Annotated in this window: 43 protein-coding genes and 1 riboswitch; of the genes, 27 read left to right on the forward strand and 16 right to left on the reverse strand. The window is 43.1% G+C overall.

Annotation, left to right across the window (positions count from 1 at the left end):
- Window positions 1–76 precede the first annotated feature (76 nt).
- Complete coding sequence (locus tag ACM0OZ_RS33865; RefSeq protein WP_414587258.1) at window positions 77–1,795, reverse strand: pentapeptide repeat-containing protein; 1,719 nt, start codon at window positions 1,793–1,795, stop codon at window positions 77–79.
- Between the two features lie 528 nt (window positions 1,796–2,323).
- Between ACM0OZ_RS33865 and ACM0OZ_RS33870 the strand changes: the two genes are divergently transcribed.
- Window positions 2,324–5,374 carry a zinc-dependent metalloprotease gene (locus ACM0OZ_RS33870; protein WP_414587223.1) on the forward strand — a complete coding sequence of 1,017 codons (3,051 nt, stop codon included), beginning with the start codon at window positions 2,324–2,326 and terminating at the stop codon, window positions 5,372–5,374.
- 250 nt (window positions 5,375–5,624) lie between these two features.
- On the opposite strand, the gene ACM0OZ_RS33875 is transcribed toward ACM0OZ_RS33870, so the two are convergent.
- The 3 genes from ACM0OZ_RS33875 to ACM0OZ_RS33885 all read right to left on the reverse strand — a co-directional run bounded on the left by ACM0OZ_RS33875 (window position 5,625) and on the right by ACM0OZ_RS33885 (window position 8,431).
- The gene (locus ACM0OZ_RS33875) at window positions 5,625–6,488 is read right to left on the reverse strand and encodes a hypothetical protein (protein ID WP_414587224.1); all 864 of its coding nucleotides are present in this window, start codon (window positions 6,486–6,488) and stop codon (window positions 5,625–5,627) included.
- Window positions 6,489–7,252: 764 nt separating this feature from the next.
- A complete protein-coding gene (locus ACM0OZ_RS33880; protein ID WP_414587225.1) occupies window positions 7,253–7,984 on the reverse strand; it encodes a DUF1995 family protein in 732 nt (243 codons plus the stop codon).
- Window positions 7,985–8,218: 234 nt separating this feature from the next.
- Window positions 8,219–8,431 (reverse strand): hypothetical protein, encoded by a 213-nt coding sequence (locus ACM0OZ_RS33885; protein ID WP_414587226.1) that lies wholly within the window; start codon window positions 8,429–8,431, stop codon window positions 8,219–8,221.
- Between the two features lie 44 nt (window positions 8,432–8,475).
- Here ACM0OZ_RS33885 and ACM0OZ_RS33890 point away from each other — a divergent pair, with 44 nt between their 5' ends.
- A complete protein-coding gene (locus ACM0OZ_RS33890) occupies window positions 8,476–8,568 on the forward strand; it encodes a ribbon-helix-helix protein, CopG family (protein WP_073632825.1) in 93 nt (30 codons plus the stop codon).
- A 132-nt stretch (window positions 8,569–8,700) separates the two neighbouring features.
- Here ACM0OZ_RS33890 and ACM0OZ_RS33895 read toward each other — a convergent pair whose 3' ends face one another.
- The gene (locus ACM0OZ_RS33895) at window positions 8,701–9,870 is read right to left on the reverse strand and encodes a cysteine desulfurase family protein (RefSeq protein ID WP_414587227.1); all 1,170 of its coding nucleotides are present in this window, start codon (window positions 9,868–9,870) and stop codon (window positions 8,701–8,703) included.
- A 494-nt stretch (window positions 9,871–10,364) separates the two neighbouring features.
- On the opposite strand from ACM0OZ_RS33895, the gene ACM0OZ_RS33900 reads away from it, so the two are divergent.
- The 6 genes from ACM0OZ_RS33900 (at window position 10,365) to ACM0OZ_RS33925 (ending at window position 16,022) form a co-directional block, all read left to right on the forward strand.
- On the forward strand, window positions 10,365–11,738 hold the full coding sequence (locus ACM0OZ_RS33900) for a phospholipase D-like domain-containing protein (protein WP_414587228.1): 1,374 nt from the start codon (window positions 10,365–10,367) through the stop codon (window positions 11,736–11,738).
- A 489-nt stretch (window positions 11,739–12,227) separates the two neighbouring features.
- A complete protein-coding gene (locus tag ACM0OZ_RS33905) occupies window positions 12,228–12,917 on the forward strand; it encodes a DUF1345 domain-containing protein (protein ID WP_414587229.1) in 690 nt (229 codons plus the stop codon).
- A gap of 120 nt (window positions 12,918–13,037) precedes the next feature.
- Window positions 13,038–13,307: a ChaB family protein gene (locus ACM0OZ_RS33910; RefSeq protein WP_414587230.1), complete on the forward strand. Its 270-nt coding sequence runs from the start codon at window positions 13,038–13,040 to the stop codon at window positions 13,305–13,307.
- Window positions 13,308–13,413: 106 nt separating this feature from the next.
- Complete coding sequence (locus ACM0OZ_RS33915) at window positions 13,414–13,719, forward strand: GNAT family N-acetyltransferase (RefSeq protein WP_414587259.1); 306 nt, start codon at window positions 13,414–13,416, stop codon at window positions 13,717–13,719.
- Window positions 13,720–13,753: 34 nt separating this feature from the next.
- Complete coding sequence (locus ACM0OZ_RS33920; protein WP_414587231.1) at window positions 13,754–14,947, forward strand: NAD(P)/FAD-dependent oxidoreductase; 1,194 nt, start codon at window positions 13,754–13,756, stop codon at window positions 14,945–14,947.
- A gap of 424 nt (window positions 14,948–15,371) precedes the next feature.
- Window positions 15,372–16,022, forward strand: coding sequence for an HAD-IA family hydrolase (locus ACM0OZ_RS33925; protein WP_414587232.1), 651 nt, complete (start codon window positions 15,372–15,374; stop codon window positions 16,020–16,022).
- A 42-nt stretch (window positions 16,023–16,064) separates the two neighbouring features.
- Here the strand turns inward: ACM0OZ_RS33925 and ACM0OZ_RS33930 are convergent, their stop codons facing one another.
- On the reverse strand, window positions 16,065–16,463 hold the full coding sequence (locus ACM0OZ_RS33930; RefSeq protein WP_414587233.1) for a DUF4278 domain-containing protein: 399 nt from the start codon (window positions 16,461–16,463) through the stop codon (window positions 16,065–16,067).
- Window positions 16,464–16,513: 50 nt separating this feature from the next.
- A riboswitch (Glutamine riboswitch) is annotated at window positions 16,514–16,607 on the reverse strand.
- 227 nt (window positions 16,608–16,834) lie between these two features.
- On the opposite strand from ACM0OZ_RS33930, the gene ACM0OZ_RS33935 reads away from it, so the two are divergent.
- Complete coding sequence (locus ACM0OZ_RS33935) at window positions 16,835–17,728, forward strand: phosphotransferase family protein (RefSeq protein ID WP_414587234.1); 894 nt, start codon at window positions 16,835–16,837, stop codon at window positions 17,726–17,728.
- A gap of 53 nt (window positions 17,729–17,781) precedes the next feature.
- On the opposite strand, the gene glp is transcribed toward ACM0OZ_RS33935, so the two are convergent.
- Window positions 17,782–19,023: a gephyrin-like molybdotransferase Glp gene (gene glp, locus ACM0OZ_RS33940; protein ID WP_414587235.1), complete on the reverse strand. Its 1,242-nt coding sequence runs from the start codon at window positions 19,021–19,023 to the stop codon at window positions 17,782–17,784.
- 524 nt (window positions 19,024–19,547) lie between these two features.
- On the opposite strand from glp, the gene ACM0OZ_RS33945 reads away from it, so the two are divergent.
- The 5 genes from ACM0OZ_RS33945 to ACM0OZ_RS33965 all read left to right on the forward strand — a co-directional run bounded on the left by ACM0OZ_RS33945 (window position 19,548) and on the right by ACM0OZ_RS33965 (window position 24,573).
- Window positions 19,548–21,080 (forward strand): ATP-binding protein, encoded by a 1,533-nt coding sequence (locus tag ACM0OZ_RS33945; protein WP_414587236.1) that lies wholly within the window; start codon window positions 19,548–19,550, stop codon window positions 21,078–21,080.
- 321 nt (window positions 21,081–21,401) lie between these two features.
- Entirely contained in the window at window positions 21,402–21,944 is a 543-nt protein-coding gene (locus ACM0OZ_RS33950; protein WP_414587237.1) for an RDD family protein, read from the forward strand.
- Between the two features lie 46 nt (window positions 21,945–21,990).
- Window positions 21,991–22,185, forward strand: coding sequence for a 50S ribosomal protein L33 (gene rpmG / locus ACM0OZ_RS33955; RefSeq protein ID WP_071838423.1), 195 nt, complete (start codon window positions 21,991–21,993; stop codon window positions 22,183–22,185).
- A gap of 2 nt (window positions 22,186–22,187) precedes the next feature.
- Entirely contained in the window at window positions 22,188–22,403 is a 216-nt protein-coding gene (gene rpsR / locus ACM0OZ_RS33960; RefSeq protein WP_041038502.1) for a 30S ribosomal protein S18, read from the forward strand.
- A 109-nt stretch (window positions 22,404–22,512) separates the two neighbouring features.
- On the forward strand, window positions 22,513–24,573 hold the full coding sequence (locus ACM0OZ_RS33965) for a ribonuclease catalytic domain-containing protein (protein ID WP_414587238.1): 2,061 nt from the start codon (window positions 22,513–22,515) through the stop codon (window positions 24,571–24,573).
- Window positions 24,574–25,020: 447 nt separating this feature from the next.
- Here the strand turns inward: ACM0OZ_RS33965 and ACM0OZ_RS33970 are convergent, their stop codons facing one another.
- The 3 genes from ACM0OZ_RS33970 to ACM0OZ_RS33980 all read right to left on the reverse strand — a co-directional run bounded on the left by ACM0OZ_RS33970 (window position 25,021) and on the right by ACM0OZ_RS33980 (window position 27,867).
- Complete coding sequence (locus ACM0OZ_RS33970; RefSeq protein ID WP_414587239.1) at window positions 25,021–25,593, reverse strand: nucleotidyltransferase family protein; 573 nt, start codon at window positions 25,591–25,593, stop codon at window positions 25,021–25,023.
- Window positions 25,594–25,661: 68 nt separating this feature from the next.
- Entirely contained in the window at window positions 25,662–25,976 is a 315-nt protein-coding gene (locus ACM0OZ_RS33975) for a GMC oxidoreductase (protein ID WP_414587240.1), read from the reverse strand.
- Between the two features lie 304 nt (window positions 25,977–26,280).
- Entirely contained in the window at window positions 26,281–27,867 is a 1,587-nt protein-coding gene (locus tag ACM0OZ_RS33980) for an alkaline phosphatase D family protein (protein WP_414587241.1), read from the reverse strand.
- 549 nt (window positions 27,868–28,416) lie between these two features.
- On the opposite strand from ACM0OZ_RS33980, the gene ACM0OZ_RS33985 reads away from it, so the two are divergent.
- Entirely contained in the window at window positions 28,417–29,097 is a 681-nt protein-coding gene (locus ACM0OZ_RS33985; protein ID WP_414587242.1) for a Uma2 family endonuclease, read from the forward strand.
- Window positions 29,098–29,253: 156 nt separating this feature from the next.
- Here the strand turns inward: ACM0OZ_RS33985 and ACM0OZ_RS33990 are convergent, their stop codons facing one another.
- Together ACM0OZ_RS33990 and ACM0OZ_RS33995 are read right to left on the reverse strand one after the other, a co-directional pair.
- The gene (locus ACM0OZ_RS33990) at window positions 29,254–29,589 is read right to left on the reverse strand and encodes a DUF4870 domain-containing protein (protein ID WP_414587243.1); all 336 of its coding nucleotides are present in this window, start codon (window positions 29,587–29,589) and stop codon (window positions 29,254–29,256) included.
- A gap of 521 nt (window positions 29,590–30,110) precedes the next feature.
- Window positions 30,111–30,350, reverse strand: a complete 240-nt coding sequence (locus tag ACM0OZ_RS33995) for a hypothetical protein (RefSeq protein ID WP_414587244.1) — start codon at window positions 30,348–30,350, stop codon at window positions 30,111–30,113.
- Between the two features lie 80 nt (window positions 30,351–30,430).
- Here ACM0OZ_RS33995 and ACM0OZ_RS34000 point away from each other — a divergent pair, with 80 nt between their 5' ends.
- The 5 genes from ACM0OZ_RS34000 to ACM0OZ_RS34020 all read left to right on the forward strand — a co-directional run bounded on the left by ACM0OZ_RS34000 (window position 30,431) and on the right by ACM0OZ_RS34020 (window position 36,207).
- The gene (locus ACM0OZ_RS34000; protein WP_414587245.1) at window positions 30,431–30,802 is read left to right on the forward strand and encodes a hypothetical protein; all 372 of its coding nucleotides are present in this window, start codon (window positions 30,431–30,433) and stop codon (window positions 30,800–30,802) included.
- Window positions 30,803–30,878: 76 nt separating this feature from the next.
- On the forward strand, window positions 30,879–31,931 hold the full coding sequence (locus tag ACM0OZ_RS34005; protein WP_414587246.1) for an IS200/IS605 family accessory protein TnpB-related protein: 1,053 nt from the start codon (window positions 30,879–30,881) through the stop codon (window positions 31,929–31,931).
- 631 nt (window positions 31,932–32,562) lie between these two features.
- Complete coding sequence (locus ACM0OZ_RS34010) at window positions 32,563–33,120, forward strand: hypothetical protein (RefSeq protein WP_414587247.1); 558 nt, start codon at window positions 32,563–32,565, stop codon at window positions 33,118–33,120.
- Window positions 33,121–33,134: 14 nt separating this feature from the next.
- Window positions 33,135–33,512 carry a hypothetical protein gene (locus ACM0OZ_RS34015; RefSeq protein ID WP_071838426.1) on the forward strand — a complete coding sequence of 126 codons (378 nt, stop codon included), beginning with the start codon at window positions 33,135–33,137 and terminating at the stop codon, window positions 33,510–33,512.
- Window positions 33,460–36,207 carry a hypothetical protein gene (locus ACM0OZ_RS34020; protein WP_414587248.1) on the forward strand — a complete coding sequence of 916 codons (2,748 nt, stop codon included), beginning with the start codon at window positions 33,460–33,462 and terminating at the stop codon, window positions 36,205–36,207. The genes ACM0OZ_RS34015 and ACM0OZ_RS34020 overlap by 53 nt, the downstream gene beginning before the upstream one ends.
- A 237-nt stretch (window positions 36,208–36,444) precedes the next feature.
- On the opposite strand, the gene ACM0OZ_RS34025 is transcribed toward ACM0OZ_RS34020, so the two are convergent.
- Window positions 36,445–36,699: a hypothetical protein gene (locus ACM0OZ_RS34025; protein ID WP_414587249.1), complete on the reverse strand. Its 255-nt coding sequence runs from the start codon at window positions 36,697–36,699 to the stop codon at window positions 36,445–36,447.
- A 120-nt stretch (window positions 36,700–36,819) separates the two neighbouring features.
- Here ACM0OZ_RS34025 and ACM0OZ_RS34030 point away from each other — a divergent pair, with 120 nt between their 5' ends.
- From ACM0OZ_RS34030 to ACM0OZ_RS34050, 5 genes are all read left to right on the forward strand, one after another.
- A complete protein-coding gene (locus tag ACM0OZ_RS34030; protein ID WP_414587250.1) occupies window positions 36,820–37,734 on the forward strand; it encodes a hypothetical protein in 915 nt (304 codons plus the stop codon).
- A gap of 24 nt (window positions 37,735–37,758) precedes the next feature.
- On the forward strand, window positions 37,759–38,814 hold the full coding sequence (locus ACM0OZ_RS34035; RefSeq protein WP_414587251.1) for a hypothetical protein: 1,056 nt from the start codon (window positions 37,759–37,761) through the stop codon (window positions 38,812–38,814).
- A 1,047-nt stretch (window positions 38,815–39,861) separates the two neighbouring features.
- Window positions 39,862–40,686: a hypothetical protein gene (locus tag ACM0OZ_RS34040; protein ID WP_414587252.1), complete on the forward strand. Its 825-nt coding sequence runs from the start codon at window positions 39,862–39,864 to the stop codon at window positions 40,684–40,686.
- Window positions 40,687–40,696: 10 nt separating this feature from the next.
- On the forward strand, window positions 40,697–41,398 hold the full coding sequence (locus ACM0OZ_RS34045) for a hypothetical protein (protein WP_414587260.1): 702 nt from the start codon (window positions 40,697–40,699) through the stop codon (window positions 41,396–41,398).
- Entirely contained in the window at window positions 41,395–43,161 is a 1,767-nt protein-coding gene (locus ACM0OZ_RS34050; RefSeq protein ID WP_414587253.1) for a hypothetical protein, read from the forward strand. The genes ACM0OZ_RS34045 and ACM0OZ_RS34050 overlap by 4 nt, the downstream gene beginning before the upstream one ends.
- Before the next feature lie 608 nt (window positions 43,162–43,769).
- On the opposite strand, the gene ACM0OZ_RS34055 is transcribed toward ACM0OZ_RS34050, so the two are convergent.
- Window positions 43,770–44,210 (reverse strand): RrF2 family transcriptional regulator, encoded by a 441-nt coding sequence (locus tag ACM0OZ_RS34055; RefSeq protein ID WP_414587254.1) that lies wholly within the window; start codon window positions 44,208–44,210, stop codon window positions 43,770–43,772.
- Between the two features lie 821 nt (window positions 44,211–45,031).
- On the opposite strand from ACM0OZ_RS34055, the gene ACM0OZ_RS34060 reads away from it, so the two are divergent.
- Window positions 45,032–45,838 (forward strand): prohibitin family protein, encoded by an 807-nt coding sequence (locus ACM0OZ_RS34060; protein ID WP_414587255.1) that lies wholly within the window; start codon window positions 45,032–45,034, stop codon window positions 45,836–45,838.
- Window positions 45,839–46,397: 559 nt separating this feature from the next.
- Complete coding sequence (locus ACM0OZ_RS34065; RefSeq protein WP_414587256.1) at window positions 46,398–48,179, forward strand: ShlB/FhaC/HecB family hemolysin secretion/activation protein; 1,782 nt, start codon at window positions 46,398–46,400, stop codon at window positions 48,177–48,179.
- Between the two features lie 583 nt (window positions 48,180–48,762).
- Here the strand turns inward: ACM0OZ_RS34065 and ACM0OZ_RS34070 are convergent.
- Together ACM0OZ_RS34070 and ACM0OZ_RS34075 are read right to left on the reverse strand one after the other, a co-directional pair.
- On the reverse strand, window positions 48,763–49,284 hold the full coding sequence (locus ACM0OZ_RS34070) for an RNA-guided endonuclease InsQ/TnpB family protein (RefSeq protein ID WP_414587261.1): 522 nt from the start codon (window positions 49,282–49,284) through the stop codon (window positions 48,763–48,765).
- A gap of 2 nt (window positions 49,285–49,286) precedes the next feature.
- A complete protein-coding gene (locus ACM0OZ_RS34075; protein ID WP_414587257.1) occupies window positions 49,287–49,436 on the reverse strand; it encodes a hypothetical protein in 150 nt (49 codons plus the stop codon).
- Window positions 49,437–49,548 lie beyond the last annotated feature (112 nt).

Genomic DNA, 49,548 nt, shown 5'->3' on the forward strand with positions numbered 1-49,548 from the left:
CAGGTTACGATAATACCTTTAGTTTACGTCCTAACCGCCTTGGCGGTTGCTATAAATCTGGAAGGGAAGACGCTGATTACAAAAGACCCAGCTGTTGCTTTAATGCTTTTGGCACATTGACTGCGGTGTCGAGTCCACGTACACTCTGCCACTCCAGATTTTCATTCCAGGTCATTTCTTCGAGATTGGCATCACTGAGGTCTGCACCAGCGAGAATAGCATAGCTGAGATCAGTGTAGCTGAGGTCGGCACCACTGAGGATAGCACCACTAAGATTACTACCACTCAGGTTAGCGCTGCTCAAGTTGGCATAACTTAGGTCACTACCAAAAAGGATGGCATCGCTGAGGTCAGCACCACTGACATCGGCTTCGCTAAGAAGAACTCCACTCAGGTCGGCTTCGTTGAGAATGACTCCACTTAAGTCTACGCCACTGAGATCCGCACCTAAGAGAATAGCGCCTTTGAGGTTAGCGCCGTTGAGTTTTGCGCCGTTGAGTTTGGCATAACTTAGGTCAGCAGCGACGAGAATAGCGTCTGTGAGGTTAGTACTGAACAGAATTGTATCGCTCAGGTTAGTACCTTTGAGGATAGCACCACTGAGGTTGGCACCGCTGAGGTCTGCGCGGCAAAAGTCTGCATGACTGAGGTCTACGCCGTTGAGGTGTGCATCACTGAGGTTAGCAGCAAAGAAGATGGCGTTAGTGAGATTGGCACGAGAAAGTTGAGCATCTCTGAGGTTAGCGCTTGTTAGGTTGGCACCTCTGAGGTCAACATTGCTGAGGTCAGCACTACTGAGGTCGGCACTACTGAGGTTAGCATGGCTGAGGTTGGCACCACTCAGGTTCGTACCACACAAATTGGTACTGCTGAGGTCGGTACGCTTGAGGTTAGCACCGCTGAGGTTAGCACCGCTGAGGTTAGCATCACCGAGGTTAGCAGTGCTGAGGTTGGCACCACTAAAGTTGGTACCTGTGAGGTTGGCATCACCAAGGTATGCGCTATTGAGGTTGGCACGGCTAAAGTTGACACCAGCTAGGTTAGCATCACCGAGATATGCACCGCTAAAGTTGCCTCTTGTGAGAAATTCCCCAACAACATTACTAAAATTTCCAATTTCAATTGCATCGCTGTAGTTAATGATCCGAAGAAGTTGAGAAGTGAAAAAATGGTCTTTATCCCTTTGACCAGAGGGATAAAAAATTATTTGATGCTTGAGATCATCTCGCTCTTGAGCATAGCGATGTAACTCCAAAAGCAAAATCATCACATTCAGTCCCGTATTGATATCTACCTGCCTCAGTCCGATCGCAATGTTTTGTGCTTGCATCTTCAGCATCTTTTTCAAAGGCAAGTTATGAGCAGCTGAAGCATCAATAAATTCCCCTTGACACCAACGGCGGTAAAAATCTTCTAAACGTTGGAAAAGTCGCACTGGGTAAAATTCATTATTAGCCATGAGCTTTCTCATGACTTGTGCTAAAATTTCAGGTTTTAGGGTACCACCACCCAATATCTCGTAAATCTCTTCATGGAGTTGGCGATCGCCTTTATTTGCGGTTACACTGCTCTTCGATTTTGTCCATTTTTGCAAACTTTTTTGTACTCTTTGCTGAAATATAAATTCTCGCGAATTGCCTGGGGAACACTCAACTCTTTTGCCCTGCTTATTATGAATTTTTCTTAAAGGCGAAACTGCAAGGGAGCTAAGAAATGTTTTCTTTAACATCTCTTTGAACCAATGTGCCTTCACACAAGTTCTCAAAAGCTGACAAATTTGAGAGAAATGTGACATAATTGTCATATTTAATACTATGCACCTGCTGATGAACTAAAGCCGAGATGAAAAAAAATGTTTGCCTATTAGAGTTTCAGGCACTGGAGAAAATCGTAGGACTTAGTACCATATTTGATGAAAATGACGTAATAATGCAGACTATTGGTAAGCAGATTAAGGGCGGAAAGCTCCTTTCTATTAGGCTATGCCTTCGGGCAAAAAATGTCTGCTTAAAAAGTTTTTCGTTTGTCAGTAACCTCCTGTTTTTATTTAAGTTGTTATACTAACTTCTCTACTTGTTTCTGAGACAGATGTAAAGATAATACGGATTCTGTGCGATGGAAGCAATTGTTGGGAAAACTCCTACTGTAAGGCACTACAACAAAGCTGAAAATCGTATATACAACTGACTGAGAAAGGTGACTGCTTGTCATTAAGCGGTAAAGAGTGTTTTCAGATATTACCACTTAGTTAAAGAGAGTATGAGGCAGCTTTGTTACACAGATATTGGAAATAAAATAGAAATTAAGACCGGGGACGGATGAGATGAGAAGATTTACTAGTTGTGTTTTTGTGTTGCATTGTTTATTTTTAGGTATACCAGCTTCTAGCGGCACACAGGCTGTGAATACGGTTGACACGGGTATAACAAGACTTGGAGACAAAAAGACTTGGGGACAAGCAGACAAGGAGAAAATGTCTCCCGGGCTCACCCCCTTATCTCCCTTATCTCCCTCATCCCCCTCATCCTCCTCATCTCCTGAACGCCCCATCTCGTTTGCGTCATCGAAATCGTCTCAGTCTGGAACACTGAACGCTACAAATTTCCAGAAACTCCGGCTACCACCACAGCAAGTCTGGGTGATTGATGGGAAGCAACAAGCACAGCGTCAATCTTTTATGTGGGTAGTTAAAGATACTAAAAAAGCTGAACAGCAACCATTTTTGCAAGTACAGAACACTCTAGATAAGCCGGCTAAGCCGGATGAAAAAACTGATATTACCCCGAAACCAGCAAAAAAGGACGAATTAGAGCCCTTCGAGAAAGTCGTAAAAGATACTGAAATACTACAGGGACTGTTTACTCTGTACCGAGATAAGGAAAAAAATAAAATTTATTTAGAAATTAAGCCGGAACAGCTTAATAAAAATTATTTAGCTACAGCAACGTTAGAATCTGGCATTGGCGAAGCTGGGATCTATAGTGGGATGCCGTTGCAGGATTTTTTGTTTTATTTACAACGGACGAATAACAAATTACAATTTGTGGTTCGCAATGTCAATTTTCGCACTCGTGAAGGAGATCCACAACAGCGATCGCTCGCCCGGTCTTTCAGTGACTCAGTTCTCTACTCAGTGACCATCAAAAGCATTCATCCAGAACGCAAAACAATTCTCATCGACTTGGCTGACGTGCTGCTGACAGACTTAGCTGGATTATCTTTTAGTTTAGGAGTTTCTCCAGCCGCAGATAAATCCTATTTTGGAACTGCTAAAGCCTTTCCCCAAAATATGGAAATCGAGTCGGTGTTGAATTTCACCAACACCCGTGTCAATGCTGAAAAGCAGCGTTTTGGTGCGCTTGCAGACCCTCGAGGCTTCACTTTACGCGTTCATTATAGTCTGTCCGAACTTCCACAGAACAATTACCGATCGCGTTTAGCCGATGAGCGTATAGGCTATTTTATCACCGCCTACCAAGACTTATCCAACGACGAGCGTAAAGAGCCATTTGTCCGCTACATTAACCGCTGGCATTTAGAAAAACAAAACCCCAGCGCTGCCGTTTCTCCACCCAAAAAACCCATTGTCTTCTGGATTGATAACGCAGTACCCTTAGAGTATCGCGATGCTATAAAAGAAGGCGTCTTGATGTGGAATAAAGCCTTTGAAAAGGCAGGATTCAAAGATGCAATTCAAGTGCGTCAAATGCCGGATAACGCCACCTGGGATCCAGCTGATATACGCTACAACACAATTCGCTGGATTAACACGGTAGATGGATATTTTGCTCTGGGACCATCCCGCGTTAACCCTTTGACTGGTGAAATTTTAGATGCAGATATTCTCGTAGATGGCAGTTTTATACGCGCACTCAAGAATGAGTATCCTAAAATTGTACAACTCAACCAAACACAAAATCAGACGCCGCTGTCTGCGTTGATGGAAAACAGCCTGCTTTGCGCCAATAAATTAGAGGCAAAAAATAGCGATCCCACGCAGAATTTGGAAATGGAGGGGTTAACCAACAATTTATCAAAACTGGCAGGTCAGTACGACCTTTGCTATGGTATGGAAGCTGCTAACCAATTTGCTTATGGTTCACTGGCAATGAAGCTTTTGCGAGACGGCCCCCCAAGTAATGAGCAAATGAAAGACTATATTCATCAATATTTACGGTTAATTATTGCTCATGAAGTGGGACACACTTTGGGGTTAAGGCATAACTTCCGTGGAAGCACTCTGCTGAGTCCAGAACAGATGAACAATAGAGATATCACTCGCAGCAAAGGTCTGATTACGTCAGTGATGGACTATATTCCACCAAATCTTGCACCCCGAGGCACTAAGCAGGGAGATTATTTTCCCAAGATGATCGGACCTTATGATGAGTGGGCGATTCAGTACGGCTACACACCAATTCCAGCAGCAACTCCCACAACAGAAAAACCATTTTTGGATAAGCTTGCCAACCAATCAGACAAGCCAGAGTTAAGTTATTCCACAGATGAAGATGTGTTTGACCTTGACCCCACTGCCAATGCTTGGGATAACAGCAGTAATGTGCTGCTTTATTCTCATTGGCAATTGGATAATGCGCGGGTTATATGGCAGCGTCTCAACCAAGATGACCTGTTGTCTGGGAACAGTTTTAGCGATGTGAAAGAACAATTTGGCACGGTATTCAGTAACTATTTCCAAAATATTTACTACATTACAAAATATGTTGGCGGTCAGTCTTTCTACAGGGTTCAACCTGGTGATTCCCGAGGGCAATTACCATTTCAGCCAGTCCCTGTGGAAAAACAACGGCAGGCGTTAGAGATTATAGAAAAGTATGTCTTTGCTGAGGATGCTCTCAGCTTCCCACCAGAATTACTGAATAAATTAGCACCTTCGCGTTGGCGACATTGGGGCAGTTCTCCCCGGACTGGTCGTTTGGACTTTCCAATTCATGATTGGGTGTTGTTCATGCAGGGTTCGGTGTTATCGGATTTGCTGTCAAGCGATCGCCTTTCCCGCCTTAAAGATATCGAACTCAAAACTAAACCCGATCAATCTCTGTCTTTACCAGAATTATATGATACATTGCAAAACAGTATTTGGACTGAAGTTCTGAAACCCAACGACAAGCCGCTCGTAATTTCGAGTTTGCGTCGAGGCTTACAGCGACAATATGTAGACTTATTGACTCGCATGGTTTTGCGAAAAGAACGCGTTCCGGAAGATGCTCGCACACTAGCTTGGTATAAACTTAGACAACTTAACGAAAAACTGGATGGAATGAGTTCAAACGACGAGTACACCAAGGCACATTTGTTAGAAACACGCGATCGCATTAACAAAGTCTTGAACGCCCAAGTGCAGGCGAATTAGAACTGAATCAAATACATATCACGATATATCGTGATATGTATTTGTATAGTCAAATAAAAAATATATCGTGATATATCGTTTATTCCTCATTTTGAGGCTAACAACTAGGAGCTAAATATGTTCAGACAAATGTACATTAAGGGCTTATCGCCATGTTTACACCAGTTTTTGATTCGCAAAATTGACCACTAATGCCAACAAAAACACAACGAGCAATTCGTTGGGTAAAAAGTGGTAAAGCGACTCCATTTTATAAGTCATACCGATGTCTTAACTGCTGAGCCAATCGCACTGCTACACCGAGGAATAAGAGAATGCCAAGAAAAACTACCATAAAAAATATCCCTGGAATCAAGAAAAACAACAGTTCCATGTCTTCCAAACCTGCAATGTCGTAAAAGAAGCGATTTACCGATAAGAGTTGAGGGCGGCTTGTACCATTCAGAAGGAATAAGAACTCGTAATACGGGTAATGGTCATTGCTGACCTGCTTACCGTTGACTGCTATAAATAGATAACGCTGTTTTTCTCGATCTTCTGCTTCAACGATGATACCTTCAAGCAGTTTGGCATCACTGTATAACATCTTCCTACCATAGCCTGGGTCATATACTGATTGTCCATTATATCCTTGCTCTCCCTGGTAAAGAAGTTCTGTAGCTTCTAGGTTACTGTACAAGGAAGCCAAACGTTCTAGGGAAATGTAAGCAGTCGTGGTTGGCAGTTTGTTTCTCTTGGACAAAGCCCAAAAAATACGAGTACTACTGTGGTATTGAGTGCGGGAGTGTATGGTGCGACAGTCCTTAGATTCTTTGATGCCTGACTGAATCTGCCATAAGCAGAACTTTGAGTCATCAATCGTGAATGAATACCTACCATCATCTTTTTTCTGAGAAGAAACTGGAGTAATAGAAAGAATTTTCTCGAAATCAAAGACCTTTGTCGGTAAAGCAGGAGGAAACAACAAATATCCCCAATAAGATTTAAATACACAGATGCCTACTAGAAATCCTAGGACGGCACTAATACCAAAAGCTTGTTGAAGATGGTGGCGGCGAATCATCAGTTCAGGGAGATACAGTTTGTTTTCTCTTAAAGACTTATTACGTAACACAAGAGACTGGACGAAACAAGGAAAAGATTCCTTCAAATTAAACTTATTAAACTGGCACTTAAAGACTGTTTATAAAAAAACCTTAAATTTATAGAATTTATAGGATGTGTTCACGATACTCATTACGCACTTTACTGGAAAATGGTGCGTTACCAAGGGAAAGGCAGAGGGCAGAGGGCAGCTATGTGGGAGAAGTAACGAAAGTTTTTGGTAAAAATTCGGAGCATTCCAAATGTGTAATATTATGCCCGCTTAATTACTTATAATTCCTGCTTTACCTCACCCCAACCCTCTCCTTAAGAAGGAGAGGGTGCCGTAGGCGGGTGAGGTTATTGGTTTTTTATAAGTGTTTATCCGGACATGATATAAATTGCCCTCAAACTATAAGTCTGGGAGCAACACGGGCACACAAACAAAGCCGTGACTAGCAGGCTTTAATTAGTCCGCGCAGGCGGTGAGACAATGCTATGCAGGAGGGTCTGCCGCTCTCACGGCGACTGCGTGCCTCCTACGGAGGACGCACGGTACAGCCGTAGACGTGCCGTATCTCCTCCAACAGACGCACTCGCGTTCGGCGATAGCCGTGGCCGTACCCACGCTCGCATACCCGAAGGGACTTCGCTTGTGTGCCCGTAAACTCCGCGAATTCTATTCGCCCGGTATTTGCATGCATTGGGATGCTCCCTAAAAATTCACCGAAGCAGTCCTTAAGCCTCTGGCGTTAAGTTTGACGCGAGATTACTTGACTTTTGGTAGTAAAAGTGTTAATTTCTCAACGCCCGTAAGAAACGTTGCAAACCCTTAAACAGATTGGGTTTTTTTGCTGGTGTATCCAGTGTGCCAGAAGTAGACTGTGCCTTCGCTATGATGAAATCCAGATCGTCACCAGATGGCTTTTGCGGTAATTCGGCAATCTTTTCATACTTGCCGCTCTTTTCTAACCAAACTTCCCACATTCTGGGGTAAAAGCGAAATACAGCAGTCTCGTCATCTACAGGGCGGAGATAGTAGCAAGATTCAATTGTATTGACGAAACGTTCACGTAATTGACGCGCTGCATAACCAATACCGACTGCCCCCAAATCTTCCAAACGAGGGTTTAAGATGACTATCGGGCGATCGCCCACTAATTGAGCCATCTTTTCCACCTCTGCAACTTCCACCGCTGTGGGGGCAACCAGAAAGAAAATTTCATCCTCTGGTTCAATTTTGCGCTCAAGAGGTAATTTTCCTGTACCAATATCAAGAATCTTAAACGGCACATCTGTCCAGTCGCGCACAGCAAGCGCAGCACCACCAGCATCTGGGAAGAAAACCTTGAGCCGGGAACCGTATTCTTCAAAAACTGGCAGAAATTGCTCCGCCACAAGCATGGGTTTGAGTTCTGGAATCAAAATTTCAACCTGTAATCGTTTATACCCTTCTGCGAGTGCCGCTTTGGTAGCTTCACGGGCTTGGGCAATTGCATCTTCTAGAGTGTTTGGAAGTTCAGTCATGCTAAATAATTTTGAAATTGAGATTTTAACCGCACCCTCGACGCAGATAAACGCAGATAGCGGTTGCAATTTTATATTTTAAAAGTCAGGGGTAGGGTACAAAAGCATTGCATGGGTTACCCTTGAACTCTCCTGGCTTTGAAAAACCAGGATTCTAGACTGTTGTTGCTACGTGGGATAGGTGCCACACTCCGCAACGTTGTCTCATGTTTTTTGTAAAACACGTTGGCTGGTTCAAACAGCCCTACCCGCCTCGCCCCCGAAGGGATGTGCGGCTACTTTGGTATCTTCCAACCATGAAGATTTTACGTGTTGATGGCTCTGAAAAGACTTTTCAACACAACCCCATATCTTCAATTGTGAGGGTAGGTATGGCATCACGTTTGTTTTTTGGAGTTTTTCATCCTGTGCTACCATGACATCAATATAACTTATTAATGATGTCATGAGTAGATTTAGTGCAAGATTTTCGCTCATAAGAGTATGAAGAATTGGTAAGACTAAGCAAACAAAAAGAGAGGTCGATGAATGACTTAATTAGAGAAGCGGTAAGGCAATATCTTGAAAGAGAAACAAAGGGATAAATCCCGCCATCGTCGGGTTTCATCCCCTGGTTTAAAACACAGATGTAGTTTTCCTCCGTGCGTCAAACTACATCTTCCCTTCGGGACGCTACGCGAACAGGGGTTCTCACCCTCCCACTATGTCTTGATAGCCTAACGACTAACAACCAATTCTACAGGTGATAGTCGCTCCAAAATCTGCCTCAACACCATTGCTACCCAATCTACATCAGCTTCTGTTGTCTCGCGCCCCAGTGTCATGCGGATAGCGCCCAAAGCTGCGTTTTCTGGGTAACCCATTGCTAATAATACGGGACTAGGGCTGAGTTTACCACTATGACAGGCAGCACCAGCACTGATGCCAATGCCCGCTAAATTCATCTGTCGCACTAAAGTTTTGCCGCTGAGTTTTTCTCCATCAGCATATTCTAGGCAAAAACTTACGTGGTGAGGTAGGCGGTGGGTGCAGTCGCCAGTGGGAATCAAACCAGGAATATCTCTTAACTGGGCAAACAGGCGATCGCGTAACTTCATCAGCCTGGGTGTTTCTGTTGGCATTTCTTGAGTTGCCAATTCTGCTGCTACGCCAAACCCAGCGAGTATGGGTACTGCTTGTGTACCAGAACGCAGTCGCTTTTCTTGTCCCCCACCATTCAGCAAGGGAACCAACTCGACACCAGGACGCACATACAACGCCCCAGCACCTTGCGGCCCATAAATTTTGTGACTGGACATACTCAATAAATCTACGGGAAGGTTTTTCACATTTATAGGCAAGCGTCCTGCCACTTGGACAGCATCTGTATGGAATAAAACACCTGCACTGCGGGCTATATTTCCCAGTTCCTCAATTGGTTGTAATGTTCCAACTTCACTTTGACCGTAAATGACCGACACCAACACAGTATTATCTTGCAACGCCGCCTTTAAAGAAAGAGGATTGACTCTTCCTTTACCATCTACTCCTAAGCGAGTGACTTGCCAGCCCCACAACTCTAACAACCTTGCTGGTTCAGCAACAGCAGAATGTTCAACGTTAGAAATAATGATGTGTTGGGGTTTGGCATACAAATGGGCAACTCCCATAATTGCCAGATTGTTTGCTTCAGTGCCACCAGAAGTAAAAATAATAGATTCAGGATCAGGTGCGTTAATTAAAGGGGCAACCTGCATTCTTGCTTGTTCGACAACCGTTGCTGCGCGTTGTCCCCACTCATGCAAGCTGGAGGGGTTACCCCACTGTTGTGTGAAAACTGCTTGCATTGCGGTTATTGCTTCTGGGCGAGTGGGAGTAGTTGCGCTGTAATCTAGATAAATTTGCATAACCTATTAGGTGAGAACACGCTGGGCAACAGCTTATTTGTATTTTGAGACTATATAGTTAATCTGCCAAATTCTTAGAACTTTGCGGATACCTATATTTATATATCTGTATATATTTATATTTTTATATATATTTGGATATTTTGCCCTGCTTGTACAGCTATACAAAAACACTTAGTTAGTTTTAGCGCTTTGTATCTTTACGTGAGGTTATTAACCGTCCAAATCACGGTGTGAATACATTACCTGGTGAAAGCAACAATTTGGATGTCGTGCGATTACTTAAAGTAATTGCAAGCCAAGAAAATGAACTTCCGTAATACCCGTCTTGTTATAACATCTCTTTCAAAGAATACTGATAAAAGATATAACTCAGTTTTCTAACTGAGTAAAATTTATGCGCTACACTTCCTAATTTTTTAATGAGACTCCTTTTCAATTTTATTACTTCTAAACAACAAAATTTTAAATTTTTTAGAAGAACAATCTTCATATTGCTGCTTTTAAGCAGTGGTGTTGTTCTCGTTAACATTCTTAAACCTTCACCAAAAGTCAAGCTTGTCCAACCTTTACCTCAAGACCCAGCGATTCAAGTCTATTTTAACCAAAATCCGGCGTCTTCCTATGAAGACCCATACCGACACATTAAGCGCAAAGGGGACAACTTAGAACAGCAAATTATTGATGCTATTAACCAAGCAAACTCAACTGTGGATATAGCAGTCATGGAGTTTAGGCTTCCCAAAGTTGCTGAAGCACTCAGCTTTGCTCATAACCGGGGGATAAAAGTGAGGGTAATAATAGATAACAAGTACAACAAAACTTTAGCAGAATATAAACAAGAAGAAATTGCACGGATGAATCGGTATGATAAACGAGCATATGAAGAATTAAAGCGATATCCTGCTGATGCTTTAGCTATGTTGCGTTCAAATGGAATTGAGATAAAAGATGACACATCTGGCGGTGCAACTAAAGGTAGTGGACTCATGCACCATAAATTTGTCGTTGTAGATGGAAAGAAAACTATCATATCTAGCGGCAACTTGACAACATCTGATATGCATGGAGATTTTGGAAATTTTGAAAGTCGTGGCAATCCTAACAACATGATTGTTGTTCCCAATAACCCCGAAATTGCCAAAATCCTAACTCAGGAATTTAACTCGATGTGGCAGGGTTTATTTAAATCTCGTAAGCCAAAAAGATATCCCGTAACGATTCCAATTGGCACAGGAACTATCACTGTTAACTTCTCGCCAGCCAGCACAAAAGACGATATCACAACAACCAGTAACGGCATCATTGCCTCCTATGTACAGCAAGCTAAAAAGAGCGTGCATATTGCGGTATTTGTTTATTCAGACCAAAAGATTAGCGACACTCTTGGTAGTGTACATGATCAAGGAGTTGAAGATATCAAAGTGCTGATAGACCCGGATTTTTTCAGACAACCTTACTCAAAAGCATACGATGCTATGGGTGTTTGTCCTCGTCCAGGCAAGAAAAATAGCTTAATTAAAGTTAAACCTTGGAAGCGCCCAATAACTACTGTTGGTTTTCCCACAAGTTCAATAGGCGATCGCGGCGTTCATAGTAAAATGGCTATCTTGGATGGGATGTTAATTATCACTGGTAGTCACAACTGGTCTAATTCAGGAAATTACTTGAACGATGAAACTTTGATGTTTATACAAAATCCTACCGTTGCCGCACATTATGAGCAAGAATTTAGTCGGCTTTATGCAACAGCAAAGTTGGGGTTGAAAACTCTCCCATCGGCTCAAAAGTGCGAATTACTCGACTTAAAAAAGCCAGAACAGAACTCTCAATCAGTAAAGTTCGATACATCTCATTCAGATGAATAAAAAACTTTTTTGAAAGATTTCAAGGTCATTTATAAAGTAAAAATAAAATTCTTGTAGGGTGTGTTAGGCGCACCATGCTCGATATGATTTGTAACGGAAAACATGAGCAAAGCGCCTAACGCACCGCCATTAGCATGGTGCGTTAGGCTAAAGCCGTAACGCACCCTACTTAAGATTTACTTAAAAAACGCAGAACATAACTCTCAATCAGTAAAGTTCAATACATCTCATTCAGAGGAATAAACTTCTTGTAAAAGTGAATTGGAATGAAAATTAAACCACAGATGAATTATCTGTGTTCCATGAGTGTTAATCTGTGGTTCTAAATTCTAAATACGGACTTTTGCAAGAATTCTATTGAAAATGGTGCAAGGTGTTAGTTTTAACAAACTTAAGCTATTGCAAGACTGAGATGGAAGATGGAATGGAGTTGAGGCGGTTAATTCAATGTAGTCAAACTTGAATGATAAAGTGATTTTGTAGTCTTTAATGACGATTGATAATTTCTGGGTTGCACCTAAATTGTTCAAAAACTCTGATTCTCGACACCGACTGATTATTTCTGTCGGCTTTGCTGCATTAGTCTCAGTACTATTGCCGTCTTGGCTACATTTGCCCTCGCGCATTCTCTGTGCTTGGAACTTAGGCGCTGTCTGTTTTTTAAGCTTGACTTGGTGGATAATGGTCAGGGCGACTCCAGAAAAAATGCGCCGTTTTGCGCGACTTGAATATCAAGGTCGTGTAGCTATCTTTACCTCAATTGTTGCTGCGGCTTGTGCCAGCGTATTAGCTATTGGGTTCCTGCTCGGTGATAATAAAAAAAATCTGTCAACGATTTTGCTCACCTTACACGTCATGCTTGCTGTCATGACCATTGTCAGTTCTTGGTTACTAGTACATACTATATTCGCCCTGCTATACGCACACAATTATTATCAAGTTAGCAATAGCAATACAGAGCAAATAGCTGGTGGTTTAGATTTTCCTAATGACGAAGAACCAGATTATTGGGATTTTTTATATTACTCTTTTGTCATTGGTATGACGAGCCAAGTTTCAGACGTGCAGACCATATCACGTTTTATGAGGCGCTTGACTCTGCTACATGGAGTATTATCCTTTTTTTTTAATACCACAATTTTAGCTATGAGCATCAATATCATTGCATCGCTGATTTGAAAGAAGATTTTTGCTAACCCGTGCCATTATTTAACTCACCTGTTTGAGTCTCTGCCAAAGGTATGGTAATTTTTTATATCTGCTTACAGAAAGAGGAAAATCTGCCTTGAACTTCTTAATATGAATCCAAGTCCAATTAATCGGAGCGGGTTTATGAAGATAGATGAATTAGCTCAAGATGTAAAAGAACAACTACCTCAAGAAGCCCAGCAAATTTTCGTTGCGGCATTCAATGCTGCCCACAGCGATGGATTGAGTGAAGAGGGTGCTCGTCAAGTTGCTTGGAGCAGCGTCAAGAACCAGTACAAGCAAGGTGATGATGGCAAATGGCACATTAAGGCAGACGAAACTGCCAACCCTAATAAACCTATAACCATGGGCGGTTATTAATTCGTTTTTAACTAAATGTTAAATAAAAGGCGATTTGTAGTTTGTACAAACCGCCTTTTACTCATTTGCAATTTGTCACGCATATTTATTAAAAAACATAGTGATTGTGGTCAAAAACAACTTGATTTCATCAAAATATGCAATGGATTTATTTATAGGCGAAAGCCAATATTGGAACCAGGGAATTGGCACAAAACTGATTTCAGTAGTTGTCAACTATCTTTTTGAAGAATTGGAAGCTGTTAAAGTTGTCATAGATCCACAAGTGTGGAACACTCGCGCTATCCGCTGCTACGAAAAATGCGGTTTTGTTAAATTCAAGCTGTTACGCGAACATGAACTGCAAGAGGAAAAGTACTGGGATTGCTGGTTGATGGCAATTGAACCAAAGAAATCAGTAGACTTATATTAAGTTACCCTGCTGGGATTGACGTTCCCATAGACCGATGACTGAACAACCTGCTAGAATTTGTATCCTTGGTGGAGGCTTTGGTGGTCTCTACACTGCTCTACGCTTGAGCCAGCTTCCTTGGGAACCTTTGCAAAAACCCGAAATGGTTCTGGTGGATCAGAGCGATCGCTTTCTCTTCTCCCCCTTCCTCTACGAACTCCTGACTGGGGAATTGCAAACCTGGGAAATTGCCCCACCCTATGAAGAACTTTTGCAAAACACACGTGTGCGTTTTTGTCAAGGTGCTGTATCGGGAATTGACATAGATCAGCGACGGGTACACTTACACGATGGACCAGAAATTTCCTATGACCGATTGGTGTTGGGGCTGGGTGGTGAAACACCACTGGATATAGTACCAGGGGCAACATCTTATGCTTATCCGTTCCGGGCGATCGCAGATGCATATCGTTTGGAAGAACGCCTGCGACTTTTAGAAGAATCGGATGCAGATAAAATCAGGGTAGCAATTGTTGGTGCTGGTTACAGTGGCGTAGAGTTAGCTTGCAAACTAGCAGACAGACTAGGCGAAAGAGGACGGTTCCGGCTGATTGAAGTGTCCGACCAAATTTTGCGAACCTCCCCAGAGTTCAACAGAGAAGCAGCCACCAAAGCTTTAGAAGCACGGGGTGTCTTTATCGATTTAGAAACCAAGGTCGAATCAATCGCTCAAGACAGCATCTCATTAGAGTACAAGAATCAAGTAGATACGATTCCTGTGGATTTGGTAATTTGGACAGTCGGAACGCGGGTATCGCCTGTGGTGAGAAACCTTCCTGTAAAGCAAAACCAGCGCGGTCAAATCAGCACCACATCAACTTTGCAAGTCCATGACCATCCTGAAATTTTTGCTTTGGGAGATTTAGCAGATTGTCTTGATGCTGAAGGTCAGCAAGTCCCTGCAACAGCACAAGCAGCTTTCCAACAAGCAGATTATGCTGCTTGGAACATCTGGGCAAGTTTGACCAATCGTCCTCTGCTTCCCTTCCACTATCAGTTCTTAGGTGAGATGATGGCACTGGGAATAGACAGCGCCACCCTCACTGGTTTAGGCGTTAAATTAGAGGGTCCTTTGGCATACGTAGCGCGTCGTCTTGCTTATCTCTATCGGCTGCCAACCTTAGACCACAAACTTAAAGTTGGTTTTAACTGGCTCGCCCGCCCTATTATAGAGGCACTGTCCCAATAGCAGCCAGGGTTCATCAGTACTGAAGTGGTGAGTAAATCCCTTACAAATAAGGCTTTGTCATTACCCACATTTTTCATTCATAGTGACTAGTTGTCACTAGGAAAAATGTGGGTAACGATCAGCAAATAACGAGGAATTGAACAAGGGGAAAAAGTTTTTCTCCATGAATAAATGTGGAGATATAAAACCTTTTCTTGAGTGCCAAATATTGCGGAAAATAGAAAATATAAAAATTACATACTCAGGATTCAGGGCTGTTTTGGTAGCGTTGATACCTGATAGCTAAGTAAGTAGGCGAGAAAAAATCAAACTATGTTAATAAAAGTAAAGTTTGGAAACTAACTCGTAGTAGGCGCTTTAGCGCTAAAGCGCTTACTACATACCTTAAATTATTTACACTGACCTACTTAGGAACTGATAATTTATGAAGGAAAAACCAAAAGTTATCTTTTTAGATGCTGTTAACACACTCTTTGGAGTCAAAGGCAGTGTGGGAGAAATTTATAGTCACATAGCCCAGGAATTTGGCGTCGAAGTTTCAGCCGATACTTTGAATCAAACATTTATCCAAAGTTTTAAAGCTGCGCCACCACCGATATTTCCAGATGCAGAAGAACAAGATATTCCCCAACGCGAGTTTGATTGGTGGTTTAACATTGCTCAAAACACCTTTGAAGGTGCAGGCGTTCTCGATAAATTTTCCGATTTTTCTACTTTTTTCAGTGAACTCTACATCCACTTCGGCACTGCTGAGGCGTGGTTTATCTATCCCGATGTCCTACCAGCTTTGGTCAACTGGCGGCGGTTGGGAATTGAACTGGGGATACTGTCCAATTTCGATTCCCGTATTTACTCAGTGTTGCAAAGTTTGGAACTCAGAGAGTTTTTCAAATCTATCACCATTTCCACCCAAGCAGGTGCCGCTAAACCTGATGGCAAAATTTTTGCCACAGCTTTGGAGAAACATAATTGTTCACCAGAAGCTGCATGGCACATTGGTGACAGTATCACAGAAGATTATCACGGAGCTAGGGCAGCCGGACTCAGAGGGATTTGGATCAATCGTCAGAATTAGTTGTTAGTTGTTGGCAAACGAGGAACAACTAACAACTAACCATCATGCAATTTGCCTTGCTTCATCCTCTAGTAAGCGAATGAGTTGTTGGTCCCCTTTTTCTCTTGCTGCTAGCAGGCGACGTTCTAAATTACGGCGGATATTGGTGAGATGAGTTTCAGTTAACTCACCGCCCATTTTTTCTGGTTTACCAACCTGTGCAGCACTTGTTGCATCGCTGTGCTGCTTGGACAAAATCATGAACTCCACCTGTAGTGGATCGCCGATGTAATGAGACACACCACGATACTTCAACTCAGCAGTTGGTTGAGTCTGAGGAATATGTCTGGGGTAGTTGCGTTTCCATGTCCCACCCCGGTAGTTTCCGCTGATTTCGCTAGCGGTGGGTTCAAGGGTCAGGGGATTGGGTTCATAATCAACACCACGATATGTCAGTTTCATTTGCTTCGCCTCTTTGGGAAATTGATTGTCTATAGTTTTGAATGAAATGAGGCGCGTTCCTTGGGGATATATCCTTACTTCCGTCTTTACAAGCCTTCTCACTGAAAAAATCAATTTTTCAGTTGCTTATTTAAGATGAACGATTTTATTTCTGTATTTATTGTAACAATTTCCTCAAGAAATCGGAAAAATGTAATAAAATTTAATGTGAGAAATATAATGTTATACTCGTTTCTGACGATGTTCTGGGGAATTTAAGCACAGTGGTACGTTAGTACAACAAACACGCAAATCAGTTAAGCCGCTGCAATCGGACTAAGTGTTCGAGTCGTTCTGATTATCTGTTTGTTGTCATCGTTATCGGAGTCGCTGTGAATATTCCTTCCTCTTATCTGGAAAAGATTCGTTCTGTTTATCCAAATATTTCTTTTGACCATCTGGATTTTAATCAAGATGGAATGGTCAATGATGTGGTAGTGGTTAATCATGACCTAGTCTGTCGCTTTGCCAAAACAGATTGGGGAAAAGAGATTCTTGCTCATGAAGCCAAAGTGCTGGAAATAGTGCAACGTTATGTTGATTTACGAGTTCCACACTTTGAACACTTAGAACAAGGCTTTGTCAGCTATCGGTTTATCAAAGGTGAACCGCTTTCCCGCAACACCCTGCTGAAGCTGAGTGCAAACAAACAAGCCCATGTTATTTCCCAACTAGGGAGATTTCACCAACAGTTGCACAGCATTCCAAATGAAGTGTTAGTGAATGCTGGGGTGTCTTCCTCTGGTGCAGTGCGATCGCCCCAACATTGGTTACAGTTATACGAGCAGGTTCAGGAAACTCTCTTTCCTCACCTGTGGCGTCATCAGCAAACTTGGATACACGAACTTTTTGCGCCTGTGGTATCTGGTGAACTTGACGTAAGTTACACGCCCGTACTTATCGATGGCGATAAGGCTGTGTATCACATCCTGTTTGACCCTATGTCACAGAGCATTAGCGGTCTTATCGATTTTGGAACTGCTGGCTTGGGCGACCCAGCTTGTGACATTGCCGTACAACTCGGTAATTATGGAGAAGGTATTGTTTGGCGTATGAAAAGCGACTATCCTATGCTACCGGATGTCATTGACCGGGCACGTTTCTGGGTAGGGACACTTGAGCTTCAGTGGGCGTTAGCCGGGATGAAGTATAAAGATATCTCACTATCCGTGGCGCATATTGGTTTGGCGAGAGACGTTCAACCTATAAGTACACGGCTAAGTTAACCTGCGATCGCCTTTACATTTTTGAATGAGCGAATGCGTGAATTTTGAATTCCTTAAGACCCTAGCTGTAATACTTGCACCTCAACTCCCGCAGAAATAAGTGTCTGACCCACTGGTACAATAGCTAAGCCGTTGGTTTGAGCCAAATTAATCAAGTTCCCAGAATTTTGCAGCCCACCTGCTGGCTGAAATTTGTAAACTCCATCTAAGACGCGCAACTGACCCCATACGTAAGTTTCGCGCTTACCATCAGATCGCAACTCCTGACGCGCCACTGCTTTGACAAACGCTGGTTCCCAACCTTCTGCAAGCCCTGAAAGTTTTTTGATGGCGCTTTGTACAAACCGCCAAAATGTCACCAAAGCAGCAACAGGGTTTCCTGGCAAACCAAAGTACAAAACTGGACGTGTATCGTTGCCAAATGTGGCAACTGTTAAGGGTTTCCCAGGTTTGGTCGCAACAGCACGAATGTGAATTTTGCCTCCTAGCGACTCTAGAATTTGCTCAACATAGTCATAATCTCCCACAGAGACACCACCGGAAGACAGAACCACATCAGCTTGAGTTATGGCGTCGGCGATCGCTTGCTTGAGTGCTTCTGGTTCATCCTTAACAATTCCTAACATTAAGGGTTGGGCAGCACTCTGCTTGACCAAAGTGAAGAGGGCATATCGGTTTGAATCCACAATTTGCCCTGGTTGCAACGGTTTGTCAGGTGTGACTAGTTCATTACCTGTAGACAAAAGAGCGACACGAGGGCGGCGAAAAACTTTCAATTGCGTACACTGAGTTGCAGCTAAGACAGCAATCTCTGGAGCCTGCAATCGAATCCCTGCTGGTAGTAATTGTGTCCCAGCTTTATAGTAAGTTCCCTGATGCCTAACAAATTCTTGCGGTTTTGGGGCAGCAAGGATGATTACACGGTTTTCTTCTGTGCGTGTTCTTTCTTGCATCACAACTGTATCCGCACCCGCAGGCATTACCGCACCTGTGAAAATCCGCGCCGCTTGCCCTGATAGAATTGTAGAGTTTGGTTGCACCCCAGCAGGGATTTCTGCAACAATTTCTAAAACTGCTGGCTTTTCCTCGCTACAGTCCTGCACATCTTCGTACCGTACTGCGTAGCCATCCATTGCTGAGTTGTCCCACTGAGGAAAATCCAGTTGACTCGTGACGGGAGATGCCAGAATGCGATCGCTAGCTGTCAACAAATCAACAAATTCTGTATCCTGTTCTGTATTCAGGGGTTGCACCAAATTTAAAATAATCGCTTCTGCATCGCTTGCTGACAGCATAGTATCGCCTCTGACTTTGTAACGTTTTATTTTTATGGTGCTAAAAATATTGCAAATCTACGCCAAGGTCAACCTGTGTAGAGGTTGAGCAATCGCTCTCGTAACCGCCTTGAGTCATTATCAGTTACGAGTAGGTGCATGAATACGACAACAAAGTTATGCCTCCATTATCCATGATCTCTTACCAACAGTGATCGTTGACACAACTTCCAGTGGTCATTGTCACAACTCGTGTGGATAAGCGAGATATATTAAGGTTTTATCAGCTAAATGTTAACTGCTACGTTAACAAACGGATTGATATTTATTAATTTATTCGTATAGCAGTTTTCTCGAATTTGTGAAATAGACCTTTAGTAAATAAACTGTATGCCTTCGGACAGAAAAGTTATATCTGAGGAGACCTCCGATGAGAACTGAGAGTGGAACACACAGGAGGAAGAGATTTTCATAGCTGATTTAGGCAGTTGATTCATGATTTTTGGCTAGCAGCAGTTAAGTTCCCACCAAAATAAATTTCTTGTATGGACACGGCATCAATTAATATTCTTTTAGTAGAAGATAGTGCCAGTGATGCCAAATTGCTACAGCAAACACTTTGGCACTTGGGCGGGGAAAGATGGCAGGTGGTACATTTTGAACGGCTAAGGGACGCAATCGATAGTTGTAGCAAAAGTACGTTTGACATAGTTTTATTAGACCTTTCTCTGCCTGATTCTAAAGGATTGAACACCCTAGCAGAATTTTACGCAGCAGCACCGAATATCCCGATTGTGGTATTGACATTTGACGATGAAGACATTGCTTTAGAAGCAGTGGCAAAAAAGGCACAGGATTATCTGGTCAAGGGACAAATCACGCCCAACTTACTACGGCGTACTATTCACTATGCTATTGAGCGGGGACAAATTCTTAAGCAACTCAGAGAAAGTGAGCATCGTTTGCGGGCAATTTTTGAACAGACGTTCCAATCGATGGCGCTGTTAACTCTTGAGGGAATTATTCTAGAAATTAACCAACCTGCCCTTAACTTATGGGCTAGTCAACAACAAGATTGTGTTGGCAAACCGTTGTGGGAACTTGAAAGCTGGAATTTCTCTTGTGCAAATCAGGAGTGGTTGAAAAGTATTATTGCCAAAGCTGCTGATGGTGAATTAGTCCGCCATGAATTGCTCTTACCCAGCGCAAACAATGTGATGGTGTGGATTGACTTTTCCCTCAAAGCATTAAAAGACGAAACAGGGAAAGCGGTACTGCTGATTGTCGAAGGTCGGGATATTAGCGATCGCAAACGCGCTGAAGCAGAACTTGTCAACGCCTGGGTACAGGAACGAGAACTCAACGAAATGAAATCTAACTTTGTTTCCATGGTTTCTCATGAGTTCCGCAATCCGATGACTGTGATTCGGACAGCAGTAGAACTCTTGGAATTATACAACCACCAGCTGAGTGACCAGCAAAAAAGCCAATACTTTGGCAAAATTCAAACTGCCATTCGTCAGATGCTGCAATTATTAGATGAAATTTTATTTTTAGGTAGAAGTGATGCAGGCAAACTACAATATGAACCGACACCGCTAGATTTAGAAGATTTCTGCAGCGAACTCACACAAACTTTGCAACTGGCTGCTAGTGGTAAACATCAAATTATCTTTAGCTTTCAAGGGAAACAGACCTCAGTTGAAGTGGATGAAAACCTGCTGCGTTACATTTTGACTAACTTACTTTCCAATGCCATCAAGTATTCTCCTCAAGGCGGCGATATTGCATTTAACGTCGTCTGTCAAGATGATACCGCCACTTTCCAAATCCAAGATTCTGGGATTGGTATTCCATTGACAGACCAACAACGTTTGTTTGAAACTTTCCATCGCGCGAGCAATGTGGGTAGTATTCCAGGAACGGGACTAGGGCTGTCGATAGTCAAAAAGTGTGTAGATTTGCATCAAGGTCAGATCTACTTACAAAGCCAAGTGGGAGTAGGGACAACATTTACAGTGAAACTCCCCTTGAATCATCACCATGCACAGTCTTTGGAACTTGTTGAAAGTTACTAAAATTTACATAAATCAACTGCTTTGTTTTTAATGACTCCCCTTGATAGCCGTGGGGAGTGTCAATATGTGACGTTTCTCCCCACCCTACAACTTTTACGGGTGGGGACTTCCGCGATACCGTTAAATTAAGGTAGAGGGAAAAACAAAACTATAGCAATCCGGTTTGATTTTTGAAAAAATTAAGTATCTTTCGGGTGGGCAATGCCCACTATCTCTAGGTTATATCCGGGTTTTGATGAGCATTGCCCACCCTACGTCTATTTCAAAAATCTGCGGAGGAATCCTATAGCTTCCAAATTCAATATAAATACGTATTTTATTATGTCGATTGAACGAGTTACCCCGAAACACTATCCTAAAGTTGATTTTGGGCGCAGAGGTATCGCATTAGGGATTGATTTCCTTTGTGTGTGGATAGTAAGTTCCCTATTGGGAAGTTCCCAAGTCGGTGTCCAAGTTGTTCAGATATTGGTCTTCGCAATTTTTTGGGTGATTTTGCGGGTGATTGTGCCTTATAACAATCAAGGGCAGAGTTTAGGGCGTTATGCTGTTGATATCAAGGTGCTGGAAGTCGAGGCGGGCAAACTTCCTGATTTACAATCTCTTTTGAAGCGAGAAGGGATAGTTGGGCTTGGTGCGCTTCTCGTTTCTATCGCCCTAAGTAACATCATACGTAATCCCACTGCTATACTGCTATTGATTCCCTTAGCAATTGACTGTGGTGCAGCTTTCTCTGATACCCAACTGCGGCAAGCTTTGCATGACCGCTACGTCAAGACTATGGTCGTTTCGTCGCGTCGTGGCTATTCGCTAGACATTAAAATTAAAAAATTAGTTGAAAAAGCACGCCAGAATATGAGATAATAGGTATTTGTGTTAATTCTCTTCATCCGAAACTTTTTGTAAGATTATGGCTAAGAGTAAAGGTGTCCGCATAATAGTGACACTGGAGTGTACTGAGTGTCGGACTAACGTAGACAAGCGCTCTCCTGGTGTTTCGCGTTATACAAGTACGAAAAATCGTCGGAACACAACCAACAGACTAGAACTGAAAAAGTTCTGCCCTCACTGCAACAGACATACCGTTCACAAGGAAATTAAGTAAAAATGAGCTATTACCGTCGTCGTCTATCCCCAATTAAGCCGGGAGAACCAATTGATTACAAAGATGTAGATTTGTTGCGTAAGTTTGTCACCGAGCGGGGTAAGATACTACCTCGGCGCATTACTGGGCTGACATCTCAGCAACAGCGAGATTTGACATTAGCAATTAAACGCGCTCGCCTTGTGGCTTTGTTGCCGTTTATCAATGCCGAAGGCTAATAATAGTTAAGAGTGATGAGTTAAGAGTGATGAGTTATTTACTCCTAACTCGTAACTCAACAGCGAAATAAAAAATCAAAATTCACGCATATCAAAGATTGCAAGGCTTGTGGAGAAGGGGACGCTAGTTGAATTTCGAGTTGGTAGCGATCGCCGTTTGGGTGTAGTAGACCGTCCAGACGGCAAAGCTCGTATGTTTGTGGTAGATGAACGGGGTCAATCCCAGAGTCTCGCACCTCGGCAAATCACTTATACCGTGACTGGGGAACCCTACAAGCCTTCGCAGATCCCGGAGTTTCTGGAGCAGGTAAAGCCTTATTTAGACCCCTCCAGTTTAGAGGTAGCTTGGGAATTACTGGTAGAAGGTGGGGAAACAGTGACGCCAGCCGAGATGGCAAATCTGCTGTTTTCAGAATCAGAACCACCTCATCGCTACGCTGCGTATTATTTGTTATCAGATGATAAAATTTACTTTAAGCAGAAGGGAGACGCTTACGAGCCACGGAGCGCATCTCAAGTAGCCGAACGCAAACACCAGCTTGAGATAGAGGCGCTAAAAGCTAAGGGACAGCAAGAATTTCTCGCTAGAGTAGAACAAGCGCTCAGGGGTGAACCAGTAGAGTGGCAACGCCACGACCGCCACCGCTTGGAAGCCCTGGAAAAATATGCGGCGCTACTTGCCGATATTATACGTGTGGGGTTAAACTATGACTCTCTCGCTCGCGCCTATCCTCCCCCAGCGTTAGTCTTGGAAACGATGAATATGCTGGGACGCCCCGCAACCCCGCAAGGAGCCTTTCAATTGTTAGTAGACTTGGGTTGCTGGAGTCCGCACGAGAACTTATTTCTGCGTCGTTCGTCAATTCCCGTACAATTTGCTAGCAAGGTATTAGAAGTGGCGCAACAGCGATTGGAATCACATCCGCCGGATCAAGATGTCAACCGCCTGGATCTGACCCATCTGAAGGTGTATACAATCGATGATGAAAGTACTACCGAGATAGATGATGGTCTAAGTTGGGAATTACTTCCCGATGGCACAGAGCGGTTGTGGGTGCATATTGCTGATCCTACGCGTTGGTTGATACCAGAAGATGAGTTAGATTTAGACGCGAGAAAGCGAGGCAGTACAGTTTATTTGCCCACAGGCATGGTTCCTATGTTCCCTGAGGTTCTAGCAACAGGACCAATGAGTCTGGTGCAGGGAAAGGTATGTTGTGCCCTGAGTTTTGGGATTGTTTTAGATGACACTGGGGCAGTAAAAGATTATAGCATTCATCCAAGTTTTATTAAACCGACTTATCGCCTAACCTACGAAGATGTCGATGAAATGTTGGATTTGGGCGTGCAGGCGGAATCAGAAATTGCGGCGATCGCCAATTGGGCACAAAGACGGAAAACTTGGCGGTATGCCCAAGGAGCAATCAGTATCAATATGCCGGAGGCAATGATCAAAGTCAAAGGCGATGATATTAGTATTGAAGTCTTAGAAGACTCCACAGCACGGCAATTGGTAGCTGAGATGATGATTGTTGCTGGTGAAGTTGCGGCTCGTTACGGTCAAAAGCATAACATTCCGTTACCCTTTCGCGGTCAGCCACAGCCGGAATTACCTCCTGAGCAGGAATTATTACAGCTGCCAGCAGGGTTCGTCCGCGCCTGTGCTATGCGGCGTTGTATGCCCAAGAGCGAAATGAGCATTACCCCCGTGCGTCATGCTGGTTTAGGTTTAGAGACTTACACCCAAGCCACTTCCCCCATCCGTCGCTATAGTGATTTGCTCACTCACTTTCAACTTAAAGCTCATCTACGCGGTGAAATTCTGCCCTTTTCCGCAGAACAATTGAAAGAAGTCATGATGACCGTCTCTTCAATCACCCAAGAAGTGACAATGGTAGAACGGCAAACGAATAGATATTGGGCTTTAGAGTATCTACGCCGTCATCCTGAGGAAATTTGGGAAGCAACAGTGCTGATGTGGTTGAGAGAAGACAGTGGCTTAGCTCTGATTTTGCTAGAAGATTTGGGCTTGCAGTTGCCAATGTTATTTAAACGTTCTGTGAAGTTGGGCGAACAGCTGTTAGTTAAAGTCTTTCACGCTGATCCACATAAAGATGTGATTCAGTTTCAGGAAATCATTTATCAAGAAGCGCAACCTGCAGCGAATTAAGCTGCTTTCTGTAAGTATAAGGTAATACAGTTGAGTTAAGGATTTTTACTCTGATTTGGTGTAGAGACGCGCCATGACGCCTCTTTACATTGCTGCATCGTATTGGAGTATAAAATGCGTTAGCGTTCTTCTTGGGTGACGCCGCTTGCGGGATAGATAGTTTTTTCCTAAGTTGCTAACGCTTGCATCAACAAAAACCACTTATGCCACAATACGGTTGGTGTTAGTGGTCTTAATCCTTAAAGATCCCCCAACCCCCTTAAAAAGGGGGCTACATTCCCCCCGTTTATAAGTAAGGGGGGTTAGGGGGGATCTTGCCTTATCACCAAGCGTATTGACTTATGCCAGCCTTACACCGGTTTTCTGTAAGGTGGGCATTGCTCACCAATATCTCAAATGTACACCCGGTTTTTACGGGCAATGCCCACCCTACGATTTGTGGTCTAATCATAAGAATAAGCGCTGTAAGCAAGGACATTTTTGCAAAAACTCAGCCGCCTTGCGTTCTGCATCTGGGTTATTGGTATGTGCTGGTGTGGGTCGAATAATGCCAGCAAATAAATCATCCAAGCCATAGGGGGTGAAAAATTGCCATTGCCCTTGTGCATCTAGCCTCACACCCACAGCAGTAGCGGTGTGCAACCAGTTTGTGATGCCATCCTCTGTGCTAGTGTATGTTCTGCGACCAGAACGCCAACGAGCAAAACTCGCTTGATTTTTGACATCAAATAGGTAATCAGGAAACTGTTCTGTGAGGGTGGACTTGGCTGCTAATTCTTGGGAACGGTCTCCCTCGGCATCAAAAAATGCAATGTCAAAATCTTTGATGATTAATTGACAGCGATCGCCCTTTAGGGCGCTGCGCTCCGCGCAATCGCCAAAGATCTGTCTCCAAACAGTATTTCGTAAAGCACCACCTGCTAACCACCAGTTAGGAAGGTTAATTTGAGCGATCGCAGGTAATACATTGCCAATAGGGGAATCGGCTAAGAGTATTTGTAGGCGAGTGGCAGTATTCATAAACTACAAAATAACTCAAAACTCGAAACTTCGCCGCTACGAGCTTTTGAAACTTATATTTTTTGATGTTAAGCACTCCGGTTGAGAAAGCGCTCCATGCTCCGTTCCGCTAAAGCAGCAATAGTGAACGAGGGGTTAGTGCAGGCTGTCGAGCCTGGGATGAACGAACCATCAACAACAAACAAGTTACGATAGCCGTAAACCTGCCCGTAAGTGTTGCATACTTCCCCAATTGTTGCACCGCCAAGCGGGTGAGCTGTGGCACTAAAATCAAGCGGTTGAGTCTTCTGACCAGCGATTTCCTGACGCACGATGTCCCAATCAACCGCAATGTCAAGCTTGCGGGCTTTTAGACCAGCCAGTTGCAATAAGTAGGTTGCCAATTTGCCAAAATTATGCCAAAAAAAGCCGGTATCATATCCCTTCGAGATGTGATAGCGGCTTTCTTACAACGAAACGCAGCAATTCTTCTAGGCTTTCTGTATTCCTGGACGACCGTTTTCAACCACAAATGAACCCCACCCCCTAACCCCCTCCCCCTTCGGGTATGCCTTCGGCACGCTACGCGAACGCCAGTTGCCTGCTGTCGGGAAACCCTCCTGCAGCACTGGTCTCACCGCATGCGAGGAGGGGGAGGGATGAAAGCATATCTTCCCCCTACAGAAGGATAGAGCGATTCTCAATCGATTAGACTTTCTGTATTCCTGGACGACCGTTTTCAACCACAAATGAAGCACGGTTACTAATCGTGCCAGATTGGGTTGTCACGTCTGACAAGACTAAATAGTCTGTTTGCCAACTTGCGGGAGTAAGCACACAACGGACATATCCGCGTTGACCGTTATAAAACTTAATGTGCGGGTTGTCCGGCAAGTAGGCTTCAACTGTGGGACTCGTATCTGCCCCATCTCCACCGGAGGTAATCGAGGTACAAACGAATTCACTGCCAACTGTAGCGGATTCTGGTTTATTAAAGTCAGCCTTCAAATCCATTGCCCAGTTGGAATGCACATCGCCTGTCAAGACAACTGGATTAGACGGTTTGCGCTGTTCTAAGAAACCCAGCAGGCGATCGCGCGAAGCCAAATATGCATCCCACTTATCCATGCTGAAAGTTGCACCTTCTCCAGGAGTAAAGTCTCTTTGAGCAACAGGAACCTGCTGAGCGAGTATATTCCAGCGACCTTTTGAACGATCTAGACCTTGGTATAGCCATTCTTCTTGACGCTTGCCAAGAATCGTTGCTTCTGGATCAAAGTTCTCTGGGCAGCGTTCTTTAGTGCCATCTCCACAAGGCTGATCCGTGCGATACTGGCGCGTATCTAGCACATGAAAGGTTGCCAAGTTCCCAAAGGAAAGCCGACGGAAAAGTTGCATATCCGGTCCTTCGGGCTTCGAGAAGGGTCGTAGCGGCATATGCTCGTAGTAAGCCTGATAAGCAACTGCCCGCCGCTGTAGAAAGACTTGGGGGTCTTGATCCGGTTCATTATCAACTTCTGAGATAGCACCGGCGTAGTTGTTTTCCACCTCGTGGTCGTCCCAAGTGACAATCCAAGGGAACGCCGCATGAGTTGCTTGCAGATTGGGATCAGTCTTGTAGAGGGCGTGACGGTTACGATAATCCTCTAGAGTCACAATTTCAGGACCATTGTGCTGTCTGACACGACCTGCTGTGATTCCTCCCTCATAGATATAGTCACCTGTATGCACCACCAGGCTGATATCTTCCTGCGCCAAGTATTTGTATGCCGTGTAGTACCCTTGCTCATAATGCTGGCAGGAGACAAATGCAAAGGCAAATTTACTCAAGTCGCTATTTGGTTGAGGAGCCGTACGAGTCCGACCAATCGGGCTTTCTTCCGTGCCTGATGTGAAACGATACCAGTACCATGTGTCAGGCTTCAGCCCATTCACAACAACTCGAACCGAGTGAGCTAATTCTGGAATGGCAATCTCGGTGCCTTTTGCTACTATATTGTTCAGGTTGGGATCAGTTGCCACTTCCCAGCGAATTGGCACATTGACATTTGGCATTCCGCCCCCATTCAAGGGTTCAGGAGCCAGACGAGTCCAAAGCACCACGCTGGTTGGATAAGGTTCACCCGATGCCACACCGAGTGTAAAAGGATAACTAGAAAATGGGACTTGGGCGATCGCTCGTTGCTGGAATTGGCTGGCAATAGCCAAACCAGTCAATGCTCCTGCCCCAATAATTAAATTGCGTCGCTTGATTCGACTGTACAAAAACCGCTCAAAATTCCGGTAGTCTAACATCCTTACTCCCTGACTAACTAACAAATCAAGGCAGAGGAACAGGCGACACAAAAAAGGCAGGGTGATATTTGGCAAACTCCACAATTAATACCCCCATAGCCCAACTTTGACATAAATCATATAGTGTTATTTATGTCAATAACCCAAACCTGGATTCAATGCTAGAGCCAAGCTATTTTGTTAGAGTTGTAGAGGTAATATTTATCCTGTTATCCGCAGTACGGAAACTGTGAGATTTGTTTGCCACTCCAAAGCGTCAACTGTTACTTTGCCGAGTTTAACTTACCATTCAAACATTAATTTTTAGCAAAGGTATAGTTAATATAGGCTTAATCAAATTTTCCATAAAACTTAAAAACTCAGCTGCAACAGGCGCATTCATCACACCATCTGATCGCATTTATGTGCTAAAAAAGCCATGAAAAAAACTAAATCAAACCCTTGAGCAATCTTTAAAATTCTTCTACTTGTTCTGATTTCTGATTTCTGGGTTCTGAGTTCTGAGTTCTTCTTAATAAAATAGGAAAATAACACTGAGGAAGTGCAACGATGACCGCTGTTGTCCCTACCCCCTCCAAATCTGGAATTGTTTACCCAAACAGTGATGGAAAGCCTGTAACAGAAACATACGACCATCTCTACGCCATATTAACTACCCTAGAAGTCCTCAGACAATACCTACTTGCTAGTCGAGCTACAGTTTTAGCAAACCAATTTTTGTATTATGCCGAAGGTTTTCCAAAATTGCGCGTTGCTCCTGATGTAATGATTATTTATGACGTAGAACCAGGGGGACGAGACAATTACAAAATTTGGGAAGAGAAACAAGTCCCAAAGGTCATTTTTGAAATGACATCAAAAAGTACTCAGGACGAGGACAAAAACACTAAGAAAAACCTGTACGAAGCATTAGAAGTACAGGAAGATTGGTTATTTGACCCCAAGGGAGAGTGGATTGAACAGAAGTTACAGGGGTATCGATTGCGGGGAGATAGTTATGTAGCCATCACCGATAATCAAAGCGAACCCTTGCAACTACGTTTAGCAGTGGAAGAAAAATTGATTGGCTTTTACCGCTTAGATAATGGACAGAAATTGTTAGTTCCTGATGAGTTAGTTGAGGCGCTAAGAGAAGCAGAGAAACAAGCAGAACAAGAACGCCAACGTGCTACCCAACTCGAATCGATGCTAGCTCGTTATCGAGAGCAATTTGGGGAATTACCACATTAACAATTCAAAATTCAAAATTCAAAATTCAAAATTGAAAACAGTTTCACTCCTTGGATTTCAACCCCGACTGAAACTGAGACTAGGTATAGACGAAGGAGTTTTAAACCCTTTAATTTACGATAATCAAAAGAAAAATTACGTTTTTTTGCTTCTCCACTACACGACGCGGAAAATAAACGGGTAGCGGTAGGGCGAGTCAGGATCATCAAGAACGTGAAGAATGGCAAGAACTGGCATTAAAAAACTCACAATTGCCAATATAGCCAGCAGTGGAATACCAATCGCCACAAGAATCAGCAATGCAAATACAATTGCATAGATGTAAAGATTTATGTGGAAATTAAGCGATTCTTTGGCATTTTGTTTGACAACTGAGTCGTTGGTAGTCAACATAATTGCAATGGGTATGCCAATAGACACAATTGTCGAGCTAAAAAAGATTGCTCCGTGACATAACGCTGATAAAAGCCTGCGTTGGGTAACCTGTTCCATACCATAGCCCCCTGTTATGTAGACGTGATGAATCACATCTAGTGTTGACGACTACTTAATTCTAATTTTCTTGTGCGACAGATGTCCTCTGCTGTCTTATAGATTAGGGTGCAAAAACCGAGTGATGCTCAAGGGCTTTCAGACTTACGGGAAAATTTTGTAAATCGTTTCACTTTCTCTTGCTTTTCACGCCCATTTATGCAAAATTGTAATTCAGTAGCAAAAATACGGTTAGTTTATCGACCATGAGTAGATAATGAGGCATAAATAAATTAAATTAATGCCTATCCAGGTTGTGCATAGATGCCTTAGGGAATGAAACAGCCCTGCCAATTCATGGGGGGTTAGGGAGAACCAGCGCGATAAACAAGCGAACCGAACCGTATTGGAAGTTATCTTATAGGATTCCTATTTGATTTTTGAACAAAAATGCTTTCGCGCAGTTCCCACCTAAAAATACAAAAAAGATGTCTACATTTTAGGTGGGGTTAGCGAAAGCCAGTATAAAAGGCGAAGCAACGTTATTTATTTTCAGGTGCGACATCAGTAGACTGCCTTGTTCGTGCCCACTCTTCTATATGCAACCTAATCCAATTACCATAAGTCTGCTCAGGGGCTTTCACCTGAGCTATTTCTTTAGTTATCCAGTCTTCTAGATAAAAACTGACTTTAGTTCTAGACTGTGCATATTTAGCAACGTACTGTGCGGCTTTTCCACGATTTCTTTTCTGCCAGTCCTTACCCGATTCCGTAATAGGCATAAAAATTTTATCCATTTCGTTGACTACCTTAGCTCTAAGGTATAAGATAAAGAGCAATGAGTCAAGGGAAGGTCGAACCCGTGAGCAATAAATCAAAGAAGCGTAAATCAAATAAAAAGAAGTCTTCAAAGTCGGAAATGATTCGGACTGATGTGTGGGACTTGATTGCGCGACCAGAGGAGAAATGTCAATTAGTTATAACCGTTGAGGAATACCGTAAGTTTCTCAAACCTCTTGTCTTAATTGTTAATGCTCAATGGGTGAACCTTGCTGACTTGAGTGCAAAGGACAAGGTTAACGCTGTGGAGAAAATGATCCACAAAACAGCGGACAACCTAACTCCTAAGCATGATTATTATCAAAAAGTAATTGACAAGCATCCATCGTTCCGCAAATTTCCAAGCTATTTGAGACGAGCTGCAATAGAGTCGCGCTATTGGAATAGTATCTAGCTTCCAAACCCGTTACAGGGAATGGCAATTGGGTATCAGATCAAAGCGACAAGCTAGACCTCCTAAGCTGACCGCTATGTGCAACACTTACCCTGCTTTGTATGTAGGTAATCAAGTTCGTTATGGCTTAAACTATAGTTCGGTAGATATCAAAGTTTGGAATGGCACGGACTGGGTGTGGATTAATAAAATCCCGGTCAAAGGACATGGAAATAACAGACACCTTGTTGTTGGAAACGAGATACAGTCTCCAGCATTAGTGGTCAACAAAAATACTTGTCAGCTATCTATGCCTGTCAAAGTTTTAAAAGTGCAAAAGGAGGAGTCAAACTACGTTTGCGGCGTTGATTTAGGTATTAACAATGCTGCCACCTGCGCCATCGTTGGTCGTGACGGTACTGTAAAGGCTCGTGCATTTATCAATCCCGCTGGAGACATAGACCGAAGGAACCAACGACGCATGATGATAGCTCACAAGGCTCATACAACCCAAGCAAGGATAGGAAAGGACTCGAAACTTACCAAAGGTTTTTGTAAGGGGATGTATCGCAAATCTTCAAACATTAATTTGGAGATTGCAAGAAAAGTTAGTAAAGGTATTTTCGACTTTGCCAAAGAACACGACGTCAAGGTTATTGTATTAGAAAACCTTCAGGGTTGGAAAGCTAAGGCAGGTCGTAAAAAATCCTTGACTAAACAGAAATTCCATCTCTGGTGTCACCGTAAAATAGTACAGACACTAACTCAGAGATGGGCAGAATTGGGAGGGATTGTTAAAACTGTCAACCCCAAATACACCAGTAAGTATGCCTATGACGGGAGTGGAAAGGTACGGCGTAGTAAGACGAATTACTCTGTTGCTCGGTTCGCTTCAGGTAAACAATACAACGCCGATCTTAGTGCCTCCTACAATATCGCTTCAAGGTATTGGTACTGCGTGATTATGGGCGACACAACCTTCTCGCTTAGTGTTCGTAGACGGAAGCTCAACGAACAAATCGAGAACGCCGATAACGCTGGGGACGTTATGGGGCTTAGCTTCGTAGCGAAAGAATCCCCACCCATAATCTCTGATTTGGGTGGGGTGCGTTCAAATACACTACAAATACTTAAATTTTTTCCAAAATAAAACCGGATTCCTATATCAGACAAAGAAAGTACAAAAAAGCCCTAAACTTTTTCCACGAAACTCTAGGCAATGATTAAATTTTTCCCACCTATAAAATTAAAAAATAATTGCTGTAAATACGAGTTCTGCCTCAAAAACTCTTAAAGCAAAATTCGTATAATACAGAGAAAGATGAAAATGTAAGTAGCCATCTGTTCTGGTGTACGCAGTTGATGATGGCAACTTATAACGTTTAAGTTAAGACAAGGTAATATAAGAATTAATAACAGTCTTTTTGTATTTATTTTAACAAAAAGAGTAATTTTTGATAAAATAAAAAGTGAATTAATGAAAATCGTTCCCTAGTTTATGCGACATATCTATATTTTGTTTATTATTTCATGTCAGATTGAAAAACAATAATCGTATTTATCAACACACAATTATTCTTAGGTGTGTTATATTATCCATTGGTTCGTTCTATATTTTATGCATGTATAAAATTATACAGTATAAAGGGTGCGATAGTCAATCGTGGTAAGGCAAAAGTATTTCTGGAATTAAATGATACATTATCTAAAGAGTTATAGCAGTGATAGAAAGTCAAGTTGTTTCTCTTAAAAGAACTTAGGAAAGTTAGGAAAGTTAGTCCATGCCTGTGAAATCTACATCTAGGGAAGCACTGTATCGAGTAAAAGACCTGTTCACTGATTTGTTGGCATCTGTGTCATTTTTGCTGACTTGTGCTGTTTTCTTAACAGTGATTTGTTGGAAAAGTCCCGCTCTGCTATTTTGCTTGGTTGTGGGAAGCATAAGTGTAGCAATCATTGGGCGAATAGGACAACAGATAGGTTTACCTAAACAGTGGCTGATATTATTGCAAACTCTGGCATTATCAGCAATTCTCAGTTTATTTTGGCTAGACTACTTTAGCGATCCAGCAGCAGCTCAATTTTTCGCCAAAGCAGAAAACTTTTTCAAAAACACATTGACTCAGGGTTCGCAACAAGGGGCTGCCTCTACTGCCGCAATAAGTTTGGTGTTTAACGTTTTACGAGCGCTTTACTTACTCTATATCGCTGTTGCCCTGATCGGCGTTATTAACGCGGTTCGTAAAGATGAAGATTGGCAAGTTGTTGCCAGAACACCCCTGTTAGTAGTTATTGCTGTTACCATTGCTGATGTGTTGACATCTTTTATCATTGGCTAAGTCAGAGAATTCATATGGCTGAAGACCGAGACAAAGAATTTCGACCCGTCAACCAAATACTAGGAGCCAAACCTTCCCTAGGACCAATTCCTGCTGACCAAATCTTTCCTTGGGCGATTATTGCTCTACTGTCCTACTTCATTGTGAATGGTTTTTTTGGGAGTTTCTTTCCCGATGAATGGCAGAAATGGTTGTGGACTATTTTAATTGCTGGCTGGGGAATGGCAACTTGGTGGATATTAAGTGGGGGCAGAAGTTGGCGATTTTTGAGCAAGTTTATGGGTGTTCCGACCTGGACAAGAGGCACTGCTCGTTATAAAAGCTTTCTAGAGTTTCGGTATGAAAGACAAAATAGGAAAACAAAGCGTAGGCATCGCAGGTCAAGTAAATAGGTTAACACCTTTTGAAGATGCTCTCAATCTTGCCACAATGCTGCGTGTTGCAGTTGATGGTAGGGATGTTGGTGCATACATTTTGGCAAAAGGGAGTCAAAGAGATAGGTTTTGCTTTGTTTTTGGATTTGACTGCAAAGGCATTCATACGACTTTAAGAAGCGAGCAAATAGATACAATTTGTAACAATATAGAAGCTGGTTTAAAAGACCTTCCAGGCGAGGAGAGAGTGACTTTTCATTTGGGGTCTTTTTCTTCAGATACAAAACGCCAACAAGAACTTGCATCGCTTGTACAAAAAACCTCATCGCCCAGCATACAATATTTGCTCACGTCTGAGAGAGCCAGAACCCAACAGTTGACTCGCGCTGGTGTCCGTAAACCGAAATTTCTGCGCGTGTACGTGACTTATACAGTAGAACCGGATGCGAAAGGGGCTGATGATTGGATTGAAAAATTGTTGGCAAAAGCAGAATCTTGGTGGCATGAATTTAAGGGAGAAACAGCAGAAAGGGAAAATCACCGACTAGAAACTATTATTTCTAATGCTTATACTGAGGGATTTCGGCGCTGGGAACAAATTTTATCTAACAAATGGGGTTTAGATATTAGAGCATTAACAGCTACAGAATTGTGGCAAGAAGTTTGGGGACGATTTAACCAGACTGAAGCAATAGAGATACCCCAGTTACTTGTTTTAGATGAAAATGGACTGCAAGAAAAAATTTATTCAGACTTATCGAGTTGTAAGTTACTGCTAGAAAATATCCACAGCACCACATTGTTGATGGAGTCAAACGTACCTGTTGCTGACCGTCAATGGGTGAATTTGAAAAATCGCTATGTTGGCGTGATGACATTTCTAGAAAAACCGGGAGGGTGGCAGAATAAAACTTCACAATTGCGTTATCTGTGGGAACTTATTGCCAGAGATGCGATTGTGGATACGGAAATATTTTGTCAGTTGACGGCGGCGAATCCTGCCATAGTGAAAACGACCTTACAGCGGGTACTCAAGCAGTCGAATGTGACAACAAAGGTAGCACAAGAAAAAGGGAATACGATTGATGTTGCCGCGCAATTAAAATTGAGGAAATCTGTAGCAGCGCAAGAACAAATTTATGAAGGTGCGTTGCCGATCAATACAGGAACGGCTATTTTGGTGCATCGTCAAAGTTTGGAAAAATTAGACGAAGCATGCAGGTATATAGAAAACTGTTTTCAACGTCCGGCACAAGTTATTAGAGAAACGGAATATGCTTGGAAAATTTGGTTGCAAACTCTGCCAATTGTTTGGGACGTTTTGTTAGCGAAACCCTTTAACCGTCGTCAATTGTATCTCACAAATGAAGTGTGGGGATTGATACCTTTGGTGACAACTAGAGCAGGCGACAAAAGAGGTTTTGAACTCATTGCTGACGAAGGGGGAACACCAATACATTTAGATTTATTTAACCAGCACAAGAATCTCGCGTTGTTTGCCACAACTCGAGCTGGTAAATCAGTGTTGGTATCAGGGATTTTGACCCAGGCTTTGGCACATAATATGCCAGTAGTCGCGCTGGATTTCCCCAAACCGGATGGTACTTCTACTTTCACCGACTATACAGCATTTGTTGGGGAGAAAGGAGCTTATTTTGATATCTCCAAACAATCAAATAATTTATTTGAACAGCCAGACTTGCGTTCTTTAAGTGTAGAAGAACAGCGCGAACGCTTGCAAGATTACGTCGCATTTCTTGAGTCTGCCTTGATGACAATGGTACTCGGTTCCTCAAGCGGCAATCAACTGCTGACGCAAACCGTGCGTTCCGTTGTCAACTTGGCTTTGAATGCCTTCTTTGCTGACGAGGGGATTCAAAAGCGATACAAAGCAGCTATAGAAGGAGGGTTTGGTACCCAAGCGTGGCAAAAAACCCCGACTTTAAGAGATTTTCTTCACTTCTGTTCGCGCGAGCAGCTTAACTTGTATAGCGCAGGTGACAGAATTGATGATGCACTCGAAATTATAAATCTGCGTTTGCGCTTCTGGCTGGAAAGCCGTGTAGGACAAGCTGTTTCTGCACCTTCCAGCTTTCCGACTGACGCTCAACTTTTGGTTTTTGCACTGAGAAACTTATCAGATAGCGAAGATGCGGCGCTGCTCTCCTTGAGTGCTTATTCAGCAGCACTGCGACGTGCCTTGAGTAGTCCCGCTTCGATATTCTTTATCGATGAAGCACCAATTCTGTTTGAATTCGACCAAATTTCTGATTTGGTGGGTAGACTTTGCGCGAACGGAGCGAAAGCAGGTGTAAGAGTTATCTTATCAGCACAAGACCCGGATACCATTGCCAAATCCAGAGCCTCATCCAAGATTCTGCAAAACCTATCAACAAGATTAATTGGGCGCATTCAACCGGTTGCGGTTGATAGTTTCGTGCAAATCTTGAAATATCCCCGCGAAATTATCGCTCGCAACGCATCAGAAAGCTTTTTCCCCCGTAAAGAAGACATTTACAGCCAGTGGCTGCTTGATGACAACGGCGTTTTTACTTATTGCCGTTACTATCCTGGTTATGAACAGTTAGCCGTCGTTGCGAACAACCCTGATGAACAAGCTTCACGTAATCAAGCAATGCAGCAATATGGCGATAAATTTGAGGCTGTTTCTCATTTTGCGCGTCAATTGATAGGCTCAATTCGCGGACATTAAACTAAGGAGGTAAAATTCCAAAAAAATTATCACAATCATTTTAGAGAAATTGATAATAATATACCAAGACCCCACGTCTAACCTCTCCCTCCCAGCCTCCCTCTCCTATAAGGAGAGGGAGGAGCCATGTAAAAATAGGATTTTCAAGCCTCGTAAATTAATAATCTCGTTTCCAGGTTCTACCTGGAAATGCGGTGGGGGCGGCTCTGCCGCTGTTAAGGGAGGCAGAGCCTTCCACTAGGCATTCCCAGCCTGAGGCTGGGAACGAGGCAAGCCTCGTAAATTAATAATCTCGTTTCCAGGTAGAACCTGGAAATGCGGTGGGGGCGGCTCTGCCGCTGTTAAGGCAGGCAGAGCCTCCAGTAGGTATTCCCAGCCTGAGGCTGGGAACGAGGCAAAAGCCAAAACCCTTCTAAAATCTCGTTTCCAGGTTCTACCTGGAAATGCCCTTGAAGCGGCTCTGCCGCTGTTAAGGCAGGCAGAGCCTTCCACTAGGCATTCCCAGCCTGAGGCTGGGAACGAGGCAACGTCCCCTCCCTGCAAGCGGGGAGGGGTGCCGTAGGCGGGGTGGGGTTCCGAGGAAATAACAAGTCATCAAACGAAGGTGATATTATGCGTAAATTTGGCAAATCTCAAATCATCATGACTTCTCTTTTTGCTGTGGCATTTTTAGGAACCTTGCCAGCCATAGCACAACAATTGGAAGAAGTGTTGGGAACAGGAGATCTGGGACAAATTAAGAATGATTTTGACTCTTATGCGGCTAATTTAAGAGATTATCTTACAAATTATAACAATAGTGTTAAAACTTTTCAGCCTCTTGAGGTGCAGATACAATTAGGTATCACAGATTATTCAGGGAGCCTTGATCTTCCCAACCCTGTTGCTGCACCTGAATCTATCCGCAATCAGATAGTTGACAATTCGATTTCAGATAAATTTGAAACGAATCCGGCAATATATGGCTCGATTGTTAGTAATGAAATTAACCGTTATATAATCCGTGGATCTGCCGAGACTCTTTTAGGGGCGGATGGACAAGTTCGTTTAAAAGATAAGTTAGAAGCGACTCAGAATATTGTCAGGAATGCCGAGAAATCTTACCAAGAAGCGCAAGCGAAAATTCAACAAATACCACCACCTGTACCTAGTAGTAACGATCTTACGGGTGCCCAAGCTAGAGGAATGCTAGCATTAGCACAATTACAACTTGAAAGCATACAAATTCAAAAAGACCAATCCAAGTTAATGGCAGAAATGCTAGGGAGAAGCATCCAATCACAAAATGATTTGCAGTATACTAACTTGAATTTGGCAAATATTTCACAGCAGAATGAAGATACCAACCGTGCCAGAAGAGTAGAGACAGCGGCAGAAGTCGCGCGACTTTTACGAGTCACTTCTCAAACAGATTTGTTTAGAAGAAGCAGTGCCGCTCCTTCTTTGGAAAGTCCCCCTCCTGACTCGGAAAATAATCCTCCTGACTCAGAAAATAGTCCTCCTCCTGTGCTTGAGCCAGGACAGTAATCAAGATAAATTAATGGTAGAAAAATGTGGTTTTCTGGTTTCAATATTTTTGCTCAAATTGGCACCAATGGCACCAATGATGTTTTAACGAATGGTGTCCAAACTGCACAAAGCATTGCTGATGGTTGGGATCAACAGTGGATTGATTTATTGCAAACTAACACTAACACTAATTTATACGGTGCGCTTACAAACCTGGGTATTTTCTTTGCCGTAGGAACTTTGCTTTTTTTCATGGCGCAGTGGCTAAAAGATGTGCTTGATAATGAATATTCTCGTCCCATATCTGCTTTGATTTGGCCCTTCGTAGTGGTGTTGTTGTTAGCCAATCCTGGCAACGGCACTGTACTCTCTAATTTAACTTTGGGATTACGAGATTTTGTCAACACAATCAATCAGCAAGTTGTAGAAGCAGCCGATGTCAATCAAACTTATCAGCAAGCACTGAATATGAGTATTGCTGAAGATGTTGTTGGTGGTTTACTGCGTCCTTGTCAGTCCCTCACTGGTCAACAACAATATCAGTGTTTCGAGCAAGCACAGCAAAAAATTAATGTTCTCTTGGGGCAATACAGAGATTCTTACGGTGGACAACTTTGGATAGATAGACTTGCTGTCAAAGTCGATCAGATAACTATTAGTGGTAATCCAGCGGAATTAGCTTTTAACTCTTTACTGGGTTCCACAACCCAAACTATTATCAAAAATATTTTAGTTTCTTCACAATCTGCTTTTCAAAATTTAATAGAAGTGACAATGCTACTGATAGCAGCTTTAGGACCTTTAGCTGTGGGAGGGTCTTTGCTCCCTGTCGCTGGTAAACCGATTTTTGCCTGGCTGACTGGATTGTTGGCTATTGGTATTGCCAAGATTTCTTTCAATATTGTTGCTGCGGTATCAGCGGCTGTAATTATGAATGGTCCAGCGCAAAATCTCGATGCTGATCCAGACTTAATGTGGTTTATGATTCTGTTAGGAATTTTAGCACCGATTATGTCTTTAGGTTTGGCTGCTGCTGGAGGATTTGCAGTTTTTAATGCTATAAGTAATACTGCTGTGTGGGTGCAGGAAAGAGTTTAGATGTCTGTAGAGATGCAGCATGACACCTGTGTACATAACTGTAGAGACGCGCCATGGCTGTAGAGACGCGCCATGGCTGTAGAGACGCGCCATGGCTGTAGAGATGCGCCATGGCTGTAGAGACGCGCCATGGCGCGTCTCTACAAAAGTTTAAAATATCAGGAGGTGAATTGTAGGGCGATTTCATTTTATGGACAACACTTTGGAAGAAATTGTAGGGCTAATAAACCTCTTAGAAAAGTCAAATTTATGAAAATAAAACCACAGATGGACACAGATGCACACAGATAAGTTATCTATGTTAATCTGTGTGCATCTGTGGTTATGTCTATCTTTCAATCATACTTTTGCTAGGAGTCTCATAGTGGAAGTCTGTTAAGTCTGTGGGTGAAATTAAACATAAAATGCACTTTTGCTTGGTAGTAAGCGCTTTAGCGCTCAAAGCAATAATTTTAAGGGCTGAAGCCCTTACTACGAACTTTCGTGTATTTACAGCTTCCTACTTAAAACGGAGTGAGACTCAGAATTATAGTCACTTAAAACCGATCCCTTGTTCCCAATCTCTGACTGGGAATATGCCTCGTTCCCAGCCTGAGGCTGGGAATGCCTACTGGGGGGCTGCTGCCTCCCTTACTTGCGTTACTAGCCGCTTAAAGCGCATTTCCAGGTTCTACCTGGAAACGAGATTTTAGAAGGGTTTTGGCTTAAATTGACACCAATGGCATCTTGCCCGCCCTAAATCTAAGACGGGCGAGACGCCCATCCCACAAGAAAATTAAATTGTAATCCATTCAATTGAAAACCGATTTAAGCTATTAACTGTGGAACTTGAGTTCTTGGCAGATAAAGAAAGAATAAAATAACCCGGAGGTGACTGAAACTATGACCAAGCTATTACAACAAAGAAATACACGTAAGGTGGGCAATGCTTACCAAAACCCAGATATAACCCAGATGTGGTAGGCATTGCCCACCCTACAGATACTGTGGAACTTGAGTTGTTGACGAATAGAGGAAGAATAAAATAACCCGGAGGTGACTGGAAGTATGACAAGGCTTATACAAGAAAGAAAATCAGCAGTCAATCTTTTAACGATATTTACTATTTTTACTTTTGGTTTGCATTTTGTGACCGTGATTTTTTTATTATTTCAAGGCTTGCGTATTTACGAAGTTAGTCAAAGAAAGCCCCTTACGTTCGTGCAACTCGTTGATGGTAAAGCAGTACCTCAAACCAACACTCTTGAACGAGAACCTGAAGCTATTCGCCAATTTGTTAGTAAGACAATGGCTGCTATGTTCGACTGGTCTGGAAGACTTCCAGCAGCAACGGTTGAAGACGTGACTAACCCCAAAGCTGATGCAGGAATACTTATTAGTACGTCACAAAATCTCACGAAAAGAGTTTCTACAAGTAGTTGGGTAGCGAGTTTTGGACTTTCAGAAGATTTTCGCCAAGGTTTCTTGGCACTTATTGCGGATATGACGCCGCCAGAAGTTTTTTCTAAAAACAAGAACCAAGCGTTAACAGCGCAGTTAGCTATCCAGCGGGTTTATCCTCCTGAAAAAATCGCGCCTGGTCGGTGGCGAGTTGGTATGGTTGCTAATATAGTACAGGTGAGACGTAGTGATAATAAAAAGTTACTAACTCCTTTTAATAAAGATTTTTTAGTACGCGCAGTAGATTCTTTTGATCATCCCCTAGCAAACAGTATTACTCCAGTACAAAAAGCTATTTATAGTGTCCGTGACCAAAAGCTAGAAATTTATGAAGTCAGCGATTTATGTTTAACCAATCCCTATGATTCTTCGCCGCAAACTCGGTTACAACGCTGTAGCGACCTTCCCAATTCTGGCAGCTTTACAAGATAGGTAGGACATAATAATGTTATTTACTCCAAAAAACAACAAAACTAATATTCTTTCCATATTCGTTGTTGCAACATTTGGGTTGCATGTGTTTACCATATTGTTGCTGATGTTTCATAGTTCTCTGTTGAAAAGGCTGAGTGGTAATTTACCACAAAGTTTAGTGCAACTTGTTGATGGTCGTGCCATAACAGTAGATTCCCAAGAAAATTTAGAACGCAATCCAGAAACAATTCGGCGTTTCGTTGGTGAAACAATGACCATGATGTTTACTTGGTCAGACAAACAACCACCACAAACAGTTTGGCAAACAACTTCAGAACTTTTAACGGGTGATATTAGGCGAAAAGTTCAAGCTGAAATTGCTCAAGGAATTCCTAAAAATGTTTTGGTGAATCCCGTGGGAGCAGAAAGTGTATTATTAGTTCGCAGTATTTCTCAGCCAGAGAAAATAGCTGATGGTCAATGGCAAGTAGACATAGCTGCTAATCGATTGATTTTTGCAGGTTATAATAACAAAAATGGGGAAACAATTCCTTTTAATAAAAAAATATTTATTCGAGCATTAGATACACAAGCACTTAGCATACCCAATCCACAAAATCCTCTAGACTCAGCAATATACCGCCTCAACGAAGCGAGGCTAGAAATTTCTAATATTTGTGATATCAATGATAAAAGCTGTTCCAACAAAATGATGGAGGTACAGAAATGACTCAACTCCCAAGCCCTAAAAAACCGTCTAACAATTCCTCCAATTATGAAAATTCAGACGCTGAATTAAAATTTCGTCAACAGCAAGAAGGACAATCATCAGATTGGCATCAGCGGATGGCAAATTTGGTTGGTTTAGAAGAAGAAATTCCCCCATCCAAAGAAGAAAGCAGTGCTTCCGAGACTGCTAGTAATAGTAATGCTACTAGTAATGACGAAGTACCGCCGTCTCATCCATCCTCACTTCGCACACAACAACGATTCTCATCTAATCCTTTTGCCAAGGTAGCTGTGGTGGGTGCTGCTACCCTGTCTGGGGTTGTGATAGCTGGTATTTTTCTCTCTCAATTAATGAGTGGAAATAACAAACAGCCGCGAAAAATTGCGCCAACGATAACCCAGAATACCAATGAATTGAACAAAACAGAACAATTAAAACCGGAACAAGAAATTGAGATCTTAAAAACAAAACTTGCATTAGCTGAACAAGCAAAGGCTGTGAAAGCAGCGCAACTACAGTTGAGAACTGTACGTCCTCCAACTCGCGCGACGCCAACTCCAACACGAACAAGATCTCAGCCACAACCAGTCACACGCGTGGTGGTACAAAGGGTACCTACTCCAGCACGAACTGTTTACGTACCTCGCGTTGTCGAACGAATCGTCAGAGTTCCTCAACGTGTCGCGCAGGCGCGACCTACTCCTACTCCGCCTCCTCAGCCTCCTCGGGCTACTCCGACTCCTACTCCTCAACCAACAGTCACTGCTACTCCAAACGCAACATTTGAGCTCACCTCTGTACCAGAACTCACCCCAATCCCAATGCCATCGGATGTAGGAGAAGCTCTATCAACAAATAGATCAATAACTCCAACACCAACTCCAACACCAACCGTACCACAGGTAGCCAGTTCTCCTCCAGCTCCTTTAGCTTCTGAACTCAATACCAGGGCTAGACAACCTCTTCCAAATAGAACAAACACAACAACCAATCCTCAGGAACAATCACTAGCCTCAAACCAGACAAAACAGTATGGTGGTAAAGCGATCGCAATAGGAACCAAGGCTAAAGCTGTTCTAGCGGCTGATATCGCTGGAGAAGCAAATAGACCAGGGACTAATAATAGTAGTAGTAATAACAATAATAATAAAGATGACAGTCAATTTGTGGTGCGTTTGAGGGAACCATTGAAATCTGTAGATGGGGCGATCGCACTTCCTAAAAATACTGAATTAGTAGCTCAAATTAAGCAAATTTCCGAAGGCGGATGGGTACAACTCTCTGTAGTTTCAGTGAATTTCCAAAATAACGGCAATATCACAGAAATTCGCCTACCTCCGGATGCAATAAAAATTCGCAGACCTGGGGGAAGACCGTTACTTGCTAGAAAATATCCTGACAAATCCGGAAAGATAGCAGCCAATGATGCATTTTCAGGTTTGTTGGGGGGTCTCGGTCAAGTAGGAGATATACTTAACCGTCCTGAGACAAAACTTAGAAGGCAATGTGAACCTAATAATACTACTACTACTATTAATGGTACTACTACTACTACTAGTAGTAATGATTGTTACTCTTATTCAGAAACCGATCAACAAAGAAACATCCCTGCTGCAGTTTTAGAAGGCGCTAGTAAGGCGATGGTACCTCAGCTTAACAATCGCAACAACCAAGCCACCCAAGAGATGATGAAAAGTAATATTTGGCACTTGGAGGCTGGTACAGAAGTTGAAGTCTATGCCAATAAAATCACGCGGTTTTAGGTTATGTGTTGTAGTAATTAAGTTAGACCATTTAGTATCAAAAATGACTATTAGTAGAGCATTTTGTTAGCCGCGCCTTACCCCACCCTGACTTTTCACGTCATGTGGAAAAACCAACGCTAAACCTAACCCCCCAGCCCCCTTCCCTTTTAGGGAAGGGGGAGAATTTAAAGCCTCTCAAAAAGCAGGAGAGAGGTTTTCCAGATAAGAGTGAAAAGTAAGACCCCACCCCGGTTTTGTCTTGCGCCAAAACCGCCCCTCCCCTTAGCAAGGGGAGGGGATTAAGGGGTGGGGTAAATCAACGTGCAATAAACGTTTGAACGTGATTGTTGACACCAATCAACAATGCCCATGGGTATCAACTTAAGCTGAAAACCTTGTAATTACCTTACATCATGCCCTTATACTTGCCCGCAATTCTCGCCTTACCCCACCCCGATTTTGTCTTGCGCCAAAACCGCCCCTCCCCTTGTTAAGGGGAGGGGATCAAGGGGTGGGGTAAATCAACGTGCAATAAACGTTTGAACGTGATTGTTGACAGCAATCGACGAACGTGAACAACAAGATTCCCGACTTCTTGAAGAAGTCGGGAATCTGAGCATTTTAAGTTAAATATAATACATGGGATTCAACCGTTTCCTCTCCTGTTGTTTCTCGTACAAATCCTTGAGGGTATAACCTCCAAAAACTGCCATTGCTGCTTTTGCTGCTTCCTGCCAAACTTCTTGGATCATCATATTTTCCATAGTTGGTGATTCCCTCTGATCCCTGTGTTCTTGGATACCAGAACCCTCCAGACAAGTCAAAATCTCCAACATAGTGATTTGGTCAGGTGCTTTGCCCAATTGATAACCTCCTTTGACTCCGCGTTGACTGCGGACAATTCCACATCGCCGCAGTTGCATCAAAAGTTGTCCGAGATAGCGGTCTGGTATTTGCTGAGAAGATGCTATTTGCTCTATTTGCAAGAATTCTTCTTGCTCATAACATTTAACCAACTGTAGCAGCGCCAATAAAGAATATTTGATTTTAGAGGAAATTTCTATCATTTGGGGAAGAACGTCAGCTTTTCAAATATTACGATTTCGTAACAGATTTGTATAACTTTAAATAAGCAGAAAGCCACTCTCAATACGGTTCGGATAAGGCTTAATCCCCCCAACCCTCCTTAAGAAGAGGGGCTAATTTCCGCGATCTTCTGGGTTACAAGATCCCCGACTTCTTTAAGAAGTCGGGGATCTGACCCCTACGACATAGTATTGAAGCCATTGTGACCTTGCTTGCTGCTTATAGCGGTTTTCTTTGGTGGTGGGCATTGCTCACCAATATCTCAAATGTGTACCACATGAGCTTTTACGGGCAATGCCCACCCTACAATTTGTGGTCTAATCATATGAAAAGCGCTGTAAGTTTGGGTAGCAAAGTATCGGTTGTCGGCTGACTTTGCACTCGTCTGTGATTTGCCTTGGATAAACTTGTTTGCAAGTGCGGCAATAACATACTCCTATTGATGTACTATGAAATACGGTATCTTCCCCAATTTACTGTAGTTTTTTCCTCTTTCATACAATCAAGTTAAAATTTTATCTGAGTGAATGTTAATTGTGCAAAAAATTTACCTTAAATCTCTGCTTAATCGAGTAATTTTACTTAGAAGTCATATTTTGCTACTCTGAGAAAGCAGACACCATGTTGCCATGAAACTGTCAGGCATTTCCAGCGCTTATTCTATGATTAGACCACAAATCGTAAGGTGTTCCTTGCCCATAAAAGTTTATGTGATCAAGCTGAGTTCTGCGTTCCTACTCTGCGGTCTTCTTAAACTCTTGTTTACTGAACACTATTAAAACATTGCCTTTTCAAGTCAGTTATGAAAAAAAGTAAAGCTTTTAACGGTGCTAGTAAACTCACTGCACTTTTATGCCTGATAACTATTTTTCTTACACCTTTTGTGGTTGTTAATGCTGGAGAACGGGGAGTGTTGATGGAATTTGGAAAAGTCCAAAACACGATATTAGGAGAAGGAATTCATGTTATTATTCCTGTCGTTAATACAGTTAAGAAATTGAGCATTCGAGTTCAAAAACAGGATATTTCTGCTGAAGCTTCTTCCAAAGATTTACAGGATATTTTCACAGATGTAGCGCTCAACTGGCATATCATTCCAGATGAGGCAAATGCGATTTTTCAACAAATAGGAGATGAACAAAACGTTGTAGACCGAATTATCAATCCAGCAATTGAAGAAGTTCTCAAGGCGGTTATGGCAAATTATACTGCTGAAGAATTAATTACTAAACGGGGAGAAGTGAAAGCTGAAGTAGATAACGTATTAACTGCACGACTGGCAAATTATCATGTAGCAATTGATGATGTTTCCCTTGTGCATGTTCACTTTTCTCAGAGATTTGATGAGGCAGTAGAGGCTAAACAAATTGCCGAACAGGAAGCAAAACGGGCAGGGTTTGTCGCACTCAAAGCATCAAAAGAGGCAGAGGCAAAGGTTAATCAGGCAAAAGGAGAGGCGGAAGCACATAGGGTGCTGCATGAAACTTTAACTCCAGAAATTTTGCAAAATCGAGCATTAGATAAATGGGATGGGAAGCTACCGTTAATTTTTGGTAGAGGTGAGCCAACATTGTTTAATTTGAGCGAATTTTTCAAACCTTATCAGTAAACCCTGTACGAACGCTCGGATCCGAAAGTTTTACAACCCAGCAAAATGACAGCAGTAAAGACGCGCCACCTCTCGTCTCTACACTACCGGTTTGTAACTCTTGTAAGGTAAGTAGATCGGTGTAAATAATTTAGGTAGTAAGCGCTTTAGCGCTAAAGCGCTTACTACGAGCTAGCCTCTACCAGTTGTAAGGTGGGCAGTGCCCTAAACTTATGTCCAGCTCATCAGGTTTTACTCGGCACTGCCCACCCTACAGTCTATAATTTTTCGTTTGAGAACCATTACCCCAATCCCTAATCCCCAATCCCCAGTCCCCTTTACGAGGACAAGGAAACAAGCAGAAGTAGGAAATTTTGGCAATGGAAATCAGAATCAGATGAAAAATCGCGCAAATTCTAGAAATTCCTCGCAAAAGAACGATTATCGTTCTAATTTTTGCCCAAAAACCCAGATTCCCCTAAAATTGTCGAAGGGCAAGGATAAATTGTCGATGTTAACGGTGATGTCATCCTTGTTGCTCAAGCACCGACGGTAAATTTCATACCTGTGTTGTTTTGTCATGTCCAGTAAAGTTCGCGAAAAATTAAGTATTTACCAATACTGGCATTGCTTGAGCTTGGTTGCACTCATGAGTACTATAGCAGTAAAACCACTGCAAGCGCAAGTCATTAATACAACGCAAGCATCTAAGCAGCACGCCCAAATCCCTGTTCAAACCACTCCACGGCGGGAGAACCAGCCGCCTTCTAACCAGCAACTGCCAGAACAGGCACCTCCCTCCCCCCTACCGCCACCAGAGGAGTTACTTCCTCCACCCACCACAACACCCCCCAGTCCCGAACAAGCCCCATTTGAGGAAACTCCCCAAACCATCACTGTTGAAAAATTTGAAATCACAGGCAGCAGTGTCTTTAGTCGTGAAGATTTTGCCAAAATCACCGCACCTTACACGAAACGACCGATAACACTTGCAGAACTTTACCAAGTACGTACAGAAATTTCTAACTTGTATGTTAGCAAAGGATACATCACATCCGGAGCCTTTATCCCACCGCAGAAGCTTCAGGGAGGTGTCGTACAAATCCAGGTGGTTGAGGGTAAACTGGAAGACATCAAAGTATCAGGCACACGCAGACTGAATCCTGGCTATGTGCGCAGCCGCCTTGCCCTAGCCACAGGCAAACCCTTAAATCGCGATCGCCTGCTGGAAGCATTGCAACTTTTACAACTCAATCCCCTGATTGAAAACCTGTCAGCCGAACTCTCCGCAGGTTCGCGTCCAGGGGTGAGTTTGCTAGAAATACGAGTCACAGAAGCAGACACTTTTGACCTACAGATAGCCCTAGATAATGGACGTTCTCCTGCTGTGGGGAGTTTTCGCCGCCAAATCCAACTCAGCGAAGCCAATCTCTTGGGATGGGGAGATAGCGTCATCGCTGCTTACACCAATACTGATGGCAGCAATACCTTCGATTTTAGCTACTCTGTTCCCTTTAATCCCCGCAATGGCACAGTTAGCTTTAGCTTTGGAATTTCTGACAGCGATGTCATTGAAAGACCCTTTAGTGAGCTTGATATCCAGTCTAACTCTCGCTACTATGAACTCACACTACGCCAGCCCATCATACAATCTCCAACTCAGGAATTGGCATTAGGTTTGAGTGCAACTCGCCGGGAAAGCGAAGCCAGTTTACTCAATGGCGAAATTCCCTTTCCGGCTTTCGGCGCAGATGAAGAAGGAAAAACGCAAGTCACCGCTTTGCGTTTTTTTCAAGACTGGACGCAACGCAATAGTCAGCAAGTTTTTGCCTTGCGTTCTCAGTTCAGTTTCGGACTTGACGCTTTTGATTCCAACAGTTTCTTTGCTTGGAGAGGACAAGCACAGTGGGTGCGCCTGTTGGCTCGTGATACCCTACTCTTACTAAGAGCAGATGTGCAGTTCGCAGATCGAGCACTTGTGCCATTTGAACAATTTGGTTTAGGTGGTTTAGAAAGTGTCCGAGGCTACCGCCAAGATGCCTTACTCACAGATAACGGCATCTTTGCTTCTGCCGAAGTGCGAATTCCGATTGTCCGCTTCTCTGAAGGCAACAATGTTTTACAAGTCACCCCCTTTTTCGATGTTGGCACAGGCTGGAACCGTTCTGGTAGAGAAACCAGCCCGAGTTCGGAGCTAGATAATAATACACTTGTTTCTGTAGGCTTAGGATTGCGCCTACAATTAGAAAACCGCCTGACTGCCCGCTTGGACTGGGGTATTCCGATAATTTCCATCCCTGGGGATAAAGACACATGGCAGGAAAACGGTTTGTACTTTTCCATCATTTTTAATGCCTTTTAAAAAGTTAAAAGTCAAAAGTCAAAAGTCAAAAGTCAAAAGTCAAAAGCCAAAAAACTTTTTCTCTTCCTGATATTAAGTTCGGTTAATTAGTTATGATTTCCGTGATATTTAACCCCACCCCTTAATCCCCTCCCCGCAAGCGGGGAGGGGAGGTTTGGCGCAAGACAAAACCGGGGTGGGGTTCTTCGGTATTTATAAGCGATTAAGCAAACTTGATATTACCGCTCTTCTACGATGGAGAGAAAATAATTGAGGCGACTTCCAGTCGCGGAGTTGACGGGCACACAAACGCTCGTCCCTTCGGGTATCTCCCTCGCGGTGCGGCACGGCTGCGCCTGTACCGTGCGACCTCCGGAGGAGGCACGGAGACGCTGCGCGTATGCCTGCGGCACGCCTTACGGCGAACGCATGATTGCGTGCGCTTTGCGCTTACGCCAGTTGCCGCTTGTTGGGAGACCCTCATTCGCCCTGCGGGCAGGCACACGGTACAGCACTGGTCTCACCGCCTGCGTGGACTAACGTGAACTACCTACACCGACCTTGCGGTACGGTGTAGGCTTCTGACTTCGTAGACCGTTGCCCCTTACTCAGACCGTGCAGGTGGTCTTACACAGCCTCCATCAGCAAGAACGGGATTCCCTCCGCCCGTAGATAATATCCGAATTCCTTCATTTCTGATGTTCAGTGCTGCATTACCATCACGGTCATGATGAGTATTACACTTGGGACAATCCCATTCACGGATGTCAAGTGTTAACTCATCAAGAACATGACTGCAGCATGAACACGTTTTTGAACTAGGGAAAAATCTTCCTATTTCTACAAGTTGTCCGTCTTTGAGTTTCAACTTGTAGTCTAGAAAATTAATAAACATCCCCCAACCCACATCGGATATTGATTTTGATAGCTTCCGGTTCCGTACCATTCCTAGAAAGTGGAGATTCTCCACAACAATGATTTGGCTTTCATCTACCAGTTTCCTACTTAATTTGTGTAGGAAGTCCTGACGGGAATTTGATACTCGTTCGTAAACCGAATCGACTAGTTTTTTGTATTTGTTTTTTGAATGACTTCCTTTTACCTTACGAGCAAATTTCTTCTGAATCCTTACGCCAGGTTCTTCTCATGACGTTTCAGGTGTTTTGGATTTGAGTGTTTGGTAACTTCTTCTCCATCATGAACAATGGCGAAATCTTTTAATCCTAAGTCAATACCCAATGTCTTGCCATCAGATGATTGACTGGAATCGCCTTCCACCTCAAGTAATATTGAAGCAAAGTACTTATCTGTAGGAGTCTTGCTGATAGTGACAGTCTTATCCCTCTTCTGTCACTCTCCGGGTATTCTGAATAAAAGAATTAAAAGAAAA

Source organism: Scytonema sp. PCC 10023 (genome assembly GCF_963920835.1).
Lineage (GTDB): Bacteria > Cyanobacteriota > Cyanobacteriia > Cyanobacteriales > Nostocaceae > Kalymmatonema.

Coding starts and splice junctions, on each gene's coding strand:
- ACM0OZ_RS34015 (WP_071838426.1), top strand. CDS start 33,135: ATGGCTGAAGACCGAGACAAAGAATTTCGACCCGTCAACCAAATACTA.
- ACM0OZ_RS34060 (WP_414587255.1), top strand. CDS start 45,032: ATGAAAAAAAGTAAAGCTTTTAACGGTGCTAGTAAACTCACTGCACTT.
- rpsR (WP_041038502.1), top strand. CDS start 22,188: ATGAGCTATTACCGTCGTCGTCTATCCCCAATTAAGCCGGGAGAACCA.
- ACM0OZ_RS34040 (WP_414587252.1), top strand. CDS start 39,862: ATGACAAGGCTTATACAAGAAAGAAAATCAGCAGTCAATCTTTTAACG.
- ACM0OZ_RS33910 (WP_414587230.1), top strand. CDS start 13,038: ATGAATCCAAGTCCAATTAATCGGAGCGGGTTTATGAAGATAGATGAA.
- rpmG (WP_071838423.1), top strand. CDS start 21,991: ATGGCTAAGAGTAAAGGTGTCCGCATAATAGTGACACTGGAGTGTACT.
- ACM0OZ_RS33930 (WP_414587233.1), bottom strand. CDS start 16,463: ATGAAACTGACATATCGTGGTGTTGATTATGAACCCAATCCCCTGACC.
- ACM0OZ_RS34010 (WP_414587247.1), top strand. CDS start 32,563: ATGCCTGTGAAATCTACATCTAGGGAAGCACTGTATCGAGTAAAAGAC.
- ACM0OZ_RS33870 (WP_414587223.1), top strand. CDS start 2,324: ATGAGAAGATTTACTAGTTGTGTTTTTGTGTTGCATTGTTTATTTTTA.
- ACM0OZ_RS34050 (WP_414587253.1), top strand. CDS start 41,395: ATGACTCAACTCCCAAGCCCTAAAAAACCGTCTAACAATTCCTCCAAT.
- ACM0OZ_RS33905 (WP_414587229.1), top strand. CDS start 12,228: ATGACGATTGATAATTTCTGGGTTGCACCTAAATTGTTCAAAAACTCT.
- ACM0OZ_RS34005 (WP_414587246.1), top strand. CDS start 30,879: ATGTGCAACACTTACCCTGCTTTGTATGTAGGTAATCAAGTTCGTTAT.
- ACM0OZ_RS34030 (WP_414587250.1), top strand. CDS start 36,820: ATGCGTAAATTTGGCAAATCTCAAATCATCATGACTTCTCTTTTTGCT.
- ACM0OZ_RS33995 (WP_414587244.1), bottom strand. CDS start 30,350: ATGCCTATTACGGAATCGGGTAAGGACTGGCAGAAAAGAAATCGTGGA.
- ACM0OZ_RS34035 (WP_414587251.1), top strand. CDS start 37,759: ATGTGGTTTTCTGGTTTCAATATTTTTGCTCAAATTGGCACCAATGGC.
- ACM0OZ_RS33970 (WP_414587239.1), bottom strand. CDS start 25,593: ATGAATACTGCCACTCGCCTACAAATACTCTTAGCCGATTCCCCTATT.
- ACM0OZ_RS33880 (WP_414587225.1), bottom strand. CDS start 7,984: ATGACTGAACTTCCAAACACTCTAGAAGATGCAATTGCCCAAGCCCGT.
- ACM0OZ_RS34065 (WP_414587256.1), top strand. CDS start 46,398: ATGTCCAGTAAAGTTCGCGAAAAATTAAGTATTTACCAATACTGGCAT.
- glp (WP_414587235.1), bottom strand. CDS start 19,023: ATGCTGTCAGCAAGCGATGCAGAAGCGATTATTTTAAATTTGGTGCAA.
- ACM0OZ_RS33885 (WP_414587226.1), bottom strand. CDS start 8,431: ATGACATCATTAATAAGTTATATTGATGTCATGGTAGCACAGGATGAA.
- ACM0OZ_RS33865 (WP_414587258.1), bottom strand. CDS start 1,795: ATGTCACATTTCTCTCAAATTTGTCAGCTTTTGAGAACTTGTGTGAAG.
- ACM0OZ_RS33990 (WP_414587243.1), bottom strand. CDS start 29,589: ATGGAACAGGTTACCCAACGCAGGCTTTTATCAGCGTTATGTCACGGA.
- ACM0OZ_RS33980 (WP_414587241.1), bottom strand. CDS start 27,867: ATGTTAGACTACCGGAATTTTGAGCGGTTTTTGTACAGTCGAATCAAG.
- ACM0OZ_RS33925 (WP_414587232.1), top strand. CDS start 15,372: ATGAAGGAAAAACCAAAAGTTATCTTTTTAGATGCTGTTAACACACTC.
- ACM0OZ_RS33895 (WP_414587227.1), bottom strand. CDS start 9,870: ATGCAAATTTATCTAGATTACAGCGCAACTACTCCCACTCGCCCAGAA.
- ACM0OZ_RS34055 (WP_414587254.1), bottom strand. CDS start 44,210: ATGATAGAAATTTCCTCTAAAATCAAATATTCTTTATTGGCGCTGCTA.
- ACM0OZ_RS34020 (WP_414587248.1), top strand. CDS start 33,460: ATGAAAGACAAAATAGGAAAACAAAGCGTAGGCATCGCAGGTCAAGTA.
- ACM0OZ_RS33945 (WP_414587236.1), top strand. CDS start 19,548: ATGGACACGGCATCAATTAATATTCTTTTAGTAGAAGATAGTGCCAGT.
- ACM0OZ_RS33920 (WP_414587231.1), top strand. CDS start 13,754: ATGACTGAACAACCTGCTAGAATTTGTATCCTTGGTGGAGGCTTTGGT.
- ACM0OZ_RS33950 (WP_414587237.1), top strand. CDS start 21,402: ATGTCGATTGAACGAGTTACCCCGAAACACTATCCTAAAGTTGATTTT.
- ACM0OZ_RS33985 (WP_414587242.1), top strand. CDS start 28,417: ATGACCGCTGTTGTCCCTACCCCCTCCAAATCTGGAATTGTTTACCCA.